Source organism: Enterobacter cloacae complex sp. IR5450, assembly GCF_049238665.1.
Lineage (GTDB): Bacteria > Pseudomonadota > Gammaproteobacteria > Enterobacterales > Enterobacteriaceae > Enterobacter > Enterobacter hormaechei_C.
This window is the reverse complement of sequence record NZ_JBMKIC010000029.1, coordinates 1-52360: the sequence shown is the minus strand read 5'-3', so window position 1 is coordinate 52360 and position 52360 is coordinate 1. Positions and strand designations below refer to the sequence as shown.

Genomic DNA, 52360 nt, shown 5'->3' with positions numbered 1-52360 from the left:
GTATAACAGACGCGCAGGGGGCAACGACGCTTAATTCTTCGGATTTGATAGATGATATGATAATAACACTTACTGGTCGTTAAATAATATTAATGGAATACATATGTTAGGATTAATACTCTTTATAATGTGTTTATATTCTCTTGTAATTGGTAGCATCTTATATATTTTTGTTGGCTTTTTGCATAAACCTATTGATGGTGGGTGGAAAAAAACAGGCAAGTGGTGTATGTGTGTGGTTTTATCATATTTAATTATATATATCCTCCAATCACATGGTGTCCTAATAATAAGATAAGTGGCGGCTTGTCTAATAGATAAAAAAGGATGCTTCTAATGAGTGAAAAAACAGATACAACCAGGACTTTAGAGTTAAAGTATGACGACAATGGAAAACCTTCATGGCGTTCATGCCCTTCTCATAAGAATATAAAGGTCCGCGGAGGATGTGATTTACCTCCTCATCCCCCTGGTTTGATAATACTCGTCCATGGGGTTAACTCAACAGGTGAATGGTATCAAAATGCGGAAGAGTCTCTCTGCAAAGGATTAAATGACAGGTTAGGGCTCAATGGTTCTCAATTTGAATTGAAGCCGAACAAATATAGTACAGATTGTGAGAAGGAGGAAGGGAAAAGTAACTCGTCACCTTCACCTTTAGCTCGTAGAAAACTTATTGAAAATTCTGAGCGCTCTCCAATCATTCGATTCTATTGGGGGTATTCTTCTGTGAGGGGGGAAGAGGATAAATATTTTATTCCGTTAGCTAATGCGGATGGTGAAGATTATCATGAAATGAAAAGAACAGGTATAAAACAAGATGACATTCAAAAAAAAGGGCCATATATATGGGGAGGTGGCCCATTCCAAAATGGCACGAATAACTTACACTCGCTTTGGAGTGACTATGGATTCGATGAGAATCTGGCGGGAATCTCTGGAGCAAAACTTCAGTATTTCAATGAAAATAAAGATAGACTTTTAACAAATGCTCCACCAAGAAAATACTATTCACATGCAGCTAAGAGATTAGCAGATCTTTTAGACCTTATCCGGGATAAATATCCAAATGATACGGTTAGTATTATCTCTCATAGCCAAGGGACAATGATTTCGCTAGCCGCAGTCGCATTAGCAAAAAAAAGGGCCAGATACTCTTTTTATATTAAACTCCCCTTATGCAATGCATAATAGCCAGCTTAATGAGCTTTCAATTCCTCAGAAAGAGAGAATTTCTTCAAGCGGACGCGAAAATACATTATCATCAATAATTGAAAAAATTGCAAAGCAATCCACGCATCTGTCCTCTGTGGGTTATAAAGGGTTATGTGTAGGCAAGTTTACTGATAAAACGAATTGGAAGCCTGAAGGTGAGAATGTAATACGGGCTGGAAAAATACAAGAGCGTGATAATCATGGCAGTACGTATATTTATTTTTGCCCTCATGACCGAGTTATGGGGTCATTACCGCTTCGCTCGATAGGGTGGCAAGGGCTACCTAATGATAAAAATGGTAATCCACATCCATTAATTGTGAAATTTAAAAATAATTTGTACCAGAGGATGTTGGCCAGGAATACGCCATGCGGTTCTTATCCTGATAAGCAGACACCATTTGGTACTTTACCTGATGGAAAACCATTTTGGGATGATGATGGTGATAAATATCAAAGTAGTAGCATTACATATCCTGACCCTCCAAAATGGCAAACAGTGTTTGTAAATGCAGAGAAAGTCCCTGAGCCTATTAATCCCAGTGAGCTGGCCGAATTTGACGAAACCAGAGTAGGTAAAGAGCATGGCTCAAAACAACAGGATGGTTGGGGTGAGATAGCCCCTAAAACTGGAAAGAAAAATGACAATACATATGATAACTATGTCAATTTATATCCAAACCAAGATGTCGTAATCGGCTATAAGGAACTTCCAAGTGGTTATGTGCAAGAGATAACAAGGAAGGAAACTTTCGAAGAAAAAGATAAAAGGTTACGAACTTATGTTTCTCAACCAACAGATCACAGCACACTGCCCGGAAACAAGGAATTTATGACCAGAGTAGTAGCTTATGATTTACCGATAGGTTACTGCGATGCTACATGGGATAAAGAATTTCTTTCAACGCTCCGATATCTTGCTGATTGGACCACTGGCGCAGACCCTTATATGAACACTGGGGTTGTTGAAAGAATTAATGAACCTTCAATGATAAGTCGGGAAACGGGTATCGAGGAAATTATTCGAGAAAAGGCAAAGGAGTATGGTCATTAAATGAGTAGATACGTCGTTGTTTTAGGGGATGCCACTTCGCATGGTGGCAAAGTTACATCAGCCTCATCCAGTTTCGATATAGCCGGTAAAAATGCCGCACTTTTGAATGATACTGTCAGTTGCCCGGAACACGGTATGAATAAAATTATTGAATGCGATGTTTCTGCGTATGAAGAAAACGGGCGTGGAATTGTATTGCATGGCTGCAAGACGCAGTGTGGTTCGAGTGTCATTGCAAGTTATGCAGCTATCAGTCAGTGATAATCTTACGCTGACAGCGGGTAAACAGCTGGATGTTGGTGCGCAGAATGACTTTACGCTGGCGGCCGGTAAACAACTCAGCCTGTACAGCCGTGAAGGGGCAAAACTGTTCAGCTCGCAAAACGATATTGATATTCAGGCGCAGGGCGGAAACATCACCACATGGTCCACACAGGATACGCATATTTCAAGCGGCAGGAAAATAGTCATTACAGCACAGGACGAGCTGACGCTGATATGCGGTGGCGGCTACATCAAAATCAAAGGCGGGAATGTTGAGATTGGTGGTCCGGGTAAGCTGCCGATTAAGAACGCGGGTATCAGGAAAGCGGACATAGGCAGTATGCAGGGGGTGATGAAGTCGTTTGAACCTTCTACGTTTGATGAGAAATTTGTCATCAGAAATGCGCTGACAAAATAACCTATACCAGGTAAAGCGTACAAAATCACCATGCCAGATGGTTCTGTTGTTTCCGGTATTACAGATGCTTCTGGAGCAACGTCACTCAATTCTTCTGATGTTATCGGCAATATGATTATCAGCTTAGTAAAGGCGAATTAAGATGAGATGGAATCAGTCAGACAGGAAAGTCCTTACAATTATAGCCATTATTGGTGTATTCCTGTATGCCATTTATAAAGGCTTACAGTTCCTGGCAGGAGCCAGTATGGGAGCCAGTTTTGGGGTGGGTCTGGGAGGAATGAGCGGTTCTCAGAAGGTAGAAGAGTCACGAAAAGTTGAAACAGATGCTCCTGCTCAAATTATTTATCGCATAGATAAAAATCGATACCTGACGCTGGAAAACTACATATCCTGTGATAGGGGTGGACAAGTATATTACAATGACTCTCAGAGGGGAATAAAAACACACCTGGGATGGGATAACGATTTTTATGACTTCTCATATCGCCGGGGAAATAATATTGCGGCTTATCAAGGCTCTATTATTAATGGGGCGGATAATGGTTATCTGGCATTCCCTGGCGCATCTACCAGACAATATTGTGGTAGTGGAAGGTCAGAAACAGGTTGCCCTGTGTTTTTCTTCTTTTCAGCGGATCATGGGAACACATTTATATATAAAATTGTAGCTATGGAATACAGCACCCCAGAACGTTTTAGTCAGCTTAAAGTAGTAGTGGCTAATGATGGTGTTTATCTAAGGGATGAGTCTAAAACGGAGGATAGCTATTCTCGCCCTACAGGTCTCAATGACCTTAGCTCAGTGAATAAATTAAGGTTTTCTGACGGCAATTTAATCAGTGTTTATGATGACTGGCAGAAAAAAATTGATGAGTTAGTGAAAGAAGAACTGATAAGAAAAAAATGCCCTATGCAAACGAGTATGGACCTAGATTTCATATATTCGACTATCTCAGAACATTAACGCCACCGAAAACACATGAGGAAAGGAATTTAATGGCAAACGAATTGTCTGAAATCCAGATTAGGATTGAAGATGAAGTTTATAAAGATGGAATTAAATTTCCGAAGCCTTCAACGTCAAGTATTGATGTTAAATATCAATGTAATAAAAATATTAAAGCTAAAGCCATCACATATACTAATGAGTCAAATGGGAAAAAGGAGGTGGTGAAAAATGAACAATAATTATGAACCTGTTCGGGAACTTGAATGTAAGTTTGATGATAATGGGCATCCTTCCTGGCGTTCATTTCCCTCTCATAAAAATTGCCAAATCAGAGGTGGGTGTGATTTACCTCCACATTTGCCTGGAATTATTATTCTTGTACATGGTGTTAACTCGACAGGAGAATGGTTTTCAATTGCTGAGGACAAAATTTGTGAAGGCCTGAATAAGAGACTTGGATTAAAAGGGACTGATTATAAACTGGTGGCTAATAAATATTTTTCTGATGAAAAAATAGAGATTGAACCTCTTATAGAAAGAGATTTGCCTGTGCCTAAGAAGGAAACCTCTCCAGTCATTCGCTTTTACTGGGGGTATGCTTCACCTAAAGGTAATGAAGATAAATATGATATACCGTTAGCCAATAGGAAAGGCGTTGATTACCATCACTTAAAAAGGCAAGGCATGCCTCATGAAAATATTATTGCTCAGGGGCCATTTTTCTGGGGCGGCGGGCCATTCCAGAACGGTACAAATAATCTGCACTCTTTATGGAGTGAGACAGGGTTTAAATAGAGAGTAGCAGGTATCAAAGTCCAGTGGTTTAATGAAGACAAAGATCGCCTGTTAACCAATGTGCCACCGCGAAAATACTACGCGCATGCTGCAAAACGCCTTGCAGACCTGGTTGACAGTATTCGTAATAAATATCCCAAAGATACAGTAACCATTATTTCTCACAGCCAGGGAACCATGGTTGCAATGGCTGCGGTAGCGATAGCCAGGAATGCACCTGATGCATTATTTGTACTTAATTCTCCTTATGCACTGGATCATAACGATCTTAATGGGGCGTCACTTCCGGCAGATGAGTGCATTTCGCCAGAAGGGCGGCAGAATACGTTATCTGCCATCATTGATAAGGTGGCTTCCAGAAAAAATCATTTATCATCACTGGGCTATGAAGGGCTTTGTGTCGGACAGACGGCAGATAAAAAGAACTGGCGACCAGATGTCGCTCTTGCCAGTGAAAGTGGCAGCAGTCTTGCCGAACGAGATAACCACGGACGCACTTATATTTACTTCTGTCCTCATGATCGAGTTATGGGGTCACGTCCGCTACGCTCAATTGGCTGGCAGGGATTACCCAATAATTCTCAGGGGCAGCCTCATCCTCTGCTGAAAAAGCATCAGGGAAATTTATTTCAGCGCATGCTGGCTCGCAGTACTCCATGTGGCGAAGCGCCAAATCCCGCAACACCTTTTGCAAAATTGCCGGATGGTAAACCGTTCTGGGATGATAAAGGCGACAAGTATCAAAGCAGTAGTTTCACCTATCCAGATCCACCGGAATGGCAAACGGTTTTTATTAATGCCGAAAAGGTACCTGAACCTATAGATGCTGCAAAATTAGCTAATTTTGATGTATCACGTGTTGGAGTTGAACACGATGACAGACAGATAGATGGCTGGGGGGGAAATTAATCCGGATATAAATCTAAAAAACGACAATACCTATGACAATTACATCAATTTATACCCCAATCAGGATATTGTGATTGGATTTAAAAATGTGGGAACTGAATCTGAGCCCCGAATGGTGCCTGTGACCCGTAAGGAGACATTTGAAGAAAAGGATCTTCGCATAAGAACCTATGTTTCTCAGCCCACGGATCATAGTACTCTTCCTATGCGTGCTGATTTCATGTCTCAGGTGGTGGCATATGATTTACCGATTGGGTATTGCGATGCAACCTGGGATAAAGAATTTATGGCAGATTTACGGCGAAAAGCGGACTGGACGCAGGGAGACGATCCTTATCTCTCCAGTGGAGAGCCAGACAAAGTACCTGAACCTGATTTAATTAGTCAGGACACTGTTGTTGATGAATTTTATAAAGAGCAAAGTAAGCTGCCAGCATATAGAGCTGTAAATAAAGCATAAACACACTTCGGTAGGTTGTTGTTCAGTGAGTTTGCTAAAATTCAACGCTATATAGTCAGTTGTTTTCTTCGAATTAAAGGATTAGCAAATGGGGAAATTTGTCGTCGTTTTAGGGGATGCCACTACGCATGGTGGCAAAGTCACATCAGCCTCATCCAGTTTCGATATATCCGGTAAAAATGCCGCACTTTTGAATGATACCGTCAGTTGCCCGGAACACGGTATGAATAAAATTATTGAATGCGATGTTTCTGCGTATGAAGAAAACGGGCGTGGAATTGTATTGCATGGCTGCAAGACGCAGTGTGGTTCGAGTGTCATCGCAAGTATGCCGGATATGGAGGTTGGCTGATGGGATGGTCTCTGCCGGAAGTGCCTGAAAAAGAGCAGGCACCATCCTGGTCACCGTGGAACTGTCTGTTGATTATTATTCTCGGACTTTTCACCGGGCTGCTTGTTGCTGTACTGAAATCTCCGGCGACAGGGTTACTTTCATTGAGCAGTGGGGCCTGGTTGCCACTGACGGCCTGGACATTTGCGGGCATTTCGGCTGCCATCGCGGTCTACACTTTCAGGCAGGAAATGCTGGCAGTTCGTGTCTGGAACTGGAATGAGTGGTGCCGGAACATGCGTCTGAAGTGGCGCTTGAGGAGCAGCTTCGTCTGCTTTCCATTTTACCTGCCGGGCAACCCCTGTCAGCAGCGCAGCTAAACCAGACCGAACAGCATCTTCAGCAGTTGATTGCCAGCTATGCTCTGCTGAAGCACCAAAAAGAATAATGAGACTGGCGAAAAACACGGAGTTGACATGTCAGCAAGAGAGCGTTTTTTTAAGAAAGTGCAACAGAGTATCGGGGACAAACCGATCTATGTTAATACGGCTGAGGCCGAAGTCAGGGCGTTTTGTGAGCGGATGGAGGATCTTGCGCAGCAAATCATTACATGGTTTGAAGGTTCTGGTATTGAAATATTTTTATCTAAAAAACATATCACCGATTTAAGTACGGTTGGCTACAGCCTTAGTAGCGGTATATGTCGTTATGCTATTACGACGATCATTTTGCAAAATGGGGATCGCAGCGTCACCATTATGCCAGAACAGGTGATCAGGGGGGCGGAGAAGGGGTGTGTGACGATGAGTATTACTGTCCCCGATAGTCTGTCGGGGGCAAGGATATTCCATTTAAGCATGGCGCCTGAAGCAGGCTGGTATATTCGTCGCGGGCATCAAAGTGCAAAAGAGAATATCCTCATGACTGAGGACTGTTTTTTCCAGTCTATCGACTGTCTGGCCTGAACGTCAGCCACCCTAACGGAAGGGGCGTGCAATAACGTAGTTAATATATATTAACTACGTTAACTTATTAAGCACCACTAAACATCGGCACTCTACAGTATCTCTCCTTAAATATATAATTACCGTTATTGAAGGAGTATCAGTAACCAAACGACAAGCCAGATATTTACCGTAACACATGCTTTTTATCCGCCTTAAGTAAAACTGCACATATCAAACTGCAAAACAACAAACCAGCGACGAACGTGAGGACAAATTCGTATGGCAATGCTATAACCCTTAATGCCAACCAAAATATAATGTCCCAGGAAAACGTATGCTAAGAAATATTAGTGTCAGAACGTTCATTGTCTATTTCCTTTTATGTGTATTTTTGGTAAGTGATGGAGTTATAGCGCTATTTTCACGGAATTCTTCGCTTTTTATTGCAGTCATAATTGTACAATTCATCGCCTTATTTTTACTCTGGGCGTACATGACAAAATATCTTGTGACGCCGATCAATACGGTGAAAAAAAGTATTGAAGAAGTGACGTCAGGCAAACTTGGCGTGTCGATACCTGAATTTGGCAACAATTGTGCAGGACGCCTGATCCCGGGGATTAATAGTCTCTCCAGCAACATTGCAACGCTGGTCCGTGAGATCCGCGCCTCCTCGCAAACTGCGATGACCCTGTCAGATCAACTCTCTTCACGCAGCGCGCAGCTTTCCGTCAAAACAGAACAGCAGTCAGCTTCGCTGGTGCAAACGGCAGCCAGCATGGAAGAGATGGCTGCAAGTACAAAAAATAATGCCGACAATACCCGTTTAGCCAGCGAACAGGCGAATCTCGCGACGTTGCAGGCGCGTAAAGGCGGAGAGTTAATGGGGCAGGTCGCGAACAATATGCAGTCGATTACCGACTGCGCCCAGCAAATGACAGAGATTATCTCGCTGATTGACGGTATCGCTTTTCAGACCAATATTCTGGCGCTTAACGCCGCCGTTGAAGCGGCAAGAGCGGGCGACCATGGTAAAGGGTTTTCTGTGGTCGCGGGCGAAGTGAGAAGCCTTGCGCATCGTAGCGCCGAAGCGGCAAAAAATATTAAGTCATTGATTGAAGTTACCAGCCATAACGTGACACAGGGCGTTAACGTGGTCTCTGAAGCCGAAAAAAATATGCATGATATTGTTACCGGTTCGGGCAATGTGAGCAGACTGATGGATGAAATATCCGCCTCAACATCAGAACAGGAAAAAGGTATTTCACAAATTACGCAGGCATTGTCTGAGCTTGAACGCGTAACGCAGAGCAATGTGTCGATGGTTGAAGAACTCAATGGATCGTCAGATGTGCTGCGCAATCAGGTGATTGAGCTCCAGACACGAACACGTAATTTCCGTCTGGAAAATGAGCTCCAGGCTGACAATGCGTTAAGAAGCCGCGAATGGGCGGTGAATTCCTGAGCGTATTCAGGACGATGCCTCACATAATTATTGCTTAACCCTCGGCGAAAGCTAGACTGACACCGAAAGAGATAAAACGGTGGAGGCGCTGTGGAGAGCATCAAAGGGTCTGAGGTTAACGTACCTGACGCAGTTTTTGCATGGGTGTTTGATGGACGTGGCGGCGCAAGGCCGCTTGAAGATCAGGATCATATCGACAACGAACATCCATGCTGGCTGCACCTCAACTACACGCACCCGGACAGCGCCGAGTGGCTCGCGTCCACGCCGCTATTGCCCAACAACGTTCGGGATGCGCTGGCGGGAGAAAGTCTCAGACCCCGCGTCAGCCGGATGGGTGAGGGGACGTTAATTACGCTGCGTTGTATAAACGGCAGTACGGATGAGCGTCCGGATCAGCTGGTGGCCATGCGTGTTTATATGGATGAACGGCTGATTGTTTCCACCCGCCAGCGAAAAGTGCTGGCGCTGGATGACGTCATTAACGATCTGAAAGAGGGCACGGGGCCTACGGATTGCGGCAGCTGGCTGGTGGATGTGTGTGATGCGCTGACCGATCATGCCAGCGAGTTTATAGAAGAACTTCACGATAAAATCATCGATCTGGAAGATAACCTGCTCGATCAGCAAATTCCTCCACGTGGTTTTCTGGCGTTGCTGCGTAAGCAGCTCATCGTGATGCGCCGCTATATGACTCCCCAGCGCGACGTTTATGCGCGGCTGGCCAGCGAACGCATGAGCTGGATGAACGACGATCAGCGCCGCAGAATGCAGGATATCGCTGACCGGCTCGGACGTGGTCTGGACGAGATTGACTCATGTATTGCCAGAACGGCAGTCATGGCGGATGAGATAGCCCAAGTAATGCAGGAGTCGTTAGCCAGGAGAACGTACACCATGTCGCTGATGGCGATGGTCTTTTTACCGAGTACCTTCCTGACGGGGTTGTTTGGCGTAAACCTCGGAGGGATCCCCGGCGGTGAATATCACTATGGCTTCACGACATTTTGCGTCATGTTAGTGGTTTTGATTGGCGGTGTTGCGTGGTGGTTGCATCGTAGTAAATGGCTGTAAATTTACGCTTTTCTGTGGCAGAGTCGGCTTCAAAACGACATTTTAATTGAGCGAAGTCAATAAACTCCGACCATGTTAGGTGCAATATTACTACCGCAGGTGAATGCAACGTCAAGCGATGGGCGTTGCGCTCCATATTGTCTTACTTCCTTTTTTTGAATTACTGCATAGCACAATTGATTCGTACGACGCCGACTTCATAGTCGGCTTTTTTTTGCCTCCTGTTTATCTGCGTCTACCCTTTAGGGGTCAGCACCCTAATCTGGAGGAAAAGATGAGTATGCTACTTGCCCTGCAACGCCTGAACACCTGGCAGTCCGATCCGGTGCCCACCGATCCGACGCCGATACCTGACCCTGTCCCACGTCCGCAGCCGATGCCGGATCCACCACCGGATGAAGAACCGATTAAATTGTCGCATCGTTAGCGCAGATCTGCGAGGATACGCGCCATCTGACTGCAATCATTACCACGAGAGTATATTGTGACCGCTTTTTCCACGCTGAACGTTCTGCCTGAAGCCCAACTGACTAACCTGAATGAGTTGGGCTACCTCACTATGACCCCTGTCCAGGCCGCCGCGCTGCCGGCTATCCTTGAAGGCCGTGACGTGCGCGTGCAGGCGAAAACCGGCAGTGGAAAAACGGCTGCATTCGGGCTAGGCCTGTTACAACACATTGATGCAACCCTGTTTCAGACTCAGTCCCTGATACTCTGCCCGACGCGCGAGCTGGCCGACCAGGTCGCGGGTGAGCTGCGTCGTCTGGCGCGTTTTTTGCCTAACACTAAAATTTTAACGCTCTGCGGCGGGCAACCGTTTGGTGCGCAGCGCGATTCCCTTCAGCACGCGCCGCATATCATTGTGGCAACGCCGGGCCGTCTGCTCGATCACCTGCAAAAAGGCACCGTTTCACTCGATGCACTGCAAACGCTGGTGATGGATGAAGCTGACCGCATGCTGGATATGGGCTTCAGCGATGCGATTGACGAAGTGATCCGCTTTGCGCCAGCCACGCGTCAGACGCTGCTCTTTTCTGCCACCTGGCCTGAGGCGATTGCGGCGATCAGCGGGCGCGTGCAGAAGAACCCGCTGACCATTGAAATCGATACTGTCGATGCGTTGCCGGCGATTGAGCAGCAGTTCTTCGAGACATCGCAGCAGGGCAAAATTCCACTGCTACAAAAATTGCTGAGCCAACACCAGCCAGCGTCCTGCGTGGTGTTCTGTAATACCAAAAAAGACTGTCAGGCGGTGTGCGATGCCCTGAATGATGCCGGGCAGAGCGCATTATCGCTGCATGGTGATCTGGAACAGCGCGATCGCGATCAGACGCTGGTGCGTTTCGCTAACGGCAGCGCTCGCGTGCTGGTTGCAACGGATGTGGCGGCCCGTGGCCTGGATATTAAATCGCTTGAGCTGGTGGTGAATTTCGAACTGGCATGGGATCCGGAAGTGCATGTCCACCGCATCGGGCGTACTGCGCGTGCGGGTAACAGTGGTCTCGCCATCAGCTTCTGCGCACCTGAAGAGGCGCAGCGCGCTAATATTCTTTCGGAAATGCTGCAACTGAAACTCAACTGGGTGAATACCCCAGGTAATATCAGCATCGCTCCGCTGGCGGCGGAAATGGCCACCCTGTGCATCGACGGCGGTAAAAAGGCCAAAATGCGTCCCGGTGACGTTCTGGGGGCGTTAACAGGGGATATGGGTCTCGACGGGGCAGATATTGGCAAGATCACGGTCCACCCTGCGCATGTCTACGTAGCGGTTCGCCAGTCGGTTGCGCATAAGGCCTGGAAACAGTTGCAGGGCGGGAAGATTAAAGGGAAAACCTGCCGCGTTCGACTGCTGAAGTAAGCTTAAAACGCGTCTCAGAAACGATATCTGAGACGCTGCCAGGTTACTTGACTTCTACCACGTTCAGGCGCAGTTCATCGAATTGCGCATCCTCTTCCTCTGGCTGCCAGCCAGCAGGCTGCATCGGGATCTCTTCGCGATCAAACGCCAGATCCCCGCCATTCACCACTTCTGAACCGTGGTTAATCCCTTTGAAATCGAACAGTTCAACGTCGGCGAGGTGCGAAGGCACCACGTTCTGCATGGCGCTGAACATGGTTTCGATGCGGCCCGGATAGCGTTTATCCCAGTCACGCAGCATGTCGCCAATGACCTGACGTTGCAGGTTCGGCTGTGAGCCGCACAGATTGCACGGAATGATAGGGAAGGCTTTGGCCTGAGAGAAACGCTCAATGTCTTTCTCGCGGCAGTAGGCAAGTGGGCGGATCACGATGTGTTTGCCGTCGTCGCTCATCAGCTTCGGTGGCATTCCCTTCATTTTGCCGCCGTAGAACATATTCAGAAACAGCGTTTGCAGAATGTCGTCCCGGTGATGGCCAAGCGCAATCTTGGTGGCACCCAGTTCGGTTGCGGTGCGGTACAGAATGCCGCGACGCAAACGTGAGCAGAGCGAGCAGGTCGTTTTGCCCTCTGGGATCTTCTCTTTAACAATGCCGTAGGTATTCTCTTCTACGATTTTGTACTCAACGCCCAGGTTATCAAGGTACTCCGGCAGGATATGCTCCGGGAAGCCAGGTTGTTTCTGATCGAGGTTAACCGCGACCAGGGAAAAGTTCACCGGTGCGCTTTGCTGTAGATTACGCAGGATCTCCAGCATGGTGTAGCTGTCTTTACCGCCCGACAGGCAGACCATGATGCGATCGCCTTCTTCAATCATGTTGAAGTCTGCAATGGCTTCGCCCACGTTACGGCGCAGTCGCTTTTGCAGTTTATTCAGGTTGTATTGCTCTTTCTTTGTATTTGATTGATTTTCTTGCATTTATTACTACCTTCGGAGCCAATAGGGGCATAATAGGGGCAAAAATTTTTCAGCGTGCCAGCTTATTGTTAAGCATCAGCACCTGTTCGCCATTCATTTCTTCAATCCACGCACCGTAGACTTCATAAACCATTTGCGCGTTTTCATGCCCCATCTGGCTGGCTATGAAAGACGGGTTAGCGCCGGCAGATAAAAGCCAGCAGGCAAAAGTATGCCGCGTATGGTACGGATTCCGGCGGCGAATACCAGCACGTTTTACAGCTGCGTTAAATCTGGAGCCGATACTCGATAAAGAGTAGTAGGCTTTCTGTTTGCCCTTGCGCATCCTGGGCATGAAAACAAATCGCAGGTTTTGATATTCCATCGCACCATATTCGCGGTGATGAAAAACAATCTCGGTTTTGGGCTGTAACGAAGTCAGTGTACGCTGTGCCTTCAAGGCCTCTAGTGCTGGCTCTAGTAGCGTGATAACTCGATCACCTGCATCGGTTTTTGGTGGGACGAACATTGAAGTGGTCAACTAAAACTGGCCACGGCTTTAGAGTTTTTCCAGTATCGGTTTTCCGATTCGTTTGGGGGTAACTCACCGTTATAGTCATGCGGCCTTACCGAACTGTAATACCCGACGATATAGTCTGTGATCGCATGAGCTGCTTCGCTAAAGTTTATATAGCCTGTCACTGGCACCCACTCGTTTTTCAGACTTCTGAAGAAGCGTTCCATCGGGCTGTTATCCCAGCAGTTTCCGCGTCGGCTCATACTTTGCCTGATCCGGTAACGCCACAATAACTGCCGGAACTGCCTGCTTGTGTAGTGGCTACCCTGGTCACTGGGGAACATTACTCCCGCTGGTTTACCTCGGGTTTCCCACGCCATTTCCAGCGCTTTGATGGTTAGCTTGCTGTCCGGTGAGAATGACATTGCCCAGCCTACCGGTTTCCTGGCGAACAAATCGAGAAAGTGGGTGGGTTGCTGACAACTAACCAGTCCCAGTTCTTTCATGAGTCTGCCGGCAAGCCAGCGTCCCATTCTGAAACCTCTCAGGGTTGCCATAATGGCGATACTCCTCGCGCCAGCAGAGCCATGGCTAATGTTATGCAGCTCCAGAACCTGGCTACGTAATACAGCCCGCTTGCCGTCTGGCTTTTCGGGGCTTTTCACCCAGTATTTGTAGCTGCTGCGATGAACCCCGAACACCTGGCAGAGTGTGACCACAGGATACTGCGCTCTGAGTTTTTCGATTAACGAGAACTGTTCAGGGAGTCTGACATCAAAAGCGCGGTAGCCTTTTTTAATATGTCGTTTTCCATTTCAATGCGTTGTAGCTTTTTCTTTAGCTCACGTATTTCAATCTGTTCCGGGGTTATAGGGGAGGCTTTAGGTATTTTACCCTGTCGTTCATCCCGTAACTGCTTTACCCATCGCGTCATGGTAGAAAGCCCCACGTCCATAGCACTGGCCGCAGCTGCAACGGTGTAGTTCTGATCAAGGACCAGTTGAGCGGATTCGCGTTTAAACTCTGCGCTGAAATTTCTTTTTTCATTGGGACACCTGTATTGTTCTGAGATGAGCATATCACCTCTGTTCAGGTGGCCAAATTCAGTAAACCACTTCAGCCGGAAGCGAAAGGTTGATGGAAGTGCTCGATCACCTGAACGCTAAAGATGGAAAAGGCACGCTCTACTTTGCCGGGCAGGGAATACAGCAGCAGTGGCAAATGAAGCGAGAAATGCTGTCGCCTCGATATACCACGAGATATTCAGATTTGCTTAGAGTCCGATAAATAATACTGATGTCTTAGTCCGCTCTGTGCTAGAAGCGGACAATGGAATGTGAAAGTTGCAGTACTTCCAATACGTTATGTAAGTAGTCCGCACATCATGTAATCGAATGTGCAGACCACATTAGATCTGGCCTTCACTCGTTCATGATGGGAATCTTCTTAAGAAACTCTTTAAGATTCCAGGCATCCCAAGGCAAATGCTCAGTAATACCAATGATCACGATTTCGGTTTCAGCAGATACATCACGGATTATTCTAAGCGTCTGGGCGAGATTTAATTTTCCTACTGGATACACCGCCTGCCAGTCAAACTCAGGCTCGGGTTCGGCGAACAGCAGTGAACGGAAGACGTCCGGATTCAATACATCCAGATCCAGATGCACAGCAAGTTTGCGGATATTCTGTTCTTTTATCCAGCTAGTAATCTTGTCGCTGTTCTCGTAAAGCTCGCCCGGTCGGGCTATCCGCAGACCAAGTGCGTTGATAAAGGCTGTCTCCTGCTCAGTCAGCCCCTCTTCAATCAGACCGGCATACATAACGCGAGAGGGCTTCACCGGGGTCTTCACTTTAGAAGCGAACTCCGGATCGCCACCGCCCAAAAGATTTCCCAGCACCATTGTATGGCCGTTGGTAAAGTCGACTGGTGTTTTCACATCAGGGTGTGAATCGATCCACAGTACACCCATGTCACCATTGTGCCTGTCGTTCATCCAGGCAAAGGGAGCCTGGTCAACAAGACAGTCACCGCCAAACACCACAATATGATCTGGCTCTTCCTTTTCCAGGATAGCCAAGGCCTCATCATGCTGGCTGAGTAACTGCTGGCGATAAAGCAAACCTTCTTCCGGTTCTGGCGTGTCCGGATTGAATTCCGGTACGCTTATGGTGTGCAGAGGAGCGCGCGTCTCTGGAGAGAGCCAGTGCAGCAGCCGGGCACCAAATCCGTAGAGCTCCTGATTGCCTCCCTGCCACTGTGGAAATAAAATCCTGATCGTCTTTTTAGTCTTGTCAGTCATTTTGACGTCCTTTATTAGTGCCGATGGTAAATAACAATTAAAATCGTTCTTTTTCCTTGATGTCTGCAACCGGTGAAAGAATATCGTCAGGCAGATCGTGAAGCGGGAGACCGCAACGGACCTTTCGTGGCCAGTCAGGATTTGCTAATGCTGCCTTGCCGATAGAAACAAAATCAGCGCCCATATCCAGTAATTTTTCTGCCGTTTCACCGTCATCCAGCCCACCGTTAGCAATGATGATGGTCTCCGGAGCGGCTTCACGGGCAAGCTCAACAAGGCTCTTGTCACTGTTCTCGAATACAGGCAGCCAGGATTTGTATTCGGTCACATGGATATAGTCCACGCCGGCATCGGCGAGCAGACCGAAGATTTTCCTGGCACCGTCCTCACCTTCTTTCCATTTATGATGAAAATCGTTTACTTTTCCCTGCGAAATCCTGACGCCCAGCGTCTTTTCTGCGCCAATTTTACCGCGCACGGCACGGATAACTTCCAGCGTAATGGCCAGCCGGTTTTCCAGGGAACCGCCCCATCCATCAATACGCTGGTTGGTATAGTCTGTCAGGAACTGGTCAAGCAGGTACCCGTTCGCCGCATGGATCTCAACGCCGTCAAATGTTGCATCACTGACGGCGAGCTCCGCGCTGTCGGCAAAGCTGGAGATGATGTCGCGGATCTGCTCTTCACTGAGTGTCCGGGGAGTGCGGTATTCCCCGGAACCATAGTAGAACTCAAGCTGCTGCCCTTTAGGTTTCACGGCGGAAGGACCGGCAGAGTCCGGACGGTAGATATTTTTCTGAGACAATGCGCCGGCATGAATGAGCTGGGCTATGACCCGTGCACCGCGCTGATGTGCTTTTTCGACAACATTTTTCCAGCCGCAGATCTGTTCTTCATTCACGATGCCTGGCTGAAACGCATAGGTCTGTGACCACGCCTGATCAATGTAGATCCCCTCGGTGATGATGGCGCCGAAACCTCCCCGGGCAAAGCGGGAGTAATAATCCTGCATCTTTTCACCCGGTACGCCGGTTTCAGATGCGGAGATACGCGTCATAGGGGCAACCATGATGCGATTGCGGAACAGAGTGCGGTTAATAAATGTGGCTTCGAATAATGATGCGTGGCGCATGGTGACTCCTTGGTAACAATTATAATAAAAATAATTATAATGCCGTTATCCGTAACGTTATACTGGTAAGAAATGCATCACTGTATAACGGAAATAGATAAAATGAATCTTCGTGACGTCGAACTGTTCATCGTTCTTGCGGAAACCTGCAATCTTTCTCAGGTCGGGCGCAGACTTGGCATGAGCGCGATGAGCGTGTCGCGACATCTCGCCCAGCTGGAAAAGGATTTAGGCGCGCGTCTGTTTCAGCGCACGACCCGCGCGGTGTCGCTGACCAGCGAGGGTGAAGAATTTCTTCCCTATGCCAGAACCATGATGGAAGCAGAGCAGGGCGCACGGATTATGTTCAGCGAGGACGCTGGCGGGGCGTCAGGCCTGCTGAAGATCACGGCACCCTCCGGCATCGGCCGGCGTTACATACTTCCCCTGCTGCCTGACCTCATGGAACGGAATCCAAAGATGAAAATCGATCTCAACCTCAGTGATGACGTGGTGGATATCGTGGGTCAGGGGTACGATGTGGCCATCAGGGTTGCCCCGCTCAGGGATTCGAACCTGATTGCCCACAGACTCAGCAGCAACCCCCGGGTCCTCTGTGCCTCACCTGCTTATCTGTCCCAGCACGGGATTCCCACCACTCTGGCAGAACTGACCAATCATCAGTGTTTGAGAACGGCAATGGTGTCTCAGTGGACATTTGTGAAAGATGGGAACCTACTCAGTCATTTATTTGAGCCACGGTTCATTTGTAACAATGTAGAAGGTGTCCGAAGTATGTGTAAGGCCGGAGCGGGCCTGGCACAACTAACAAAAGCAGATATTCACTCTGAACTGGCAAGCGGAGAACTCGTCGAAATATCACTTAATGATGCTGATTGCCACATGCTGGCAATATGGGCGCTGTTTCCGACAAAGCGCTACCTGCCATGCCGCGTTACTGTCTTTCTAGATGCTTTAAAGTCTTCGCTGAAGAGACTTATGTCATGAATATTAAGTTCAACTTTTGGAGAGTGATAAAGTCATAATGTCCGCATTTCGCTCATTTCGAACATGACAGATTTCTTTTGACCTTACTATTTTGATGCCTTGACTAGCTCCGGACCCTGGTTTATCACATTCCCCATGGCACGCGTCACGGCGTGCCAGATAAACTTGTCGGCTGGCACAGCGCCGTCGGCTGCTATCTCCTCAGCTTCTTTACCGCCTAGGTCCTGACGCATCCACTCACGTGCCGCTTCTGCAGACAGAACCAAGGGGCGGCGGTCGTGAATGTCGACCAGTCCTTTATCAGCTGCAGACGTCACAATCAGAAATCCCTCTGCTTCATCTCCACGTTTGAAAGGCGTGCTGCCGATCGCTGCCATGAAAATGGGTTGGCCGTCGGCGCGGTGAATGAAGTAGGGCTGTTTCTTGTCTCCTTCCTTTTTCCATTCGAACCAGCCACCAGCAAAACAGATCGCCCGGCCATGCTGCCAAAGAGGTTTGAACATTCGGCTGGTGGCCGCGGTTTCGACGCGCGCGTTAATCAGTGGCGGCTTATCCCACAACCAGGGCGCGTAACCCCAGAGCACCGGATCGAGGTGCAGTTGTTCGTCGCGTTCGCTCAACAGCAGAACCTTGGTTCCAGGCGCGACGTTGTACCGGCCAATAGGTTCCGGGTCATAGGCAATGTCACGATCGGCTTCATCGGCCAGGTAAGCCAGATATTCTTCACGGGTTTGGGCTTGTGCAAAACGTCCACACATAGAAACTTCCAGTCAGTCAGACTGAAAGTATATGGCAGGGAGAAAAAGGAGGGCACACTGGCTAAAGTTAGGGGCAAATTTAGGGGCAAAACTGAGGAATAGGGGCAAAAAAAGGGCATTAAAAATGTATTACTGGGTAGCTTTAGGGAGAAACTGCTATGCTTTAACTAATTGAATAAATTAACAAAACGAAAGCAATCAATGAGTTAACAAAATCAGCGTAGCTTATTCAGGTTGTACTGTTCTTTCTTGTTAATCTCTTGATTTTCTTGCATCTATTCGTTACTCAGATCTCAAATGGGGCACAGGGTGAGGAAAACGATTTCAAAGCGTCAGCTTCGTGTTCATCTCTTCTATCCATGTAGCATAGATTTCATACACCATCTGCGCATTTACGTGCCCCATCTGGTTAGCGATAAAAGACGGGTTTGCGGCTACCGGTAAAAACCAGCATGCGAAAGTGTGTCGTGTATAGTACGGATTGCAGCGCCGAATGCCAGCACGATTTACAAATGAGCCCCACAGGAGAAGTTTGGTTAAGACTGAAGGGTTGTCTACACTTACAGCTTACGCAGTAAAAACGGAGGTGAAAATGACTGACCGTCCCGTTCATGGTGACCATCCTGATTATAATCCCAGCCCGGATAACCCGGAAAAGGATGGAAGAAAACCGAAAGATGATCCTGGCTCAGCGCCTGAATCAGGCGATAAAGATCCAGAGTAATGACCAACCGCCTTTACGAAGGCGGTTTTAACACCCATTACGGCCTCTCTACGCGCACCGCTATTCACGTTATCCTCATCAACGTCGTCTGATAACCGCTCAGAATCCATCCCTTTTTTGCCGGATGAACGGGTGAGATAAAGCACGGATTTCATTCCCGCGTACCAGCGCGTTTTACAGTTCTCCTGCTACGCTTTTGAGGAGGACAAGGGAGCGCTTCTATGAAAAATAAAGACGAGCAGACAGGATTAGTTGGGCTGGCGATTGGTGCCGCCGTTATCGGGCTGGTTTCATCCCAGAAGATCATCAACCGTGAAAGTATTGTCGATGAACTGGTAAGGCTCGGCAGGCAGAAGGGGGATGGTGTCGAAGATGAGGTCTTTTTAAAAGCGGCTGAGTTAGTGAGAAAAGGGGTATAAGCGATGGCTGACATTCGTCATGCACAGTGTCATTGTGGGGCGGTGAAATTTACGGTTGAGCTGACGGACGGCCTGAATACCGCACGTCGATGTAGCTGCTCGTTTTGCAGGATGCGTGGGGCGGTCGTGGTTTCAGCGCCTTTGACGGGCATTAAGGTGACGCAGGGCGCGGACACGCTCACAGAGTACCGTTTCAACACCGGCACGGCGCGCCATTTCTTCTGTTCGATTTGCGGTATTTACACGTTCCACCAACGACGTTCCAATCCCAATGAATATGGTGTGAATGTCGCCTGTCTGGAAAATGTCACGCCATTCGACTTCCCGGAAGTGGCGGTAATGGATGGAGTAAATCACCCTATGGATGGCGACAGCGGGGTATTTGGCTATCTCTCTTTCCGTAAAGAACAGACGAAACAGCGATGAAAACTAGCCCGCAGATCGCTGCGGGCTAACGGGATTAGAACTGGTAAACCAGACCTAACGCTACAATGTCATCCGTACCGATGCCATTGTTTTTGTAGAATGAATCATCTTCATCCAGCAGGTTGATTTTGTAATCAACATAGGTGGACATGTTTTTGTTGAAATAATAGGTAGCACCGACGTCAGCATATTTTACCAGGTCTTTATCGTCCTGGCCATTGCCCAGGTCTTTACCTTTAGACTGTAAATAGGAAATGGCCGGACGCAGACCGAAATCGAACTGATATTGTGCGGTGACTTCGAAGTTCTGGGTTTTGTTTGCCACCGCATCTGCATTGTCGCCGTACGGCGTCATATTGCGGGTTTCGGAATACATTGCCGCCAGATAAATGTTGTTGGCATCGTATTTCAGACCTGCGGTCCATGCATCCGCAGTATCGCCGCCCGCAGTAGTGTAATTTACCTGATCGTTGGTACGGTCAGATGAAGTATATGCTGCACCTGCGCTGAAGCCCATGCCGAAATCGTAGGTTGCGGATATACCGTAACCGTCACCATTTTCATGACGTGTATCACGACCGTTGTTGGTCCCTTCATTGGTAGAGCAGAAATTCTCGTCGCAGTTATTACCTTCATTATTACCCTGATACTGCACCGCGAAGTTCAGACCCTGCACCAGACCAAAGAAGTCGGTGTTACGGTAGGTCGCCACGCCGTTTGCACGACCGGTCATAAAGTTATCGGCATAAGTATAAGAGTCGCCACCAAATTCTGGCAGCATATCGGTCCAGCCTTCAACGTCGTACAGGACGCCATAGTTGCGGCCGTAATCGAAGGAGCCGTAATCGCCCACCTTCACGCCCGCGAAGGCCAGACGCGTCCAGGACTGATTGTCAGAACCTTCGGTGTTGTTTGCCTGAATGTTGTATTCCCATTGGGCGAAGCCGGTCATCATGTCGTTGATTTGGGTTTCACCTTTAAAACCCAGACGCATATAGGTTTGATCGCCATCTTTAGACGCGTCGTCAGAGAAATAATGCAGACCATCTACTTTGCCATACAGATCCAGTTTATTGCCGTCTTTATTATAAATTTCAGCTGCGTGAGCGGCTCCAGCCATTAACAAAGCGGGGATCATCAGTGCCAGTACTTTTCTTTGCATTTTGATTATTCCTTTGCAGTTATTTTTTTATTGCTTAGTGAACTTTCCGGGCTGGAAAGGTGTCCCATGCTAAATCACTCTGGCGGCGGATGAATAAAATATAATTGTTACGGGTTAAGTAAAATCTAAACTAAATGATGCGGTTGAAATAATGATAAACGTCATGAATGGATTATTATAATCAATACAAAATAAAAATTATTAATTACGAGGAAAACAAGGTAATCTCCACGCCGTTATATGCCTTTAAGATTATTTCATCCATAATTCACGTGAATATTGTTCAGAACATTGAGGCAATTTTCACCGATCTTCTGGATTCGCCCGGTGCACGTGCATCGGGCTTTTTTATAGCAAAAAAATGCCCGGACAAGCCGGGCATACAGGTTATTCACTGGTCGATTTTTCGGCTTTTCCTGCCAGTTGCGCCAGAAAGTCATAACGCTTCTGAAGATCCGCTGCCGCATCCTTCCATAGCTGCTCTGCTACTTCAGGCTGCTGGGCGTTCAGCCTGCGGAAACGCTGCTCCTGAAGTAAGGTTTCGGCAAGGGCGTCTGACGGCGGACGCGAATCCAGCGCCAGCGGCAATTTCCCTTCATCGGCACGGCGCGGATCAAAGCGGTACAGTGGCCAGAAGCCGGTTGCGGTGAGCTGACGCATCTGGTCGTGGCTGAGTGCCAGATCGTAGCCATGCTCCTCACACGGACTGTAGGCGATGATTAGCGACGGGCCTGGATACGCTTCCGCCTCCTGAATGGCTTTCACCGTCTGGTTGAGCTGCGCCCCAAGCGAAATTTGCGCGACGTAGACGTGCCCATACATCATCATGCTGACGCCCAAATCTTTACGCGCCTTGCGCTTGCCGTGCTCACCAAATTTCGTGACCGCCCCCAATGGCGTTGCTTTCGAGGCCTGTCCGCCGGTGTTGGAATAACACTGAGTATCGAGCACCAGAATATTGACGTTTTCGGTCAGGCTCAGGACATGATCAAGACCACCGAAACCAATATCGTAGGCCCACCCGTCGCCGCCGATCAGCCAGATAGATTTTTCAACCAACGCGTCAGCATCAGTCAGGAGTTGTTCAGCCCCTTCAACACCCTGAAGCGCGTGGCGCAGTTCAGCAACCTGCGCGCGACGAACGTCAGGTGTGGCCTCCGCATGCAGGGCATCATTCAGTTCTGCCGGGATCTTATCGGCAAACTGTGCCAGCAGACGCATTACGCGGGCGCGGTGCTGATCGACCGTCAGACGGAATCCCAGACCAAATTCTGCGTTGTCCTCGAAAAGCGAGTTTGCCCACGCCGGGCCGCGACCGTTTGCGTCGGTAGTGTACGGCGTGGACGGCAGGTTACCTCCGTAGATCGACGAGCAGCCCGTCGCGTTGGCAATCAGCATCCGGTCGCCGTAAAGCTGGGTAAGCAGTTTGATATACGGTGTTTCGCCGCAGCCGGAGCACGCCCCGGAGTACTCGAAGAGCGGGGTGATGAGCTGCGAGGTACGAATGTCAATGCGTTCCAGCTTGTTGCGATCGATTTCGGGCAGGTCGAGGAAGAAATCATAATTCACTTTCTCTTCTTCAACATGTTCAAGACGCGACATCATATTGATGGCTTTGATTGACGGGTCCTGACGATCTTTCGCCGGGCACACCTCGACGCACAGGTTACAGCCGGTACAGTCTTCCGGCGCCACCTGAAGAACATATTTCTGACCACGCATATCGCGGGATTTTACATCCAGCGAGTGCAAACTTTCCGGTGCGCCATCTAACGCTTCTGGTGACACCACTTTGGCGCGAATGGCCGAGTGCGGGCAGGCCGCCACGCAGTGGTTGCACTGGGTGCACAGCTCTTCTTTCCAGATAGGGATCGCTTCGGCAATGTTGCGTTTTTCCCAGCGGGTCGTGCCCATCGGCCAGGTGCCGTCAGGCGGAAGCGCAGAGACGGGAAGGGTATCTCCCAGTCCGGCAAGCATCGCCGCCGTGACGGTTTTGACGAAATCCGGGGCGGCGTCAGACACCACTGGCGGCCGGTTCGGACTGCTGGCATTGACCGGCTGCAACGGCACCTCGAACAGCGATTCGCGGGCCAGCGCCAGCGCCTGCCAGTTGCGCTCAACCAGTTCCTGACCTTTGCTGCTGTAGCTTTTGGCGATCGCCCCCTGGAGTTCCATCAGCGCGCTGTCGCCCGGCAGAATATTGGTCAGGTGGAAGAACGCCATCTGCATAACCGTATTGATGCGCGCCGCCAGGCCGCATTCGCGGGCGATCTTCGCGGCGTTAATGACATACAGGCGCGCCTGTTTCTGGTTAAGCACTGCCTGCACTTCCTGGGGCAGGCGTGCCCAGACCTCGTCGGCGCTGTAAGGGGTGTTGATCAGGAAAATACCGCCGGGCTTCAGGCGCTCGGCCATCTGATATTTATCAATGAACTGGAGCTGGTGACAGCCAACAAAATCCGCCTGAGAAATCAGGTATGCCGAGCGGATCGGGTGTTCGCTGACGCGCAGGTGGGAGACGGTAAGTCCGCCCGCTTTTTTGGAGTCGTAGACGAAATATCCTTGCGCATACCACGGCGTAGAGTTGCCGATAATTTTGATGTTGTTCTTGGTCGCCGAGACGCTGCCGTCGCTGCCCAGACCGTAGAACAGCGCTTCCAGTTTCGCATTCGAGGGCAGGGTGTTTTCCGGCAAAGGGAGAGAAAGGTTAGTCACGTCATCATAAATGCCGACCGTAAAGCGCGGCTTCGGTTTTGCCTCGCGCAGTTCAGCAAATACCGCAAGGACGCACTCCGGCCCGAACTCTTTTGAAGACAATCCATAACGCCCGCCAATGACGCGCGGCAGCGTTTCGCGCTCACCGCGGTTAAACGCCTCAGCCAGTGCGGTCATCACATCCAGATAAAGTGGCTCAGCCTGTGCGCCAGGTTCTTTGGTGCGGTCCAGTACTGCCACGGCACGCGCGCTGTCCGGTAGGGCTGCGAGCAGGTGTTTCGCTGAGAAGGGACGGTAGAGGCGAACTTTGAGCACGCCAACTTTTTCACCACGCGTCAGCAGCTCATCGACCACCTCTTCGCAGGTGCCGATGGCAGAGCCCATCAGGACGATCACGCGCTCGGCCTGCGGATGACCGTAATATTCAAACGGCTTATATTCGCGGCCCGTCGCAGCGGCAAAATCGTCCATCGCCTGTTCAACGTGCTCATACACCGCGTTGTACCACGGGTTTGTCGCCTCGCGGGACTGGAAATAGGTATCCGGGTTCGCAGAGGTACCCCGGATCACCGGATGTTCCGGATTGAGGGCGCGAGCGCGATGCGCATCGATGTCAGCCTGCGGCAGCAGATTGAGAATGGTGTCGTCCGGCAGTGGAACGATTTTGTTGATCTCGTGGGACGTGCGAAAACCATCGAAGAAATGAATAAATGGCACTCGGCTTTTCAGCGTAGCGATATGCGATATCAGCGCGAAGTCCTGTGCTTCCTGTACGCTGCTGGCGCAGAGCATAGCGCAGCCGGTCTGACGCACGGCCATCACGTCTGAGTGGTCGCCAAAAATAGAGAGAGCGTGAGTGGCTACGGTGCGTGCGGCAACGTGCAACACAAACGGCGTTAATTGCCCTGCCAGCTTGTAAAGCGTGGGGATCATCAACAGCAGCCCCTGAGACGACGTAAACGAGGTCGACAGGGCACCGGTCTGCAACGCACCATGCACGGTGGCAATGGCCCCGGCTTCGGACTGCATCTCAACAACCCGCGGGACATCGCCCCAGACGTTTTTTATCCCATTACCAGCCCAGGCGTCAGCCTGTTCAGCCATCGTGGAGCTGGGAGTGATGGGGTAGATGGCGATCACTTCGCTGGTACGAAACGCAACAGACGCGACTGCACCATTGCCGTCAATAGTTTGCATAGGACAACACCCTTACATTGCGCAAAAAGAGGGGTCTGTAAAACGACGACAGACCCTGAATATTATCTGTGTATTTTAGCAAAGCTCAGGTTTTACGATTTTCGCTTTTGTGTCCTTGGTATGCGCTGTATCAATGACTCGAAGGCTATTCGCGTTAAAAAATTGCGAGAAATTGTTACCAGGGCGCATAAATACGCACATCCGCTCTCGACGATGCGGCGCGTGATGCCTATTATGCATAGGTTTCGCGTTAATTATGGGGAGGAAGGTATGCGTTCAGCATTTTGGGTCGGATGTGCCGCGTTACTGTTGTCGGCATGCAGCAATGAACCTGTACAGCAGGCGACAGCGGCACACGTTACGCCGGGTATGCGAGCGGCTATGTCCAGTTCAGGTCAGGCCAACTGCGCAATGATCGGCGGTTCACTCTCCGTTGCCCGTCAGCTCGACGGCTCAGCCATCGGCATGTGCGCGTTGCCAAATGGCAAACGCTGTAGTGAGCAGTCGCTTGCCGTTGGTTCGTGCGGAAGCTACTGAGTTATTCAACTCGCTTAAACATCAATGTCTTATTGGCTGTCGCCAGCGTTAACTGGTCTTCGGTCAGGTCTACCTGTGCGCCTGTGCGTAGCATATCGGCGATGGTCTGATCCAGTTCATTTAGCTGCGGCTCGGTGCAGAGTTTCCGCGTCATTGCCAGCGTTTTGACCGTCAACTCTCCTTCGGACAGTTTACCCTGGCCGTTGAAGCCGTTGCACATTGTGCCGGAGACGACAATGTTGTTGATCAGGCTGATATTGGGTTGCGCACTGAAGCGAATGTCAGGCTGCGTTTTCCCGCCTTTGACTGCTTTGCCATCCACATTTTCAAGAACGAAACGGTGATTCTCTAACTGATCGGTCTGAACGGAGGCTTTACCAGGATTAACGCATCCAGCCAGTACAAGGCTGATTAAACTTACTGCCGCGAGCTTTTTCATTTTTCTACTCAAACTATCAATGCTGTAAATATTTTTTCAGTGTAACCATACCCTCCTGAGTGTTAATGGGGTTTATCTGAAAGTGCGGGAAGGGACCGGGCGGCGGCGCGCCCGGTCAGCGAGTTAGTGCGATTTAAATCCAGCTGCGGCCATCAGCATTTTAAAGAGCATACTTACGCAGGCCAGCGCCAGGACGCCGCCGCCCCAGATGATGGCAAGCCACATCAAACGTTTCCATACAGGTTGTTGCATCAGTGATAACCCTCCCCATGCTGTACTTTTCCGCGAAAAACGTAATAACTCCAGAAGGTGTAGACCAGAATCACGGGAATGATCAACAGTGCACCCACTAACATAAAGCCCTGGCTTTGGGCTGGCGCAGCGGCCTGCCAGAGGGTAATGTCCGGCGGGATGATATGCGGCCAGATGCTGATCCCAAGCCCGCTAAAGCCAAGAAAAACCAGCCCTAACGTCATGATAAACGGCAGGGTATGGCTCGCAGGATCGTGCAGGCAGCGCCACTGGCACAGACTCAGGATCGCAACCAGCGCAGGAACAGGCAGCAGATAAAACAGATTCGGCAGCGTAAACCAGCGCGCAGCAATAGCTGGTTGGGCGAGAGGGGTCCAGATACTGATTACTGCAATGAATACCAGAAGCAGGAGCAGAAGCACTTTCGATACCTGACGCATCCGCTTTTGCAGGGCATTTTCGCTTTTCATTACCAGCCACGTTGATCCTAGCAGCGCGTAAGCCACTACAAGACCCGCACCGCAGAAAAAATTGAACGCGGTAAACCAGTCAAACGGACCACCGCTGTAAGCTCGACCGGTGACGCTGAACCCCTGGATGACCGCACCGACGGTGATGCCCTGGCTGAAGGTCGCCACAATTGACCCGCCAATAAAGGCCTTATCCCAGAACGGGCGGTGCGCCGGAGTGGCCTTGAAGCGAAATTCGAAGGCGACCCCACGAAATATAAGCCCGATCAGCATTATTGTCAGTGGAATGGTTAGCGCGTCGATGATAACCGCATAGGCGAGAGGAAAGGCGCCAAACAGGGCCGCACCGCCAAGCACCAGCCAGGTTTCGTTGCCATCCCAGACGGGAGCCACGCTGTTGACCATCACGTCGCGGTCGTCCGCATTCGGCGTTGCCGGAAACAGGATGCCTATCCCCAGATCAAAACCGTCCATCACGATATACATCAACGTGGCGAAAACGATAATCACGAACCAGATAATGGAAAGATCGATACCCATTACGGTTACTCCTTAAATTCAGTGGTGACGGCAGAAAGCGGACGAGCAGGGCGGCCATCGGATTCAGTCGCGAAGGATTCATGGGGCTGCGGCCCTTTTTTAATCAGACGCACCATATAGCTGTAACCCACGCCGAATACCGCGGTATAAACTACGAAGAAGGCCAGCAAACTGACGCTCATGTGCAGATCGCCATGCGCGGAAACCGCATCCTTCGTACGCTGTAGTCCATAGACGACCCACGGCTGGCGGCCGACCTCCGTTGTTACCCATCCGGCGAGGATCGCGATCAGCCCGGACGGTCCCATCAGCAGGGCAAACCACAGGAAGGAACGTGATGTATAAAGGCGCTGTTTGTAACGCAGCCAGATTGCCGTCACGCCCAGGAGCAGCATCAACATCCCCAGGCCGGCCATGATGCGGAAAGACCAGAAGACAATGGTGGCGTTCGGGCGATCTTCTTTTGGGAACTCCTTCAATGCCGGAACCTGTTTATCGAGACTGTGGGTCAGGATCAGGCTGCCGAGAGCGGGAATTTCCAGACCAAAACGGGTCCGTTCCTGCTCCATATCCGGCCAGCCAAACAGCAGCAGTGGAGTAGGCTCACCCGGCGGATTCTCCCAGTGACCTTCGATGGCGGCTATTTTCGCTGGCTGGTGTTTTAAGGTATTAAGCCCGTGCATATCCCCCACCAGCGCCTGGAATGGGGCCACGATTAACGTCATCCACAACGCCATGGAGAACATAGTGCGAATAGCGGGGGTATTGTTTCCGCGCAGCAAATGCCAGGCCGCGGAGGCACCAACAAACAGTGCGCTGCTGAGAAATGCCGCTATCGACATGTGCAGCAGGCGGTAAGGGAAGGAGGGGTTAAACACCACGGCAAACCAGTCCACCGGAACGACCTGACCGTTGATGATTTCATACCCTTGCGGTGTCTGCATCCAGCTGTTTGACGAGAGGATCCAGAACGTAGACATGAGGGTCCCCAGTGCGACCATGCAAGTCGAAAAGAAGTGCAGCCCCGGCCCGACCTTATTCCAGCCAAACAACATCACCCCGAGGAACCCCGCCTCAAGGAAGAACGCGGTAAGCACTTCATAGGTCAGCAGGGGGCCGGTAATACTGCCCGCGAACTGCGAAAACCCGCTCCAGTTGGTGCCAAACTGATAAGCCATCACCAGGCCGGAGACCACGCCCATCCCAAAGTTGACGGCGAAGATCTTTGACCAGAAATGGTACAGCGATCGCCAGACGGGATTTTTTGTTCTCAGCCACAGCCCTTCCAGCACGGCGAGATAGCTCGCCAGGCCAATGGTTATCGCCGGAAAAATAATATGAAAGGATACGGTAAAGGCGAACTGTATTCGCGCAAGATGAAACGCATCTGGACCAAACATGCATTGCCTCAATGTTAAACGGTGTACTGTTATGATAAAGAGGGGGGGAATGAGATATCAGAAGCAGAAACTGATAATTTATCTATAACAGTTGTGTGAAAAGGTGAACTTTATCTGGCTGGTATAGCTAACAAGTAAGAATAAAAAATTTCTTTTTATGATTATTACGCATTAAACAGCTTGCTTTGTCGCCAGCAACATGCGTTAATGAATTTCTGGTTTTGAATCCAAATAAATATCTGACGTAGTTTTATAAAGCAGTTCTCATCACGTTGTGCCTCTCCGCAGCCTCTCTTGGGTCTTTATCTACATTCCGATTAGTTTTGTATCGAACCATTTTTTGCCTGATCGGCTCATGAGTAATTTACGTTTTTACGTTTACAGGAGAATCCTATGACTTCTTATATCCATTTCCGCTGCCCATGCTGTCATGGCTCGCAGTACCGCACCTCAGCTTTTGATGTGTCTGACAAAAATCCGTTCGGCGCGAAATGCATTTTCTGCAAATCGCCAATGATCACGCTCGACCACCTGGCCGCAGCGCGTTCGGCTCAGAATCACATTACTGAGTACCGCAAGTAATCTGCCGCGTTTCCAATAACAGTTAGCAAAATCTTCTCTTTTTCTCCTGCTGATATACACTGTCAGCAATAAGGAGAATCTGATGAAAAAATACCAGCGTCTGGCGCAACAAATTATCTCGCAGATTGAGCTTGGCGTATGGTTGCCGGGCGATAAGTTACCTTCTCTGCGAGAGCAGGTGGCAAGCAGCGGCATGAGTTTTATGACCGTGGGCCACGCGTATCAGATGCTGGAAAGTCAGGGGCGCATTGTTGCCAGACCGCAGTCAGGCTATTACGTTGCCGCGCGCCCGACCACACACCAGTCTGCACCGCCCGCGCAGGTGATGCGCGATGAAGTGGTCGACATCAACACCTATATCTTCGACGTGCTACAGGCCAGCCGCGACCCCTCCGTTGTCCCTTTTGCCTCGGCGTTTCCCGATCCGCGCCTTTTCCCGCTTCAGCAACTCAACCGATCGCTGGCTAACGTCAGCAAAACGGCTACCGCCATGAGCGTGATTGAAAACCTGCCGCCGGGTAACGTCGACTTACGTCATGCCATTGCCCGTCGCTACGCTCAGCAGGGAATGAATATCTCCCCGGATGAAATTGTGATCACCGCGGGCGCGCTTGAGGCGCTCAACCTCAGTTTGCAGGCTGTGACTGAACCAGGGGACTGGGTTATCGTTGAAAATCCCTGTTTTTATGGCGCACTCCAGGCGCTTGAACGTCTGAAACTGAAAGCGCTGTCGGTTGCCACTGACGTGCGTGAGGGCATCGATCTCAGTGCCCTTGAGCAGGCATTAAATGATTATCCGGTGAAAGCCTGCTGGCTGATGACCAACAGTCAGAACCCGCTCGGCTTCACGCTGAGTGCAGAGAAGAAAGCTCAGGTGGTGGCGTTATTAACCCGGCATAACGTCACGCTGATTGAAGACGATGTTTACAGCGAACTCTACTTTGGCCGCGAAAAGCCGCTTCCGGCAAAGGCCTGGGATAAGCAGGATATGACGTTGCACTGCTCCTCATTCTCCAAGTGTCTGGTGGCTGGTTTTCGTATTGGCTGGGTGGCGGCGGGAAAACATGCGCGCCGTATTCAGCAGTTGCAGCTGATGAGTACGTTATCCACCAGTTCTCCCATGCAGCTGGCGCTGGTGGATTACCTGGCGACCAAACGTTACGACGCCCACCTTCGCCGCCTGCGACGCACGCTTGCTGAACGCAAACAGCAGGCCTGGCAATCGCTTTTGCGCCATATGCCTGCCGGCGTCAAAATCCATCATAACGACAGCGGCTACTTTTTATGGCTGGAACTGCCTGAACAGCTGGATGCGGGGCGGTTGAGTGAGAAGGCGTTAACCCATCAAATCAGCATTGCGCCCGGCAAGATGTTTTCCACCTCCAATATCTGGACACCGTTTTTCCGTTTCAATACCTCATGGGGATGGGGCGAGCGGGAGGAGCAGGCGGTCGTCCAGCTGGCGGGGGTAATCCGCGAAATGATGCTGCACCCAGTCACACCTTGATGAAAATTCCTGAAGCGACATGACGCGCGGTCTACCTTTAGTAAGGGAGTGCGGATTGGTGACGTGACGTTGTCACGTACATGTCCGCCAGAACGTGTGCTGACAGCGAAAACAATGTCGATTTCAACAGGACGATGCTATGCAAAATCAATTGCTGATTAATGGTGAACTGGTGGCCGGCGAAGGTGAGAAGCAGGCGGTTTATAATCCTGCCACGGGTGAAGTGCTGCTGGAGATTGCTGAAGCGTCGGAAGCACAGGTGGACGCTGCCGTCCAGGCTGCCGATCGCGCGTTCACAGAGTGGGGACAAACGACGCCGAAAACGCGCGCCGAATGTCTGTTGAAACTGGCTGATGTGATAGAAGCCAACGCTGACGCGTTCGCAAATCTGGAATCCCTTAACTGCGGGAAACCGCTGCACTGTGTCCAGGGGGACGAGATCCCGGCCGTGGTCGATGTGTTTCGCTTCTTTGCCGGGGCCGCCCGCTGCCTGAACGGGCTGGCTGCCGGAGAATACCTCGAAGGACATACTTCGATGATCCGCCGCGACCCGGTTGGTGTTGTCGCCTCTATTGCGCCCTGGAACTATCCTCTGATGATGGCGGCGTGGAAGCTGGCGCCCGCGCTGGCGGCGGGAAACTGTGTCGTCATCAAGCCGTCTGAAATCACCCCGTTGACGGCGCTGAAGCTGGCGGAACTGGCGAAAGATATCTTCCCGCCAGGCGTGTTGAACGTGCTGTTTGGTCGCGGCAAAACCGTAGGAGATCCGCTGACCGGTCACGAAAAAGTCCGTATGGTTTCTCTCACCGGCTCTATTGCTACAGGAGAACATATTATCGGGCATACCGCATCTTCAGTTAAACGTACCCATATGGAATTGGGCGGAAAAGCGCCGGTCATTGTCTTTGACGATGCAGATTTGGATGCCGTGGTTGAAGGCGTGCGTACGTTTGGTTTCTACAATGCTGGTCAGGATTGTACCGCAGCCTGTCGTATCTATGCCCAGAAGGGGATTTACCCCGCGCTGGTCGAAAAGCTGGGCGCAGCCGTTGCCAGCCTGAAAATGGGCGCGCCGGACGATGCTTCAACCGAGCTGGGCCCGCTCAGCTCCGCAGCGCATCTTTCCCGCGTTTGTGCTGCCGTGGACGAAGCCAAAACCCTTGGACATATCCGCGTCGTCACCGGTGGCAGTAAAAAAGAGGGGGCAGGATATTACTTCCAGCCAACGCTGCTGGCCGGGGCGAAGCAGGAAGATGCGATCGTCCAGCGAGAAGTGTTTGGCCCGGTGGTCAGCGTGACAGAATTTGAGGATGAAGCGCAGGTGCTGAACTGGGCTAACGATTCGCAATACGGCCTGGCCTCGTCCGTCTGGACAAAAGACGTCGGACGCGCCCATCGCCTCAGCGCACGGTTGCAGTATGGCTGCACCTGGATCAATACCCATTTTATGCTGGTGAGCGAAATGCCGCACGGCGGGATGAAGTTATCCGGTTACGGAAAAGATATGTCGGTCTACGGACTTGAGGATTACACGGTAGTCCGACATGTCATGTTAAAACACTGATGTGTGACTAAGTGGCTGTAATATAAATCGATTATATTCCGGCCACTTTATTGTGGGGCATCTGTGGGGCATTAAAGTCAAAATCTGAGTTCAGCAGAGCTACCTGGTCGCCGTTTTGTTCCGCCATCCATTTACCATAGACGTTGAAAACCATCTGGGCATTTGTATGCCCCATCTGGTTAGCAATGAAGCTCGGGTTCGCGCCCGCACTCAATGCCCAGCAGGCAAACGTATGGCGAGATTCATACGCTTTCCTGTGCCTGATACCTGCTCTTTTCAACAGGTGATTCCATGCCGAGGCTATCGATCCTGGTATATAGCAAATGCTTTTTGATGGGTAACGACCAGATACGTTTGGATTGAAAACAAAGGTACATATGTCAGTTCTTTGTTTACCGTACTCCCTCAGATGAACAACAATTTCGTGCTGCTCTTTCATGCGGGTAAACTGCATCTGACTTTTCAGTGCCTCTATAGCTGGCTGGGTGAGGTTAATTGTCCTAATGCCGCTTTCCGTTTTTGGTGGAGTAAAGTGATCAGAGATCGCCAGGTTTCTGTTTACGTTTATAGTCCAGTTGACGGTGTCTACATCCTCCCAGGCTAAGGCACAAATTTCACCATGCCGCATGCCGGTACTCACCGCCAGAATCCAAAGATTTCTGATCTGCTGGTGATTAGCGGCATTAAGCAAACGTATAAACTCTTCTTTGGTGAGCGGGTCTGGCTCTGACTTTGATTTCCTGAGTGGGCGAATATCAGATATGACCGATCCATTTGTGTATCCGTTACGCTCCGCGAATTTAAGCATTTCGAGCATCACTGCCATATAGCCGTTTACCGTACGTACAGTTCTGCCTTTTTTGTGTGAGCGCTCAAGCGTTTTCCCTATGAGCTGATAGCCAGTTAGGAGCTCATGCCTGAGTGACATAAGATCCTCATGGGAAAGCGCACATACTGGCTTCTCATCATCCAAAATTCGAAGGCACATTTTTACGTATGACGTATACCGCATATGGGTGTTCCGCGCCAAAACCGTTTGCTTCAGGGCCAGCCATTTGTAAGCCAGTTCCGAAACGGACGTCTTAAGTTTACGATCGTCATTAACCTTAGCTCGCGGTGAGTTAGGAAACTGGGCGGTATAGTCGAAGGTGCCGGTCCTGATGGCGTAGCAAATAGAAGTCCTCAACTCTCCAGCTATCTTTCTGTTTTTGGGGGTGTCGGGAACGCCAAGACTTTCGCGCACCCGCTCACCCTGGTACATGAACCACAGGCGCAATGAGCCCCCGTGATTCTCAACCCCGGTTGGATATTTAGACATGCCTTTTCCTCGTTGTTAAACGCAGGGCTATTTAAGCAGATTTCTGGCGCGGGATCGCCGGGCGTTGCTTTTCAACCCAGTTATCGACTTCGAAACGGTTGTAGAGGATAGGTGAGTTGTCTTTAGGCTGAAGGTCTCCGGAATAGTGCTTATACTCGCGCCCCTCAAGCCAGCTTTTTTCACGGGCCGACTTGATTGCATGCTTTGTCAGCCCGGTTAATGCAATCAGTAGTTCTTCTGATACCCATTTGTTGGGCACCAGTTGGATCGTATCGCTCATGAGTGTCTCCAGGCAAAAAGAACCCGGCTCGGGGCCGGGCAAAAGGGATAACGTGGCAGTGCTTTCGCACCCAATAGCCAGCTCATAACTGGCTATCAGCTGCGTCATAGTTGACTACGGGTATTCTTCAGATAATCAGGGTCAGGCACGATCTCATCACATACTTCTGGCTCTTCGAGAGCATCGCGAAACGCAACCGCTACAATTTTCCCGCCCATAAATTCCATTCCTGCGTTAACCGACGGTTCTTTACCGTCCTCATACTCAAAGACGAACGTCATCTTTCCCATAATCCCTCCTCATGCCGCGCGCTGGGCACGCAGCTTCTTCAGGTGTTCTGCTGTTTCGATTTCTTCGGCGATCCGCTCGGCCTGTGCTTTGGTCAGCGGCTCGAATTCAAGCTGAAAGCGGCCCATGCTGGCGATGCAGGTGCGACCATTGCGGATGTAGTGGATAACTTCGTGGGTAGCGCGTAGGATTTTGCAGGGCGCGCCGTGGGGATCGGCGTACCAGGTATTAGGCTGGATTATCCTGAACATTGGGCACCACCTTAAATTCGATTACCCAGACCCAAGGGTTGGCCTGCCAGTTTTCTTCGCCGTAGATGGACTTCCACAGTTCTTCCCACACCTGAAAGCCATAAGTAGCAGGGCGGAAGTCGTAAAGACCACAGCCGATTTCCTTACAGATATCCCCAAGGGTAATGGCCTGCAATCGCTCCACTCGCACACCGGTAATTTCCAGCATTAGGCGACTGGCCCAGCGCGGCATGTGAATTGATGGACGCCATCTTCCTTCTTCCGGCCAGTCTGCAGGTGGCGTAGCTCGGTAAGCCATATCGTGGCTATCCTGGTCGATGTTGTAGCGTGCCCAAGTCTCCCGCACCCAGATACGATCACCTGGTTTACCGTGTGGGCTGTTTCTGTAATTTCCCGCCGATAACTCACCAGCCAATTCATTGCCAGATAATTCGCACATTGCATCTCTATCAATGTGTGGGACCTTCACTGGCCGCCGCGTCTGCGTCTTGCCGCCGTCGAGGATGGCGCGCACCATCTCGCCGTTAAAAATCATTCCGCGCTCTTTCACTGGATCCCCCTCTGCTTATTCCTCAATTCGATAACGCCCTGGCACTCCGCGCATGTCTGGCAGCCGGGAACGGCAGCGCGCCGCGGCTCGGGAATTGGTTCGTCGCATTCTTCACAACGCTCAGCTGATACGTCGTTACGGTTCACTCGGTGAGCGGAAAGGGCAGCGTTACGCTGAAGCTCTTCAATCTCTGCTGCGGTATCGATGATATCGGCCATGGTCAATGCTCCCGGAACTGCCGGTTAATTCGGTTGAAGGTGAACGCCAGCAATAAAAAAGGAGCTTTAAGCTCCTGGGTGATTAGTGCTTTCATGCTGCACCGCCTTCATTCTTCTCGGCTTCGACAGCCATATTTTCAAGCCGTCGAGATAGCTCGGCGGCCAGCGTCTGGAATTCTTCCTCGGTCGCCACCGGGATCGGCACAAAGCGAATACCGATGTGCGCCAGGTTATTGGCAATTTCGAGGCTTTTTCTCAAATCAACGGGAGAGGCTCGGTTCATGCTGCACCGCCAACGTTTCGCAGCCAGATGCAGACGGCGCCATCTTCCGTTTCGTGAATTGAACCGACAAACCAACCATCACCGGCTGGGGGTTCGGGCTGCCACGCTGAGATGTCATAACCGTCCACATCGGGATCGACATCATCCTCATCGCGGTACTCTACTTTCCACTCAAGGCCGTTCTTATCCAACCAGGCGTTAAATTCATCAGGTGAGATAGACTCGCGCCCATCGCAAAATTCATCGTAAAGCGGGTGAGTCCAGTAGCCGTATTGGTCGCGTTCGACGGGTAGGGGTTTAAATTCTGTTGTCATTGTTCGGCTCCAAACCGCCCGTTAAGGCGGCCAGTTTTGACGACGAACTCCAGGAGGCTAACTCCCAGAGCTTCAATTTTCTTGTGATGTTTGTTGATGATGGGAGGCACCGTTTCGTTCCAGTTAGGTTTTGGCTTCTTGCGCATGGCCTGCTGGATTTCCTCGGTGCATCGGCGGCAGGCTGCGCGGATGGCGTTTTCATTTGCTGGCGTCATATTTAAACCTCCAAAGCCAGTTGTGGTGTAAACCGATCCCTTTCCTCGTCGTAGTTAAGAGCGCTCGCCGAGTTATAGGCCTCAATGCGTTCTACAAGCACTGCTGTCCGTGTTTCTTTGCTTGCCGGCGCGTATGCTGATTTATCCCACGCTTTATCTATGCCGATGTTGCGCGCCACGTTTGTACTATCAGCTGACGACAGAGGGATGTGACGGAAGATGTCAGCATTCAGCATGCGCAGGCCGTGAAGCTTCGTAATTGGATAGCCGTTTTTATCGACTACATGGCGTATCAGATCGCGCAGTTTTGCCCGGCACGCTCTTGGTCGCTTTGCATCGTATTCACCCATGCTACCGATGCATACGCGAGGAAATTCCCGGCACAGCCTGAAGAAGCGTTCATCGGGTTCGCTCATGTGCCATACCGGCGCGCCGACAACGCTACCGTGCGGCCATTCAGCGATAAGCGCATCGTTCTCTTCACTCGTTCCGCCGATCACGTCAGGAATGACGGCAAACGCAAAGCGGGGATGATTCATCCACCGAGCAACAAACTCGTAGTAGTCATTCCAGTTAACAACGCGCTTTTTCGTCCAGAAGCTGAATGCGCCGTTATCCAGCGCGAAAGACTGGGTGACTTCGCTGGCCAGGGCTAATTGGCCGGGGTTGGCGAAGGAAATGAAAGCGTGCCTGCCTTTCCATGCCTTCAGGGCGCATGTGTCCGGCGTAATCGGTCCGCCGTGAAAATGGATCATGCACCCTCCCGCTCCGGATCGTTAACATCCCAGCCATTGCGCTCAATATTGGTTTGCAGCCGCTTATCTCCTACCTCTTCAATGCAGCGGCCGGTAATCTCAGCGACTTCAGCGTTTGAGTGTCGCCACAGCAGCGCCAGCTCTTCGAGTGACCACGCTTTCATAGCACTGACTCCATTTCGTCGATGTATAGGCCCTGAGCAATCAGTCGGCTACGGCGGGCGGCACGTTCAATGCACTCCTGCCGTCTGCCTTCCTGCGATTGTTCGATGGCGCGCCGGGTGAACAGCCGCGATTTACCCTGCGGCGTTACGACCTTTGGCTTCGTGACCAGGTCGAATGTCCGGTCGCAGATTCCATCCTCGTTGAGCCATTTTTCCGATTCAACGATCTGCGCTATCTGTCCTGAGCCGCGGGTAATGCCGTTGGCTACCCGGTTAAACTCAATCAGCGTTACGCCAAACTTCTCTGCGATTTCGCTGCCGGTGACCGGGCGTCCCCGCGTCTGAATCATCCAGATAACGCGCTCACGTAGGCCAGAGAATTGCCCGGTTCGCCCGGGCCTGCGGTAGAAGGGTGTGCGTTTCATGGCGGCACCTACTTAATAAGGAGTGAAGGTTTGCCGAGTTTTATTTGCGCGCCAGGTACATCCACGCCAGCTTCGATTTGGTGTTTGATAGCCAATTTGTCTGGCTTGATGCTCGTCTCGTATTCGACGAATTCAGGAGGAAGCGCGCTGGCATCTATAATCTCTACTGACTTGGAAGGTGCGCGAACCGTTACCTGATGAATGCCCGCCTTAAGTGATTTCTTCCCTGCCGTTTCGAGGGAAGTGGCCACATAATCTTTCATGCTCGACACACGGTTTTCTGCGGCTTTTGCGCGCTCTGCAAGACGCTTGCTTTCTTCTTTCAGCGCCTCGGCATAAGCAGATTCGTTTTTGCAGACAGCAAGGATCTGCTCGACCTTTGCTTCCAGCTCCCACCCAATGCCATCAAGGGTGTCGGCTATCATTTCAGGCTCCATGCCTGAATCAGTCAGCTTTGCGAAATCATTGGCGATCTGGTAAAGAGCTGTCATTGCGTAACCTCTTCGAATTTTGCTTTGCACTTGGCATAGACGGCCTGAACCTCTTGTTGAAGCTGCATTCCGACCGTCATTTTGTAAGCTGCCTGGAAGTGAGTTTTGAGAGCATGCATATTTTTCGCCTGCTTCATGTCCTCACATAGTGACTGGATGGTGTTGATAAGTTCCTGTTTTGCGTTTTCTTCCGACTGGATGATTTCGCTTTCAGGGGTGTAGGGCATAACTGGCTCCGTGTATATGCCTTCGCTCTCGTTGAGCACATCGACGGCATTATCCAGTCGTTCGGCACGCGGCCAGTATTTATAGGCTCTCTTGACGATCGTCTTCCTGGCCATCTCAGACCAGAAGTTGACCCATGGGCCTTTTGGTGATGTTCCCGCTTTGCTCACTTTCCTGATTTCTTCTATCTCAGCGAGACTCATCTCTTCAGTGAGATAGTCGCCATCAGCGGTTTTAACTGTGCAGTAGCCACCGATAACGGCGCCGCGAGCGTCAGGTGTGGCAAATGGGTTGTATTTATGAGCTGGCGCCTTATCGAGACCAAGCGTCTCGTAGTCGTCGCTAGCATGAACTAGCTTGCACTGACCCCACTTGATGACGCCAGCCGACTGGGCGATGTGCAGAAGGCCCATGTAGCTGATATCGAGGCAGACCATACCGTCCCGCGGAACCAGATAAGCCAGTTTGCTTGCAGGGTTCAGGCTAATGCCGACAGCTGCAACGTTGATAATCGCGTTCTGGGCGCTGGTGGGGTTGGCAATCGCCGTTTCTGCCAGTTTTTGATTACGCTGGAATAACTGGATAGCGAACTGGCATTCCTTTGCCCATGTCAGAGACTGGTCAGTTAGGGCGCCGACAAATAGCGGCTCCTGCTCCTTAACGAACTGAATCAGATCGAAACTCATAAACCCTCCTTAGAACGGGCAGCCGGTACGGTGTTCCCAGTCGTATTCCGCCTGGGCGTAAGCAACTGCCGAAATGAAATCGTTGTAGGCCTCGCCAGCTTTATCGCTGCGAAGTCCTTCGTATGGGCTGGAGTCAATCGGGATCGTGAAGTGGAAAAGGCCGGACGGCTCATTTGGCATCATGTCGATGATTTGCTGTGCCCGGTCGTCGATCCACTTCTCTTTCTCGTCGGTGAGCTGCTGCTCAACCCAGCGCCGATCTTCGATGCGGTCGTAAGTGAGGAATGCGTTCATGGTTGCCTCAGTAATGAATTTTCGCGCAGGGGATCAGGTCATCTTTTAGAGCGGTAAGAACTTCGATAGCCTGTTCGCGGGTTAAGCTGGTGTGGCTGGTGAGCGCGTTAACGATGTTGGTGCCGACCGTCTTGCGGTGTTTCACGTCAGCTTCACGCTTTGCCTGCTCATCGGCTATGCGCTTCTCTTCGGCCAGACGTTTCTCTTCTGCCTGTTTTGCCTTGAGGCGCTCAGCTTCCACTGCCGCGGCTTTTTCGCGTTCTGCCCGGGCTTCTGCTTCCTGCTTCTCGCGTGCCGCACGCTGTTCCGCTTCAATGCGCTGGCGTTCCGCCAGTTCAGCGCGGGCTTTCTCTTCGGCTTCACGGCGCGCTGCGGCTTCAATCTCAGCTTTGTGCTTCGCTTCGGCATCGCGGCGGGCTTGCTCTGCCGCTTCACGCTTAATGCGTTCTTCGTGCTCACGCTGAGCCTGTTCCGCCAGGCGGCGCTGCTCTTCGCGGTCACGGTCAAACTTGTCATTCATCAGCAGAGCCATTTCGTGGTCTGCCTCGATCTGCGCGGCGCGCTGGTCATCGAACATCTTGTTCATCACCAATGCTTCTTCGTGCATAGCGTTCCAGGCTTCTTCCACCCGGATTCGTTCCTGCTCAGCTTCCCATTCGGTTAGAGGACGGCGCACTTCATCCTTAAGCGCGTCCAGCCGCTCACGCACAATGCGGCGGCTTTCGTCGATCTGCTTAGGCAGGGCTTTAAGCTCAGCAACCAGATCTTTACCGGCGTTGTCGATGTAGGTTTTGGAACGGGCAACCTTGTGCGCCATGGATGCGATAGCGTCTCGGCCTTTGCGGGTCGACACATCCGGTACCAGGCTGCGAGCTTCTTTCTCGATCGCCTCAATAATCGGGTCGATCTGCTCTTTGGTGGTGAATACCGCCATTGCGTTCTGTTTCTCAATGACGACTAAGTCCGTTACTTCGCTCATGGTTTCTCCTGAAATTTGGGTGTGCAGATGCCGCCCGCAGAAAGCCAGGCCGATCGATTGAATAGGGTGGTTAGTGCTGGATAGGGTTGCCGTGACCGTCCAGAAGGACGTCAATCACGCAGTCACTGAGGCGGATGATTTCTGCATCGGTGTGCAGGTACACCCATTTGCGCTCCTGAATGACTGCTGAGACGCGATAGGTGCGGCCTTCATGCATTGCCATCATGCCGGGCGTGACGCACTGGCGAATGAGCGGGGTGGTTCCGTAGTGGTTGATCATACCTTCACCTCAACCTGTTTCAGGAGGCCAGCGATATGCATCTGCCAGTGGTTCAGTGTCAGCTTGTCGCGCGGTGCCGATATCGATGTCAGTTGCCACTCGTTATCGTTGAGCTTTTTGGCTGTGTACTGCTTGCCGTTGTGGGTGACTGTCATGATGCCTCCCGCTTTTCTTTGATGTCGGCGCGGAGGTGAATCTCTTTCCCATCAACTGTCGGGAATATCAGGATGTCATCACGAACTGCGAGAAGATGGGCCACTGCAAATAGCGCCTCGTCTGTGACATCAAATTTCTCACCGGTGAACTCACGAACGCCGGGTGCCAATTTGCTTGGCTTTGATCGACCCGCGAAAACTCGATTCGTCAGGCCTGAAAAACCTACTGTGATTGGGTTGCTCATAAATCCTCTTGGCCTTATCGCGGCGAACGGAACGGTTAATACAAGACTTCAACGCATTTATTCAGTGTTTCAATGGGCGGTGGATGGCCGCCGGTTGTCATAAATGGGCAGACTCGAAAATCTGCCTATGTATGGCCGATAAAAAACCCGCCGTTGCGGGTCTTCAGAAATAGTCTTTGTGGTCTTGCATCGCTCGCTCGAGGATTACCTTTGCATCTTCAAAGCTGGCAGATTCAAAAGCCTCTCTTATGGCCTTAGCCAGGCAAGTCGCATCGCTTTCATAGTCATCAGCTCTGCTTTCCCAGTTTGATGCCTCTTCTTCAGCCTCATAAAGGCGATCGCCATACTCGCACTCGAGTTCCTGGCGCACTTCATCACGAAGCTTCTCCTTGATGATTTCGGAGGCTTCTTCAATCGGCATTGTTTCCAGAATCGTCTCTGGCTGATGAGTGCCGTATTTCAGTGAGATGTCAGTAGCAAACATGCAACCTCCAAAAAAATGCCCGCGCGCTGGCGGGCCAAGAAGACTTTTCCAATCCAACCAGAACAGGATCATCGTCTCCTGTGCGGTTGAGATGGCAGTATTACCATCACCAAGCATCGGCGCCCGGTGCTTGAGGTTGGCTCTGTAGTTACCCGCTGATGCGGGAGAAATGCTTTATCTATCAGCTTCTACAACTCATCACGAATCTGTGAGAGTGTGCTGATCGCCTGGTAATGACCGCGACGCTGCTCTTCTGTTTTGAACGCACGCATATCGTCTTTTATCGATGCGATTGCCTTATTCAGAACTTCCACTTGCGCTTCTTTAATCGCCTGTTTGCGTGGCTTCTGACGCTTCTTAGGAAGGTCTCTTAAACACGCCGGAATGTATGTCTGAGTCATAAAAAATCCTCTTGTGATTCAGCACAGCCCACTCAGCTTCAAATGGACTGGAATAAATCTCTTTGCGCTTCGCACCTCTCATCCCGCCAGTGCTGCCCGTTCCCACGCCTTTATCGCTCTCGCGAGGGGGTAGCCTCACACCGACCGGATCGCGCCCGGTGCTACGCCGAATTTGTACGTTGGGGTCTAAACAGGATTACTGAGTGCTGTTCCGACTTTGCATGTTGTTAAAAAGCAGGCGACTTGCTGTCCGCCGCTGGCTAACTTCGCTCAGCTGTCGATGTTTCGTTTCGATGGGTGGATAATCACATATTGTGTTTTATTGGTCAACACGAATTGTGATTAATGATGACAACAAAGCGTGTTGTTGCTGATTTGAAAGGGAATTTATTTTTTTAAATACCAGTGCTACGCTTAAAAAAACAGCAGGAGGGATGTGCATGGTTCTGGATGAAGAGCGTATAAGCATGAAAATTCAGGCGATGGGGCGGGCGGTGATGGAATTGTCACTGGCTGATTTACCCATGACCCAGCAAAACATCATCGACAAGCTGGAGCAGTACCGGAAGGAAACAGGAAACGTGATAGGGAAGGGTGTGAACAGGGATGCAGCTGAGATAGTGCGGAAAGGCTTATAGATGGTTAACGGTGTCACCAATGGTAAATCGTTTACCAAGGATGACAGCGTTTACCAGAGGGATCGGGTTGTTTACCAGCTGGCGGGGGATAGACGCCGTTAATGCCAGCATCCCATAATATTCAATTGATTACGCTGACGTGGTGGTGGTGGTCGAATGGGGATCGGCAGGCACAAAAAACCCGGCGCGGGGCCGGGTGTTTAGGCTATTCTACTGTAGGATTAAGGCTTGTTTTTGTCGTGCTTTACAAGCGCCCTGTGTGTTTTTTTAATGCTGCTTCTAACTTTCTGGATTTTGTCCTGGGAAAGCTTAATATTTTCAGGTGCTGTACCGGTGTTGGATATCATTACATTGCGAACCGATCTACCAACGATCTCAGCAGCATTTTCTAACTGGCCCTGACCCTGAAGGTTCTGGTTCCTGATTCTGGCTTCAGTTTGCGTGATGCGGAATATATTAGCCGCCAACTCTTCACTTCCCATAAAATCAAGCATGGTGCCATCTTTGTCAGAAAGACCTTTCTTGGCCTTCAGTTGTCGTAAGTTCATGTTATACATGCCCCGATAACCGGCATTCTGGAACAGTCCATAATCTACAACCCCATGCTTATGGGCTACGTGGCTAAGAGTTTTTTCTCGTGATGTGATTTCGCCACGTAAATATACACGGTTGACGGCGTCATGGTTATGGTACGCCGCTTGTATCTCAGCTGCTAGCCCAGCAAAATATGCTTGTGCATTAGCGACTTTACTGTTTCCAATGTCACCATTCATAACAGTCAGATAGCATGCAAACCTTGTGAGCTTAAAATCATTGACCGCATTTTCAGATGGCATCTGGATAAAGTTGTCATACACGGGAATGTCGAGATTCACGCATACTGACGTGGCCTTATTAATGGCTTTGAGGATTTGATCCATCCCATTGTAACCAAGCATCATAGCCAAATCTGATGCGAGCCAGTAGGTAACTCCATTTTCCCTGGCGAAGTCATCAAAAGTCATGGGTGATGTTTCATCGAAAACGGTAAGTTGCCTGCTCATATCACATCCAAATTTGCTCATTTTAGATCCTTTATTTTAACATACTTAAGCATTTCACATGCTTTTTTGTGCTGTGTTTTTATCGAGGTGCTTGTGTCTTTTTATGTGAACCTTAAAGCAGTCATTACCAGCTATGCGCCGACCAGAACACCTTGCCGATCAGACCAGCCGCAGCTTCGTCTCTACAGCAACCCCAATAATCCGGCAGTTACCATTAATCGGCACGAGTGGCCATTGCGGGTTAAGGCCCTTCAGGTACTTCTGCCCACCATCGATCACCAGCTTCTTAAAAGTCGCCTCGTTAGAATCGGATAGCTTTGCTATTACCAAGCTTCCGTTGATCGCCTCCCGACCAGTATCGAAGAGGACAAAGGTTCCTTCAGGAATGCTCAAGCCAGCTGGCGCCGTCATTGAGTCACCATCAACCTGCAGCCAGAACGCCTCCCCCTGAATGTGAGCATCTGATTCAAGCCAAAGGTCGATATCTTTAAGGGTGTACGGCTCAACAGCTTCGCACCATGCTCCTGCCTGCACCTTGCTTATAACTGGGTATTTATCACCTGGCTTGTAAGGGCCTTTGTAGTCATCGCCAAAAAGCAGCTCGGCAGGCGCAACCCCCAGCGCCTTAGCTATTACAGTTGCATCATCAACGCTAACGCTCCTGGTGCCTGATTCGTAATTCCCTATGCGTGACTGCGAGGCCCACCCGCAAAGCTCTGCGAGAGCCTTTTGTGACAGCCCTTTATCTTCGCGAAGTCGCTTAATGCGGCCCGCTATATCTTCGATTCTATTCATTCTCATTTTGTATCACGCGCCGTGTTAAAAAGCTTTACACGAATTGTGTTGATTAATAATCACGAATTGTGTTTAATGATGCTGAGTGACCATTCTTGAAAGGATCAGCATGAACAATATCGCCAACGAACGTAAGAAGCTTGGCATCACTCAATCAGAGTTAGCAGGTTCGTGCGGCTGGAACCAGTCCCGCCTTGCTAACTATGAAGCTGGCATACGAGCACCAGACCTGGATTCGTGCCGCCGCCTGGTTGACGCGATGAATAAGCTGGGGAGCAATACATCTCTCGATGCGTTGTTCCCACCAAAAAATAATGCCGCCTGATTGGCGGCCCTAACCACGAAAGGGAAAGCAATGCATTCACTTGCGTATCAACAGAGTACCGGACTTGAACAACGTCCGTTGATTTCGATTTATCAAAGTGTTCCGCGTAATAACCGTAAGCTAACTCGAATACGGGAGGCAGTTAAGGCCTGGCAAAAAGCTACGCCGGGCCAGTCTCAGGTTCACATTTCTCAGCTGGTTGCGAAAGAGTGGCTGGCGCGCGGCGGGAAGGGGTTGTTACTGGCAGGTTCTGAACACAACACGAAGCAGAACTTCTTCCGGATGATTAACGATCCGGGCCCGAAGAACGACAAGGGGTTGATGCTACTGATCCCCGTCATTATCGACGTGATGGCGCGGGATAACGAGAAAGTGGCGAGAGAGTTCGGTCTGGTCGCAAAGACTGAGGCCGAACTGATAGCCGAGGCCATGAAAGAGTGCACTGAAGCGCATCAGGCGAAGTTACTTGGTCAGCCGATACAACGCCTTGAGAAAGAGGTGAGAGAAGCTGCTGAAGCACTTCTGCGCTTTCTGCCCACTGAATCAATCGCCGCGGTGGTGACAAGTCTGGCCGCTATGGCGCCGGGAGTTATGTGATTGGAAGTATCAAAAATGGCGAAAGCCGGTCTGCGCGAACAGAACCGACTTTCAGGTGCAAATGCAGATAACAAGTGCGAGGTCATTATGACAAATGCTAATCCAAAACGCCAGGCGCAGGAGGTTTAACTGTGTCGAACGTCGCTTACGCAAATTTCGCGGCGCACTCAGCCGCAAGGAGCAACAGGATGGAGAACCAGAAATCTGGTTACGTCCCGTTGTACCGGAGCATCAAGAAGAAGTCCTGGGCTAAGGATGTTTTCCTGCGCGCGCTGTGGGAGAACCTGCTCATTGACGCAGCCAGACAGCCATACACGGCATTCTTCAAGGGCAAGCAATGGCCTCTGCAACCCGGTCAACTGGTCGTCACTGCTGCGGATCTAGGCCTTCAGTTGTGTGACCGCCAGGGCAACCCGACAAGCCGCGACGCAGTGGAGAGAATGCTGTCTGTTTTCGTCCGCGAAGGGATGATTTCCATCGAAGGAGAGAAGCGAAAAGGCAGGGTGATCACCATCACGAACTACGTCGAATATGCTCAAAAAATGGACGATTTACCCGCACATAAAGCCGCACATACAGGCGCACATGATGAAGCCAGTAACGGCGCGGGTTCAGATGGGTATACCGCACATAAGGCCGCACAATTCCCCGCACATCATGAACAAGAAGGTAATAACAAGAATATAAATAACTTATCGTCCGAGAATTCTGACGAATCCTCTGACGCACGTCTCAAGAAATTTTTATCAGCTCATCCAGAAGCTGCGATTTACACACCATCCGGTGCTAAGTGGGGATCGGCTGAAGACCTCAAAACTGCCCAGTGGATTTCCACCAGGGTGAAGCTGATTAACCCAACCTGCAAAGCCCCGGACATGACCTCCTGGTCTAACACCGTTCGCCTGATGCGCCAGATAGACAACAGGTCGCACCAGGACATCTGCGCGCTGTACGACTGGGCAAGCAAACACCACTTCTGGCAGACCAACATCCTGAGCCCGGAAAGCCTGCGTAAGCAGTGGGACAAGCTGACGATGCAGCGCAGTGCTGGTGGTGAGCAGCGAGGCGGAAAGCCGGATCTGGACTTCAACAACACTGACTGGGCCTATGAGGTGATGCGATGAAATCTCTTGCAGAGCAGATGCGTAACCACGATCGCGAGCAGATGAGCCGCATGGCCCATAACCTGCCAGAGCAGTACCAGGAACGCGCACCGGTCGAGCAGGTGGCGCAGGTCTTCAACAAGCTGTTCAACGAGCTGCGCGCCGCGTTCCCGGCCAGCATGACGAATTTCCGCAGTCAGGACGACCTGAACGAATTCCGCCGTCAGTGGCTGCTGGCGTTTCAGGAGAACGGGATCCACTCAATGGCGCAAGTCGATGCCGGCATGCGCATTGCCCGCCGCCAGGAGCGCCCATTCCTGCCGTCGCCGGGCCAGTTCGTCGCCTGGTGCAAACAGAGCGGCGGGGCGCTGGGCGTCAACGTTGACCAGGTGATCGCCGAATACTGGGACTGGCGTAACCGTTCGTTCGAGTTCACTTCCAGTGAGCAATTCCCCTGGTCCCAGCCGGTCATGTACCACATCTGCGTTGAGTTGCGCCACCGCAGCACAGAGCGCCAGTTAACGCATGGTGAGCTGGCGCGCGAAGCGGGCGATCTGCTGGACATGTGGGAGAAGCGCGTCACAGAGGGTAAGCCAGTTCCGCCGGTACGCCGGGCAATTGCAGCACCCGCTGCTGAGCACGGACCGACGCCGATCCAGCTGCTTCAGGCCAAGTACAATCGCAACAAGTCGAACGGGATGGTGTGAGATGAAAGGCAAACAGGCAATTCTGCGTTATCTCGAAACGCACCAGACCTTCACAGCGAAGGATGTGGCCACAGAGTGCGGCATGACCATCAACTGCATCACGAAGAACGCTATCGATCTGGAGCGGGCCCGCAAGATTGTCCGGGTGAGCAAGGTCTGGCGAACGGTGACTTATCGCCTGGCGACGCCGGAAGAGCAGGACGGCACCGCGCGCAGCTGCACCAACGGAATATTTCAGGAGTGCCGCAACAGCGCGGCTATGAAGCGAGTATTGATGGTTTGGGGGAGGGTAGGGGTATGAAACAGAAATTTATCGAGTGGTTTACCAAGAACAACAACGGCTGCTCGCCAGCGATGGAAGACGACAGAAGCTTTGTGTACGAGATGACGCAGCACATGTTCGAAGCGTACCAGGCTGGCGTGGCTGAAGGTGAAGCCAGATGCGCGGCGCTGGCTGCGGAGAATGCGTATTTGATTCCCAAAGCGGCCAGCGAACTGTCAAATGCGTGGGTGCTTCATAAATACCTCATTGGCATTCAAGCGGCGATTATGTATCTGGATAACGGCAACAAGAAGTCCGCCCAGGAATGGCTGTACGGAACTATCGCTGGTCCGGGATTTGAGTTCCCTGATGAGGTAGAGGACATCGACGCATGGGCAACTCATCAGATGCGCGGCAGCATCAGCCATCCGCAAGCGATCGAAATCATCAAAGCAGAAACCACGACAACCGACGCTTTCCTGGTTGAAGTGCGGGCCCAGGGTGTGGAGATGTTTGCGTTGATGTTCGCTGAAGAGGCGATTAAGAGCAACAACATCACTACTGGATGGAGAGCTAAGGCCAGCAGAGCAGCATCTGAATACGCAGAAGCACTTCGAGAGGATGCCGCCCAGCTTCGCAAAGGAGTGCAGTCATGATTACAGGAACCTCTCATTACGACGAAGTCCAGGTGGTGCCATGCACAATCTGCGGCGGTTACTACAAGGCTGATGAGCCAGAAATACACGTCTGCGAGGAGGCCGCCCAATGAGCAACATCGACAAACGCGCATTACGGGAAGCGGCGGAGAAGGCCAGCACAGATAACCATACCCAGGATGAATGGTTCCACTATCTGCGCTGCTCAACTCCAGAAACCGTGCTGGCGCTGCTGGATGAGCTGGAGAAGATGCAGGCGCAATCGTCCAAATGGTGCGAAGCCTTCCATAAAGCAGTTTCCGTTGGCGCTCGGTATGAGGAGCGGATTGCTGAGCTGGAGCGCAATGAAATTCGCGAAGAAGGAAACCAGTTTCTCGTCGTTCGGCACCCGGGGAAGCTTCCTGTCGTGAAACACTGCGCTGGCGAACTCGAAGGCTTTCTGCGCCAACTGCTTGAGCATGACCCTATGGCAACCATCGACATTGTTACACACCGTTATTACGGCGTTGGTGGTCAATGGGTTCAGGATGCAGACGAATATCTGCAAATGATGGCAGCCGCAGCCGGTAAAGGAGAGGCATCATGAGCACAATTACCAAAGAGAGACTGACGGAATTATCCAGACGTGAAAATGTCGGGGCTATTCTCGGCGAAGAAATTGCAGAGCTGGCGCGTATCGCGCTGGCATCGCTCGAAGCGGAGCCGGTGGCGTACATCATTCAAGATTCTGACGCTCGTGGTCGTGGGGAGAAAGGAATCCTTCGCTATTTCGCGAATATCAGCGACGAGGATATAAACGAGTACGAAATCACCGTAACGCCGCTTTACACCGCCCCGCCATCGCCGGTATCTGTGCCTGATGCGATGGAAATGGATGATGACTTTGACAGCGCGTTTGAACACGGAAAAGCTGTCGGCTGGAACGCCTATCGCGCAGCAATGCTTCAGTCGTTCGGTAATTCCGAACAACTCAACTCTCCGGTGATTCCGGATGGTTGGGTGCTGGTGCCAGAAGAACCCACCCATGAAATGCTTGAGGCTGGTGATGAACAATTCGGAACTTACGATGTGTATCGCCGGATGATAGCGGCATCACCGCAGCAGAAGTGATCTATAATCCCCTCAAATAACCGAGGGGGTTTTATGTCTAACGAAGAAATGACTCCAGCAGAAAAATATAAAGCTTCAATGAAAAGACATAAAAAGTTCTGGAGGAAATCACAAATTGCAAATGCGAAACGGTTTGATGCTGGAGAGGTTGAATCTGTTGATGGTTTTAGATCTCCTTATGAGACCAGAAAGAAGAGAGGGAGGACTGCTGACTAATGTCAGACTGGAATATTGCTGCAAAGCCGCAGGAAGAACGTGACAAGGTTAATGTTGACCTGGCAGCCTCCGGCGTGTCCTACAAAGAGCGCCTGAACATGCCGGTTATCGCTGAGGTGGTGATGCGAGAGCAACCGGAGCATTTGCGGGACTACTTCCTTGAGCGCCTTAAGTTTTATCGCGAGAAGTCGATAACTTTACCGAAAGGTAGTGATCCCGATTATTTAAACAAGGAGGAAGTAAAATGAGTTTTGATTGCCTATTATTCGGAGCTGGACACAAGGGCACACCTATCACTATTGATGGTGATTTTGTTGAAAGAATTATGGGTCCTGTTGCTGAAACTACTAAAAAAGTACCATTTGAAGTTAAAAAATACATGGTGGGAGGCTTTACCTACGCTGTAGCTGAGCATCCGCCTGTAAGCTTAACGCCTGAAATTGTTGACGCGGCTATTACTGCATCTGGAATTCAGCCGCTCGATTGAATTGATTTTCCATAATCAACCGTCCATAATCATGTCATCGGAGCCTGAACAACTCCGGTGACTTCTGCGCATTTAAGGGGACTTAAATGCGACCACAATATGAAATCCTCACCTTGTCACAGATGCAGAAATGCACCTGCGATTCTCTGCATTCTGCGGTTTCCGTTAAGGAGGCCGTATGACTCTGCCAGTAGACGGTATCAAACTCCATCGCGGTAACTTCGCGGCCATCGGCCAGCAGATTCAGCCATTGCTGGATGCCGGGCAATGCTTCCGCCTTCAGGTTAAGCCGTGGCGCGAGAAGCGCAGCCTGTCTCAGAACGCGCTCAGCCACATGTGGTACACGGAAATCAGCGAGTACCTCATCGCCCGTGGCAAGACCTTCGCTACGCCTGAGTGGGTCAAAGACGCGATGAAGCACACCTATCTCGGATACGAAAGCAAGGACCGGGTAGATGTCGTTTCCGGTGAGGTTACCAGCGTGCAATCCCTGCGCCATACGTCCGAGCTGGAAACCGGCGAGATGTACATCTTCCTGTGCAAAGTCGAAGCCTGGGCGATGAACATCGGCTGTCACCTGACCATTCCGCAGAGCTGCGAGTACCAACAGCTGCGCGATAAGCAGGAGGCCTGATGTCTACTCCACTTTCCCGCGTCATCACCAATGAAATCTTCCGCGTTCCGGCACGCCGCCAGCGTAAGCCCGTGGTTAAGCCGTCAGACATCCCGACACTGAAGGGCTACACCGCCCGCCTGGTGGATCAGAAATGGCTGCGTCTCGCTGCACGGAGGAATCATGCGTAAACCAACCCGTCGAACCTGCAAGGTCTGCAAAGAGAAATTCACCGCTACCTTCGACAACGTCTGGTGGTGCTGTCCTGAGCATGGCGCCATCTACGCGCTGGATTTGAGGGCAAAGCAGAAGGTGAAAGAGGCCGCTAAGCGTATCAGTGAACAGAAAGAGGCAGAGAAGGCAGGGCGAAAATGCCGACAAGAAAAGCGCGAGTCACTAAAGTCTAAATCCCAGTGGGATAAGGAGGCTCAATCGGCCTTCAACCGCTACATCAGGATCCGGGACGAGGGGAAAGAATGCGTCAGCTGCGGCAATCCGCTCCTCGGCAAATGCAATTACCTCACTGGTAGCGCCATTGATGCCAGTCATTACCGTTCGCGCGGAGCTGCATCACACCTCAAATTCAACGTGTTTAACGTCCACTCAGCCTGCACCCGGTGCAATCGTCAATTGAGCGGTAATGCCGTCGAGTATCGCATCCGTCTTATCGACCGCATTGGCCTGGAGCGAGTTGAGCGTCTTGAGTCTAACAACGAGCCGCGCCGGTTCGATATCCCATATCTGAAGCGCATCAAATCCATTTTCACACGCAAAGCCCGCGCGCTGGAAAAACGCCGGGCCCGCCGACAGGAGGCAGCATGAATCACGCCGACTTCCTGCGATATCAGGCCGAAAGCGTTAAGCGCGCCAGCATGCCGCCAGTAGCAAAGCACAGCCAGACCAAAACCAACCAGCCTCAGAAGGAAGCCGCGTAATGAGAAAGCTCACACCAATTTACACCATGGTTAACTTTGTCGATGACGCCCATTTCCGGCGTGTCTGGAAGCATCCTAAGAAGACCATCACAACCAAGCAACGAGCCTGGGTGCGGTACATGATGTCAGTGTGGGGCAGAATTAATCGCGGCGATGACTCACCAGCTGGCGCTGTTAACGTTATTGGCCGCCTGATGATCCGGACTCAATGGAATCCTGATATGGGTGGACACATCGAGAGAATGGTCAACTGGCTTTATAGCGACAAGGGTGGGGCGCTGAGAGGTGAGGAACTCTATAAGAAAGCTCGCGAACTGGTCATCCCTCAATCCTCTACCAGCAACATCATCGCTCTCGCCAAAGAATCAGATGATGCAGCGTTCGTTGAAAAGGTGATGGTCAAGTTATTCCACCGTGAAAGCCCAGTCCGCGATTACGCCATTAAACGATACTGCGAACGCAACTGCACGCAAGATATCGCCAGGAAGATGCACCTGATCACCGGATTAGATATCCAGGCTTGCCGCCGCCGGGTTGTCTGGTGTGAAAAAGTATTCGAAGCAGAATTTTTCTATGCAATGAAGCGCGAAATGGAGAATGAGATTTCTCTAATTGCTGCTTAAATAAAAAATATTTCTCAAATAACTTGATTTGGCGAAATAGAAGTGTATATTTTCAGGTATGCTCGGACGTCAAAGGCGAAAGAGCGGAGTGGTGAGATAACAGAGGCGGTGCTCACCATTGATACCGCCTAGTTGGTAACTTCGACGGTTCGTCTGGAACTCCAACCATCGCAGGCTGAGAGGTCTGCTGACACTACGGAAAGACGTGTAGGCTAGCTGAGATAAGCCGTTATGAGGACTTGGGATGCGTCAAGTCGGAGGCTCAGCCACAGAACCGCATATAAACATCAAGCCCAGCCCCGTTCGCAGACAATTGTTAATATCTGCATAACGGCTCTGGGCTTTTTATTTGCCTGTAGCTCAGAGGAAAGAGCAACCGCCTTCTAAGCGGTTGGTCGCTGGTTCGAATCCAGCCAGGCGAGCCAAACCCAGCCAGGGTATTTACGGCCAGAGAGCCGACATTGCCTTACCCTCACATTGCCAGCCTGTCGCTGGCTTTTTTATTCAGGCCGCAGACAATCAATACCAGATGCCCCGTAGCTATCGTGTCTGACGGCCTTTTCCCAACTACCACACAGCACCCCGGACCCGGAGGTGTGGAATGCAACGTATGAACCC

The 52360-nt window shown here is 50.9% G+C and carries 70 protein-coding genes, 1 tRNA gene and 8 pseudogenes (1 of these 79 cut by a window edge); 43 read left to right on the top strand and 36 right to left on the bottom strand.

Annotated features, from left to right (window positions below; all coding sequences use genetic code 11):
- From ACOTYB_RS19060 to dbpA, 16 genes and pseudogenes are all read left to right on the top strand, one after another.
- Positions 1-83, top strand: a pseudogene (locus tag ACOTYB_RS19060) (DUF2345 domain-containing protein) (its annotated part extends 1870 nt beyond the left edge of the window); the annotation flags it as partial.
- A gap of 244 nt (positions 84-327) precedes the next feature.
- Positions 328-1441: pseudogene (locus ACOTYB_RS19055) on the top strand (T6SS effector phospholipase Tle3 domain-containing protein); the annotation flags it as partial.
- A gap of 15 nt (positions 1442-1456) precedes the next feature.
- On the top strand, positions 1457-2269 hold the full coding sequence (locus ACOTYB_RS19050; RefSeq protein ID WP_421765868.1) for an effector protein Tle3 domain-containing protein: 813 nt from the start codon (positions 1457-1459) through the stop codon (positions 2267-2269).
- Complete coding sequence (locus tag ACOTYB_RS19045; RefSeq protein ID WP_220153092.1) at positions 2270-2530, top strand: PAAR domain-containing protein; 261 nt, start codon at positions 2270-2272, stop codon at positions 2528-2530.
- Positions 2496-3092, top strand: a pseudogene (locus tag ACOTYB_RS19040) (DUF2345 domain-containing protein); the annotation flags it as partial. The gene ACOTYB_RS19045 and the pseudogene ACOTYB_RS19040, both read left to right, overlap by 35 nt.
- A 1-nt stretch (position 3093) precedes the next feature.
- On the top strand, positions 3094-3918 hold the full coding sequence (locus ACOTYB_RS19035; RefSeq protein WP_233093796.1) for a T6SS immunity protein Tli3 family protein: 825 nt from the start codon (positions 3094-3096) through the stop codon (positions 3916-3918).
- 32 nt (positions 3919-3950) lie between these two features.
- Positions 3951-4142: a hypothetical protein gene (locus ACOTYB_RS19030; protein ID WP_252010625.1), complete on the top strand. Its 192-nt coding sequence runs from the start codon at positions 3951-3953 to the stop codon at positions 4140-4142.
- Positions 4132-5607: pseudogene (locus tag ACOTYB_RS19025) on the top strand (T6SS effector phospholipase Tle3 domain-containing protein). Before ACOTYB_RS19030 ends, ACOTYB_RS19025 begins: the two are co-directional and overlap by 11 nt.
- A complete protein-coding gene (locus ACOTYB_RS19020) occupies positions 5588-6067 on the top strand; it encodes an effector protein Tle3 domain-containing protein (protein WP_421765867.1) in 480 nt (159 codons plus the stop codon). The pseudogene ACOTYB_RS19025 and the gene ACOTYB_RS19020 overlap by 20 nt, the downstream one beginning before the upstream one ends.
- Positions 6068-6155: 88 nt before the next feature.
- Positions 6156-6419 (top strand): PAAR domain-containing protein, encoded by a 264-nt coding sequence (locus ACOTYB_RS19015; RefSeq protein ID WP_032648447.1) that lies wholly within the window; start codon positions 6156-6158, stop codon positions 6417-6419.
- On the top strand, positions 6419-6778 hold the full coding sequence (locus ACOTYB_RS19010; protein WP_250018401.1) for a hypothetical protein: 360 nt from the start codon (positions 6419-6421) through the stop codon (positions 6776-6778). The genes ACOTYB_RS19015 and ACOTYB_RS19010 overlap by 1 nt, the downstream gene beginning before the upstream one ends.
- Before the next feature lie 96 nt (positions 6779-6874).
- Positions 6875-7363, top strand: a complete 489-nt coding sequence (locus ACOTYB_RS19005; RefSeq protein WP_045337435.1) for a hypothetical protein — start codon at positions 6875-6877, stop codon at positions 7361-7363.
- Positions 7364-7679: 316 nt separating this feature from the next.
- Entirely contained in the window at positions 7680-8810 is a 1131-nt protein-coding gene (locus tag ACOTYB_RS19000; RefSeq protein WP_022651306.1) for a methyl-accepting chemotaxis protein, read from the top strand.
- A 90-nt stretch (positions 8811-8900) separates the two neighbouring features.
- Entirely contained in the window at positions 8901-9884 is a 984-nt protein-coding gene (gene zntB, locus ACOTYB_RS18995; protein WP_023314230.1) for a zinc transporter ZntB, read from the top strand.
- A gap of 280 nt (positions 9885-10164) precedes the next feature.
- Entirely contained in the window at positions 10165-10311 is a 147-nt protein-coding gene (locus ACOTYB_RS18990) for a hypothetical protein (RefSeq protein WP_275427718.1), read from the top strand.
- Positions 10312-10368: 57 nt separating this feature from the next.
- Positions 10369-11742: an ATP-dependent RNA helicase DbpA gene (gene dbpA, locus ACOTYB_RS18985; RefSeq protein WP_110108454.1), complete on the top strand. Its 1374-nt coding sequence runs from the start codon at positions 10369-10371 to the stop codon at positions 11740-11742.
- Between the two features lie 43 nt (positions 11743-11785).
- On the opposite strand, the gene ttcA is transcribed toward dbpA, so the two are convergent.
- The 3 genes and pseudogenes from ttcA to ACOTYB_RS18970 form a co-directional block, all read right to left on the bottom strand.
- Positions 11786-12721, bottom strand: a complete 936-nt coding sequence (gene ttcA, locus ACOTYB_RS18980; RefSeq protein ID WP_003856923.1) for a tRNA 2-thiocytidine(32) synthetase TtcA — start codon at positions 12719-12721, stop codon at positions 11786-11788.
- A 49-nt stretch (positions 12722-12770) separates the two neighbouring features.
- Positions 12771-13229 (bottom strand): annotated as a pseudogene (locus ACOTYB_RS18975) (tyrosine-type recombinase/integrase); the annotation flags it as partial.
- Positions 13230-13237: 8 nt separating this feature from the next.
- Positions 13238-14295 (bottom strand): annotated as a pseudogene (locus ACOTYB_RS18970) (IS3 family transposase).
- A gap of 41 nt (positions 14296-14336) precedes the next feature.
- On the opposite strand from ACOTYB_RS18970, the pseudogene ACOTYB_RS18965 reads away from it, so the two are divergent.
- Positions 14337-14504, top strand: a pseudogene (locus ACOTYB_RS18965) (DUF4113 domain-containing protein); the annotation flags it as partial.
- Between the two features lie 134 nt (positions 14505-14638).
- Here ACOTYB_RS18965 and ACOTYB_RS18960 read toward each other — a convergent pair.
- Together ACOTYB_RS18960 and ACOTYB_RS18955 are read right to left on the bottom strand one after the other, a co-directional pair.
- A complete protein-coding gene (locus ACOTYB_RS18960) occupies positions 14639-15520 on the bottom strand; it encodes an arginase family protein (RefSeq protein WP_045894467.1) in 882 nt (293 codons plus the stop codon).
- Between the two features lie 37 nt (positions 15521-15557).
- Entirely contained in the window at positions 15558-16652 is a 1095-nt protein-coding gene (locus tag ACOTYB_RS18955) for an NADH:flavin oxidoreductase (protein WP_220153089.1), read from the bottom strand.
- Positions 16653-16754: 102 nt separating this feature from the next.
- Between ACOTYB_RS18955 and ACOTYB_RS18950 the strand changes: the two genes are divergently transcribed.
- Positions 16755-17639 carry a LysR family transcriptional regulator gene (locus tag ACOTYB_RS18950; RefSeq protein ID WP_047055462.1) on the top strand — a complete coding sequence of 295 codons (885 nt, stop codon included), beginning with the start codon at positions 16755-16757 and terminating at the stop codon, positions 17637-17639.
- Between the two features lie 86 nt (positions 17640-17725).
- On the opposite strand, the gene ACOTYB_RS18945 is transcribed toward ACOTYB_RS18950, so the two are convergent.
- Together ACOTYB_RS18945 and ACOTYB_RS18940 are read right to left on the bottom strand one after the other, a co-directional pair.
- The gene (locus ACOTYB_RS18945; RefSeq protein ID WP_220153088.1) at positions 17726-18397 is read right to left on the bottom strand and encodes an SOS response-associated peptidase; all 672 of its coding nucleotides are present in this window, start codon (positions 18395-18397) and stop codon (positions 17726-17728) included.
- A 324-nt stretch (positions 18398-18721) separates the two neighbouring features.
- Positions 18722-18919: pseudogene (locus ACOTYB_RS18940) on the bottom strand (tyrosine-type recombinase/integrase); the annotation flags it as partial.
- A 70-nt stretch (positions 18920-18989) separates the two neighbouring features.
- Between ACOTYB_RS18940 and ACOTYB_RS18935 the strand changes: the two are divergent.
- From ACOTYB_RS18935 to ACOTYB_RS18925, 3 genes are all read left to right on the top strand, one after another.
- Positions 18990-19121 (top strand): hypothetical protein, encoded by a 132-nt coding sequence (locus ACOTYB_RS18935; protein ID WP_255301129.1) that lies wholly within the window; start codon positions 18990-18992, stop codon positions 19119-19121.
- A 221-nt stretch (positions 19122-19342) separates the two neighbouring features.
- Entirely contained in the window at positions 19343-19540 is a 198-nt protein-coding gene (locus tag ACOTYB_RS18930; protein WP_003856931.1) for a hypothetical protein, read from the top strand.
- A 3-nt stretch (positions 19541-19543) separates the two neighbouring features.
- On the top strand, positions 19544-19966 hold the full coding sequence (locus ACOTYB_RS18925) for a GFA family protein (RefSeq protein ID WP_022651250.1): 423 nt from the start codon (positions 19544-19546) through the stop codon (positions 19964-19966).
- 34 nt (positions 19967-20000) lie between these two features.
- Here the strand turns inward: ACOTYB_RS18925 and ompC are convergent, their stop codons facing one another.
- Together ompC and nifJ are read right to left on the bottom strand one after the other, a co-directional pair.
- Positions 20001-21128, bottom strand: a complete 1128-nt coding sequence (gene ompC, locus ACOTYB_RS18920) for a porin OmpC (RefSeq protein WP_017382260.1) — start codon at positions 21126-21128, stop codon at positions 20001-20003.
- Between the two features lie 387 nt (positions 21129-21515).
- Positions 21516-25040: a pyruvate:ferredoxin (flavodoxin) oxidoreductase gene (nifJ, locus tag ACOTYB_RS18915; protein WP_045336352.1), complete on the bottom strand. Its 3525-nt coding sequence runs from the start codon at positions 25038-25040 to the stop codon at positions 21516-21518.
- Positions 25041-25310: 270 nt separating this feature from the next.
- Between nifJ and ACOTYB_RS18910 the strand changes: the two genes are divergently transcribed.
- On the top strand, positions 25311-25577 hold the full coding sequence (locus tag ACOTYB_RS18910) for a DUF333 domain-containing protein (RefSeq protein ID WP_003856935.1): 267 nt from the start codon (positions 25311-25313) through the stop codon (positions 25575-25577).
- A gap of 1 nt (position 25578) precedes the next feature.
- Here ACOTYB_RS18910 and hslJ read toward each other — a convergent pair whose 3' ends face one another.
- From hslJ to ACOTYB_RS18890, 4 genes are all read right to left on the bottom strand, one after another.
- Complete coding sequence (gene hslJ, locus ACOTYB_RS18905; protein WP_003856937.1) at positions 25579-26016, bottom strand: heat shock protein HslJ; 438 nt, start codon at positions 26014-26016, stop codon at positions 25579-25581.
- Positions 26017-26139: 123 nt separating this feature from the next.
- Positions 26140-26268, bottom strand: coding sequence for a DUF2474 domain-containing protein (locus ACOTYB_RS18900; RefSeq protein WP_421765866.1), 129 nt, complete (start codon positions 26266-26268; stop codon positions 26140-26142).
- Positions 26268-27278: a cytochrome d ubiquinol oxidase subunit II gene (cydB, locus tag ACOTYB_RS18895; protein WP_022651249.1), complete on the bottom strand. Its 1011-nt coding sequence runs from the start codon at positions 27276-27278 to the stop codon at positions 26268-26270. The genes ACOTYB_RS18900 and cydB overlap by 1 nt, the downstream gene beginning before the upstream one ends.
- Before the next feature lie 5 nt (positions 27279-27283).
- On the bottom strand, positions 27284-28678 hold the full coding sequence (locus tag ACOTYB_RS18890; protein WP_126525353.1) for a cytochrome ubiquinol oxidase subunit I: 1395 nt from the start codon (positions 28676-28678) through the stop codon (positions 27284-27286).
- A 393-nt stretch (positions 28679-29071) separates the two neighbouring features.
- On the opposite strand from ACOTYB_RS18890, the gene ACOTYB_RS18885 reads away from it, so the two are divergent.
- The 3 genes from ACOTYB_RS18885 (at position 29072) to patD (ending at position 32331) form a co-directional block, all read left to right on the top strand.
- Complete coding sequence (locus ACOTYB_RS18885) at positions 29072-29260, top strand: hypothetical protein (protein WP_003856945.1); 189 nt, start codon at positions 29072-29074, stop codon at positions 29258-29260.
- 82 nt (positions 29261-29342) lie between these two features.
- Positions 29343-30767: a PLP-dependent aminotransferase family protein gene (locus tag ACOTYB_RS18880; RefSeq protein WP_063944747.1), complete on the top strand. Its 1425-nt coding sequence runs from the start codon at positions 29343-29345 to the stop codon at positions 30765-30767.
- Positions 30768-30906: 139 nt separating this feature from the next.
- On the top strand, positions 30907-32331 hold the full coding sequence (patD, locus tag ACOTYB_RS18875) for an aminobutyraldehyde dehydrogenase (protein ID WP_220153086.1): 1425 nt from the start codon (positions 30907-30909) through the stop codon (positions 32329-32331).
- A gap of 31 nt (positions 32332-32362) precedes the next feature.
- On the opposite strand, the gene ACOTYB_RS18870 is transcribed toward patD, so the two are convergent.
- The 21 genes from ACOTYB_RS18870 to ACOTYB_RS18770 all read right to left on the bottom strand — a co-directional run bounded on the left by ACOTYB_RS18870 (position 32363) and on the right by ACOTYB_RS18770 (position 41632).
- Positions 32363-33649 (bottom strand): site-specific integrase, encoded by a 1287-nt coding sequence (locus ACOTYB_RS18870; protein WP_126525351.1) that lies wholly within the window; start codon positions 33647-33649, stop codon positions 32363-32365.
- A 31-nt stretch (positions 33650-33680) separates the two neighbouring features.
- Positions 33681-33929 carry an excisionase family protein gene (locus ACOTYB_RS18865; RefSeq protein ID WP_023306353.1) on the bottom strand — a complete coding sequence of 83 codons (249 nt, stop codon included), beginning with the start codon at positions 33927-33929 and terminating at the stop codon, positions 33681-33683.
- Between the two features lie 104 nt (positions 33930-34033).
- Positions 34034-34219, bottom strand: a complete 186-nt coding sequence (locus tag ACOTYB_RS18860) for a hypothetical protein (RefSeq protein ID WP_137042102.1) — start codon at positions 34217-34219, stop codon at positions 34034-34036.
- Positions 34220-34228: 9 nt separating this feature from the next.
- Positions 34229-34468, bottom strand: a complete 240-nt coding sequence (locus tag ACOTYB_RS18855; protein ID WP_137042103.1) for a DUF4222 domain-containing protein — start codon at positions 34466-34468, stop codon at positions 34229-34231.
- Positions 34446-35018 carry a hypothetical protein gene (locus ACOTYB_RS18850; RefSeq protein WP_284953054.1) on the bottom strand — a complete coding sequence of 191 codons (573 nt, stop codon included), beginning with the start codon at positions 35016-35018 and terminating at the stop codon, positions 34446-34448. Before ACOTYB_RS18850 ends, ACOTYB_RS18855 begins: the two co-directional genes overlap by 23 nt.
- Positions 35015-35236, bottom strand: coding sequence for a TraR/DksA family transcriptional regulator (locus ACOTYB_RS18845; protein WP_120816042.1), 222 nt, complete (start codon positions 35234-35236; stop codon positions 35015-35017). The genes ACOTYB_RS18850 and ACOTYB_RS18845 overlap by 4 nt, the downstream gene beginning before the upstream one ends.
- Positions 35237-35327: 91 nt before the next feature.
- A complete protein-coding gene (locus ACOTYB_RS18840; RefSeq protein WP_047357428.1) occupies positions 35328-35519 on the bottom strand; it encodes a DUF1382 family protein in 192 nt (63 codons plus the stop codon).
- Complete coding sequence (locus ACOTYB_RS18835; protein WP_022651067.1) at positions 35516-35833, bottom strand: hypothetical protein; 318 nt, start codon at positions 35831-35833, stop codon at positions 35516-35518. The genes ACOTYB_RS18840 and ACOTYB_RS18835 overlap by 4 nt, the downstream gene beginning before the upstream one ends.
- The gene (locus tag ACOTYB_RS18830) at positions 35830-36048 is read right to left on the bottom strand and encodes a hypothetical protein (protein WP_032680689.1); all 219 of its coding nucleotides are present in this window, start codon (positions 36046-36048) and stop codon (positions 35830-35832) included. The genes ACOTYB_RS18835 and ACOTYB_RS18830 overlap by 4 nt, the downstream gene beginning before the upstream one ends.
- Before the next feature lie 2 nt (positions 36049-36050).
- Positions 36051-36803, bottom strand: a complete 753-nt coding sequence (locus tag ACOTYB_RS18825; protein WP_126502146.1) for a hypothetical protein — start codon at positions 36801-36803, stop codon at positions 36051-36053.
- Positions 36800-36967 carry a hypothetical protein gene (locus ACOTYB_RS18820; RefSeq protein WP_164552435.1) on the bottom strand — a complete coding sequence of 56 codons (168 nt, stop codon included), beginning with the start codon at positions 36965-36967 and terminating at the stop codon, positions 36800-36802. The genes ACOTYB_RS18825 and ACOTYB_RS18820 overlap by 4 nt, the downstream gene beginning before the upstream one ends.
- Positions 36964-37392 (bottom strand): regulator, encoded by a 429-nt coding sequence (locus ACOTYB_RS18815; protein WP_219989882.1) that lies wholly within the window; start codon positions 37390-37392, stop codon positions 36964-36966. Before ACOTYB_RS18815 ends, ACOTYB_RS18820 begins: the two co-directional genes overlap by 4 nt.
- An 8-nt stretch (positions 37393-37400) precedes the next feature.
- Positions 37401-37883, bottom strand: coding sequence for a siphovirus Gp157 family protein (locus tag ACOTYB_RS18810; protein WP_126327815.1), 483 nt, complete (start codon positions 37881-37883; stop codon positions 37401-37403).
- On the bottom strand, positions 37880-38794 hold the full coding sequence (locus tag ACOTYB_RS18805; protein ID WP_219989881.1) for a recombinase RecT: 915 nt from the start codon (positions 38792-38794) through the stop codon (positions 37880-37882). The genes ACOTYB_RS18810 and ACOTYB_RS18805 overlap by 4 nt, the downstream gene beginning before the upstream one ends.
- 9 nt (positions 38795-38803) lie before the next feature.
- Positions 38804-39088 carry a host nuclease inhibitor GamL gene (gene gamL / locus ACOTYB_RS18800; RefSeq protein ID WP_219989880.1) on the bottom strand — a complete coding sequence of 95 codons (285 nt, stop codon included), beginning with the start codon at positions 39086-39088 and terminating at the stop codon, positions 38804-38806.
- Between the two features lie 7 nt (positions 39089-39095).
- Entirely contained in the window at positions 39096-40067 is a 972-nt protein-coding gene (locus ACOTYB_RS18795) for a hypothetical protein (protein WP_421765865.1), read from the bottom strand.
- 70 nt (positions 40068-40137) lie between these two features.
- Complete coding sequence (locus tag ACOTYB_RS18790) at positions 40138-40347, bottom strand: cell division protein FtsZ (RefSeq protein ID WP_006809788.1); 210 nt, start codon at positions 40345-40347, stop codon at positions 40138-40140.
- Positions 40344-40502 (bottom strand): hypothetical protein, encoded by a 159-nt coding sequence (locus ACOTYB_RS18785; protein WP_421765864.1) that lies wholly within the window; start codon positions 40500-40502, stop codon positions 40344-40346. Before ACOTYB_RS18785 ends, ACOTYB_RS18790 begins: the two co-directional genes overlap by 4 nt.
- A complete protein-coding gene (locus tag ACOTYB_RS18780) occupies positions 40499-40747 on the bottom strand; it encodes a DUF7446 family protein (RefSeq protein WP_421765863.1) in 249 nt (82 codons plus the stop codon). The genes ACOTYB_RS18785 and ACOTYB_RS18780 overlap by 4 nt, the downstream gene beginning before the upstream one ends.
- 163 nt (positions 40748-40910) lie before the next feature.
- A complete protein-coding gene (locus ACOTYB_RS18775; RefSeq protein WP_204269952.1) occupies positions 40911-41303 on the bottom strand; it encodes a hypothetical protein in 393 nt (130 codons plus the stop codon).
- Between the two features lie 116 nt (positions 41304-41419).
- Entirely contained in the window at positions 41420-41632 is a 213-nt protein-coding gene (locus tag ACOTYB_RS18770; RefSeq protein WP_001514161.1) for a hypothetical protein, read from the bottom strand.
- 440 nt (positions 41633-42072) lie between these two features.
- On the opposite strand from ACOTYB_RS18770, the gene ACOTYB_RS18765 reads away from it, so the two are divergent.
- The gene (locus tag ACOTYB_RS18765; protein WP_048982035.1) at positions 42073-42270 is read left to right on the top strand and encodes a hypothetical protein; all 198 of its coding nucleotides are present in this window, start codon (positions 42073-42075) and stop codon (positions 42268-42270) included.
- 221 nt (positions 42271-42491) lie between these two features.
- Here ACOTYB_RS18765 and ACOTYB_RS18760 read toward each other — a convergent pair whose 3' ends face one another.
- A complete protein-coding gene (locus ACOTYB_RS18760) occupies positions 42492-43334 on the bottom strand; it encodes a BRO family protein (protein ID WP_022651082.1) in 843 nt (280 codons plus the stop codon).
- Positions 43335-43472: 138 nt separating this feature from the next.
- Complete coding sequence (locus ACOTYB_RS18755; protein ID WP_006809780.1) at positions 43473-44114, bottom strand: LexA family protein; 642 nt, start codon at positions 44112-44114, stop codon at positions 43473-43475.
- 103 nt (positions 44115-44217) lie between these two features.
- Here ACOTYB_RS18755 and ACOTYB_RS18750 point away from each other — a divergent pair, with 103 nt between their 5' ends.
- From ACOTYB_RS18750 to ACOTYB_RS18670, 17 genes are all read left to right on the top strand, one after another.
- Positions 44218-44433, top strand: a complete 216-nt coding sequence (locus tag ACOTYB_RS18750) for a helix-turn-helix domain-containing protein (protein ID WP_006809779.1) — start codon at positions 44218-44220, stop codon at positions 44431-44433.
- A 30-nt stretch (positions 44434-44463) separates the two neighbouring features.
- On the top strand, positions 44464-45030 hold the full coding sequence (locus ACOTYB_RS18745) for a toxin YdaT family protein (RefSeq protein ID WP_001514165.1): 567 nt from the start codon (positions 44464-44466) through the stop codon (positions 45028-45030).
- A gap of 188 nt (positions 45031-45218) precedes the next feature.
- Positions 45219-46154, top strand: a complete 936-nt coding sequence (locus ACOTYB_RS18740) for a replication protein (protein ID WP_058656683.1) — start codon at positions 45219-45221, stop codon at positions 46152-46154.
- The gene (locus ACOTYB_RS18735; protein ID WP_058656684.1) at positions 46151-46840 is read left to right on the top strand and encodes a replication protein P; all 690 of its coding nucleotides are present in this window, start codon (positions 46151-46153) and stop codon (positions 46838-46840) included. The genes ACOTYB_RS18740 and ACOTYB_RS18735 overlap by 4 nt, the downstream gene beginning before the upstream one ends.
- Position 46841: 1 nt before the next feature.
- A complete protein-coding gene (locus ACOTYB_RS18730) occupies positions 46842-47141 on the top strand; it encodes a hypothetical protein (RefSeq protein ID WP_026094290.1) in 300 nt (99 codons plus the stop codon).
- Positions 47138-47758: a hypothetical protein gene (locus tag ACOTYB_RS18725; protein ID WP_421765862.1), complete on the top strand. Its 621-nt coding sequence runs from the start codon at positions 47138-47140 to the stop codon at positions 47756-47758. Before ACOTYB_RS18730 ends, ACOTYB_RS18725 begins: the two co-directional genes overlap by 4 nt.
- 109 nt (positions 47759-47867) lie before the next feature.
- Positions 47868-48344, top strand: a complete 477-nt coding sequence (locus tag ACOTYB_RS18720; protein WP_013098083.1) for an ead/Ea22-like family protein — start codon at positions 47868-47870, stop codon at positions 48342-48344.
- Positions 48341-48868, top strand: coding sequence for a hypothetical protein (locus ACOTYB_RS18715; RefSeq protein WP_421765861.1), 528 nt, complete (start codon positions 48341-48343; stop codon positions 48866-48868). Before ACOTYB_RS18720 ends, ACOTYB_RS18715 begins: the two co-directional genes overlap by 4 nt.
- 33 nt (positions 48869-48901) lie before the next feature.
- The gene (locus ACOTYB_RS18710; protein ID WP_006808975.1) at positions 48902-49084 is read left to right on the top strand and encodes a hypothetical protein; all 183 of its coding nucleotides are present in this window, start codon (positions 48902-48904) and stop codon (positions 49082-49084) included.
- Complete coding sequence (locus tag ACOTYB_RS18705) at positions 49084-49332, top strand: DNA polymerase III subunit theta (protein ID WP_150324693.1); 249 nt, start codon at positions 49084-49086, stop codon at positions 49330-49332. The genes ACOTYB_RS18710 and ACOTYB_RS18705 overlap by 1 nt, the downstream gene beginning before the upstream one ends.
- On the top strand, positions 49329-49571 hold the full coding sequence (locus ACOTYB_RS18700) for a hypothetical protein (protein WP_006808973.1): 243 nt from the start codon (positions 49329-49331) through the stop codon (positions 49569-49571). The genes ACOTYB_RS18705 and ACOTYB_RS18700 overlap by 4 nt, the downstream gene beginning before the upstream one ends.
- A gap of 178 nt (positions 49572-49749) precedes the next feature.
- Positions 49750-50205, top strand: coding sequence for a YbcN family protein (locus tag ACOTYB_RS18695; protein ID WP_198446589.1), 456 nt, complete (start codon positions 49750-49752; stop codon positions 50203-50205).
- Positions 50205-50375 carry a NinE family protein gene (locus ACOTYB_RS18690; RefSeq protein WP_219982660.1) on the top strand — a complete coding sequence of 57 codons (171 nt, stop codon included), beginning with the start codon at positions 50205-50207 and terminating at the stop codon, positions 50373-50375. Before ACOTYB_RS18695 ends, ACOTYB_RS18690 begins: the two co-directional genes overlap by 1 nt.
- Complete coding sequence (locus ACOTYB_RS18685; protein ID WP_047355352.1) at positions 50368-51006, top strand: recombination protein NinG; 639 nt, start codon at positions 50368-50370, stop codon at positions 51004-51006. The genes ACOTYB_RS18690 and ACOTYB_RS18685 overlap by 8 nt, the downstream gene beginning before the upstream one ends.
- Positions 51003-51119, top strand: coding sequence for a hypothetical protein (locus ACOTYB_RS18680; protein ID WP_108720711.1), 117 nt, complete (start codon positions 51003-51005; stop codon positions 51117-51119). The genes ACOTYB_RS18685 and ACOTYB_RS18680 overlap by 4 nt, the downstream gene beginning before the upstream one ends.
- On the top strand, positions 51119-51742 hold the full coding sequence (locus ACOTYB_RS18675) for a hypothetical protein (RefSeq protein WP_058655836.1): 624 nt from the start codon (positions 51119-51121) through the stop codon (positions 51740-51742). The genes ACOTYB_RS18680 and ACOTYB_RS18675 overlap by 1 nt, the downstream gene beginning before the upstream one ends.
- A gap of 349 nt (positions 51743-52091) precedes the next feature.
- A tRNA-Arg gene (locus ACOTYB_RS18670) sits at positions 52092-52167 on the top strand.
- Positions 52168-52360: the final 193 nt, after the last annotated feature.

Excerpts from the sequence above, each read along its gene's own strand:
- ACOTYB_RS18730 (WP_026094290.1), top strand. The coding sequence starts at position 46,842 with ATGAAAGGCAAACAGGCAATTCTGCGTTATCTCGAAACGCACCAGACC.
- ACOTYB_RS18860 (WP_137042102.1), bottom strand. The coding sequence starts at position 34,219 with ATGGGAAAGATGACGTTCGTCTTTGAGTATGAGGACGGTAAAGAACCG.
- nifJ (WP_045336352.1), bottom strand. The coding sequence starts at position 25,040 with ATGCAAACTATTGACGGCAATGGTGCAGTCGCGTCTGTTGCGTTTCGT.
- ACOTYB_RS18740 (WP_058656683.1), top strand. The coding sequence starts at position 45,219 with ATGGAGAACCAGAAATCTGGTTACGTCCCGTTGTACCGGAGCATCAAG.
- ompC (WP_017382260.1), bottom strand. The coding sequence starts at position 21,128 with ATGCAAAGAAAAGTACTGGCACTGATGATCCCCGCTTTGTTAATGGCT.
- ACOTYB_RS18855 (WP_137042103.1), bottom strand. The coding sequence starts at position 34,468 with ATGTTCAGGATAATCCAGCCTAATACCTGGTACGCCGATCCCCACGGC.
- ACOTYB_RS18790 (WP_006809788.1), bottom strand. The coding sequence starts at position 40,347 with ATGATCAACCACTACGGAACCACCCCGCTCATTCGCCAGTGCGTCACG.
- gamL (WP_219989880.1), bottom strand. The coding sequence starts at position 39,088 with ATGAACGCATTCCTCACTTACGACCGCATCGAAGATCGGCGCTGGGTT.
- ACOTYB_RS18950 (WP_047055462.1), top strand. The coding sequence starts at position 16,755 with ATGAATCTTCGTGACGTCGAACTGTTCATCGTTCTTGCGGAAACCTGC.
- ACOTYB_RS18775 (WP_204269952.1), bottom strand. The coding sequence starts at position 41,303 with ATGATCCTGTTCTGGTTGGATTGGAAAAGTCTTCTTGGCCCGCCAGCG.
- ACOTYB_RS19000 (WP_022651306.1), top strand. The coding sequence starts at position 7,680 with ATGCTAAGAAATATTAGTGTCAGAACGTTCATTGTCTATTTCCTTTTA.
- ACOTYB_RS19050 (WP_421765868.1), top strand. The coding sequence starts at position 1,457 with ATGGGGTCATTACCGCTTCGCTCGATAGGGTGGCAAGGGCTACCTAAT.
- ACOTYB_RS18705 (WP_150324693.1), top strand. The coding sequence starts at position 49,084 with ATGTCAGACTGGAATATTGCTGCAAAGCCGCAGGAAGAACGTGACAAG.
- patD (WP_220153086.1), top strand. The coding sequence starts at position 30,907 with ATGCAAAATCAATTGCTGATTAATGGTGAACTGGTGGCCGGCGAAGGT.
- ACOTYB_RS18910 (WP_003856935.1), top strand. The coding sequence starts at position 25,311 with ATGCGTTCAGCATTTTGGGTCGGATGTGCCGCGTTACTGTTGTCGGCA.
- ACOTYB_RS18805 (WP_219989881.1), bottom strand. The coding sequence starts at position 38,794 with ATGAGTTTCGATCTGATTCAGTTCGTTAAGGAGCAGGAGCCGCTATTT.
- ACOTYB_RS18750 (WP_006809779.1), top strand. The coding sequence starts at position 44,218 with ATGAACAATATCGCCAACGAACGTAAGAAGCTTGGCATCACTCAATCA.
- ACOTYB_RS18870 (WP_126525351.1), bottom strand. The coding sequence starts at position 33,649 with ATGTCTAAATATCCAACCGGGGTTGAGAATCACGGGGGCTCATTGCGC.
- ACOTYB_RS19030 (WP_252010625.1), top strand. The coding sequence starts at position 3,951 with ATGGCAAACGAATTGTCTGAAATCCAGATTAGGATTGAAGATGAAGTT.
- ACOTYB_RS19010 (WP_250018401.1), top strand. The coding sequence starts at position 6,419 with ATGGGATGGTCTCTGCCGGAAGTGCCTGAAAAAGAGCAGGCACCATCC.
- ACOTYB_RS18890 (WP_126525353.1), bottom strand. The coding sequence starts at position 28,678 with ATGTTTGGTCCAGATGCGTTTCATCTTGCGCGAATACAGTTCGCCTTT.
- ACOTYB_RS18900 (WP_421765866.1), bottom strand. The coding sequence starts at position 26,268 with ATGCAACAACCTGTATGGAAACGTTTGATGTGGCTTGCCATCATCTGG.
- ACOTYB_RS19035 (WP_233093796.1), top strand. The coding sequence starts at position 3,094 with ATGAGATGGAATCAGTCAGACAGGAAAGTCCTTACAATTATAGCCATT.
- ACOTYB_RS18795 (WP_421765865.1), bottom strand. The coding sequence starts at position 40,067 with ATGAGCGAAGTAACGGACTTAGTCGTCATTGAGAAACAGAACGCAATG.
- ACOTYB_RS18770 (WP_001514161.1), bottom strand. The coding sequence starts at position 41,632 with ATGACTCAGACATACATTCCGGCGTGTTTAAGAGACCTTCCTAAGAAG.
- ACOTYB_RS18685 (WP_047355352.1), top strand. The coding sequence starts at position 50,368 with ATGCGTAAACCAACCCGTCGAACCTGCAAGGTCTGCAAAGAGAAATTC.
- ACOTYB_RS18710 (WP_006808975.1), top strand. The coding sequence starts at position 48,902 with ATGTCTAACGAAGAAATGACTCCAGCAGAAAAATATAAAGCTTCAATG.
- ACOTYB_RS18880 (WP_063944747.1), top strand. The coding sequence starts at position 29,343 with ATGAAAAAATACCAGCGTCTGGCGCAACAAATTATCTCGCAGATTGAG.
- cydB (WP_022651249.1), bottom strand. The coding sequence starts at position 27,278 with ATGGGTATCGATCTTTCCATTATCTGGTTCGTGATTATCGTTTTCGCC.
- ACOTYB_RS18810 (WP_126327815.1), bottom strand. The coding sequence starts at position 37,883 with ATGACAGCTCTTTACCAGATCGCCAATGATTTCGCAAAGCTGACTGAT.
- ACOTYB_RS18845 (WP_120816042.1), bottom strand. The coding sequence starts at position 35,236 with ATGGCCGATATCATCGATACCGCAGCAGAGATTGAAGAGCTTCAGCGT.
- ACOTYB_RS19015 (WP_032648447.1), top strand. The coding sequence starts at position 6,156 with ATGGGGAAATTTGTCGTCGTTTTAGGGGATGCCACTACGCATGGTGGC.
- ACOTYB_RS18760 (WP_022651082.1), bottom strand. The coding sequence starts at position 43,334 with ATGAGCAAATTTGGATGTGATATGAGCAGGCAACTTACCGTTTTCGAT.
- ACOTYB_RS18725 (WP_421765862.1), top strand. The coding sequence starts at position 47,138 with ATGAAACAGAAATTTATCGAGTGGTTTACCAAGAACAACAACGGCTGC.
- hslJ (WP_003856937.1), bottom strand. The coding sequence starts at position 26,016 with ATGAAAAAGCTCGCGGCAGTAAGTTTAATCAGCCTTGTACTGGCTGGA.
- ACOTYB_RS18990 (WP_275427718.1), top strand. The coding sequence starts at position 10,165 with ATGCTACTTGCCCTGCAACGCCTGAACACCTGGCAGTCCGATCCGGTG.
- ACOTYB_RS18820 (WP_164552435.1), bottom strand. The coding sequence starts at position 36,967 with ATGAAAGCGTGGTCACTCGAAGAGCTGGCGCTGCTGTGGCGACACTCA.
- ACOTYB_RS18840 (WP_047357428.1), bottom strand. The coding sequence starts at position 35,519 with ATGAACCGAGCCTCTCCCGTTGATTTGAGAAAAAGCCTCGAAATTGCC.
- ACOTYB_RS18885 (WP_003856945.1), top strand. The coding sequence starts at position 29,072 with ATGACTTCTTATATCCATTTCCGCTGCCCATGCTGTCATGGCTCGCAG.
- ACOTYB_RS18720 (WP_013098083.1), top strand. The coding sequence starts at position 47,868 with ATGAGCAACATCGACAAACGCGCATTACGGGAAGCGGCGGAGAAGGCC.
- ACOTYB_RS18925 (WP_022651250.1), top strand. The coding sequence starts at position 19,544 with ATGGCTGACATTCGTCATGCACAGTGTCATTGTGGGGCGGTGAAATTT.
- ACOTYB_RS18785 (WP_421765864.1), bottom strand. The coding sequence starts at position 40,502 with ATGACAGTCACCCACAACGGCAAGCAGTACACAGCCAAAAAGCTCAAC.
- ACOTYB_RS18955 (WP_220153089.1), bottom strand. The coding sequence starts at position 16,652 with ATGCGCCACGCATCATTATTCGAAGCCACATTTATTAACCGCACTCTG.
- ACOTYB_RS18715 (WP_421765861.1), top strand. The coding sequence starts at position 48,341 with ATGAGCACAATTACCAAAGAGAGACTGACGGAATTATCCAGACGTGAA.
- ACOTYB_RS18735 (WP_058656684.1), top strand. The coding sequence starts at position 46,151 with ATGAAATCTCTTGCAGAGCAGATGCGTAACCACGATCGCGAGCAGATG.
- ACOTYB_RS19020 (WP_421765867.1), top strand. The coding sequence starts at position 5,588 with ATGGCTGGGGGGGAAATTAATCCGGATATAAATCTAAAAAACGACAAT.
- ACOTYB_RS18815 (WP_219989882.1), bottom strand. The coding sequence starts at position 37,392 with ATGAAACGCACACCCTTCTACCGCAGGCCCGGGCGAACCGGGCAATTC.
- ACOTYB_RS18930 (WP_003856931.1), top strand. The coding sequence starts at position 19,343 with ATGAAAAATAAAGACGAGCAGACAGGATTAGTTGGGCTGGCGATTGGT.
- ACOTYB_RS18745 (WP_001514165.1), top strand. The coding sequence starts at position 44,464 with ATGCATTCACTTGCGTATCAACAGAGTACCGGACTTGAACAACGTCCG.
- ACOTYB_RS18695 (WP_198446589.1), top strand. The coding sequence starts at position 49,750 with ATGACTCTGCCAGTAGACGGTATCAAACTCCATCGCGGTAACTTCGCG.
- ACOTYB_RS18865 (WP_023306353.1), bottom strand. The coding sequence starts at position 33,929 with ATGAGCGATACGATCCAACTGGTGCCCAACAAATGGGTATCAGAAGAA.
- ACOTYB_RS18960 (WP_045894467.1), bottom strand. The coding sequence starts at position 15,520 with ATGACTGACAAGACTAAAAAGACGATCAGGATTTTATTTCCACAGTGG.
- ACOTYB_RS18830 (WP_032680689.1), bottom strand. The coding sequence starts at position 36,048 with ATGACGCCAGCAAATGAAAACGCCATCCGCGCAGCCTGCCGCCGATGC.
- ACOTYB_RS18935 (WP_255301129.1), top strand. The coding sequence starts at position 18,990 with ATGACTGACCGTCCCGTTCATGGTGACCATCCTGATTATAATCCCAGC.
- ACOTYB_RS18945 (WP_220153088.1), bottom strand. The coding sequence starts at position 18,397 with ATGTGTGGACGTTTTGCACAAGCCCAAACCCGTGAAGAATATCTGGCT.
- ACOTYB_RS19005 (WP_045337435.1), top strand. The coding sequence starts at position 6,875 with ATGTCAGCAAGAGAGCGTTTTTTTAAGAAAGTGCAACAGAGTATCGGG.
- ACOTYB_RS18780 (WP_421765863.1), bottom strand. The coding sequence starts at position 40,747 with ATGAGCAACCCAATCACAGTAGGTTTTTCAGGCCTGACGAATCGAGTT.
- ACOTYB_RS19045 (WP_220153092.1), top strand. The coding sequence starts at position 2,270 with ATGAGTAGATACGTCGTTGTTTTAGGGGATGCCACTTCGCATGGTGGC.
- ACOTYB_RS18675 (WP_058655836.1), top strand. The coding sequence starts at position 51,119 with ATGAGAAAGCTCACACCAATTTACACCATGGTTAACTTTGTCGATGAC.
- ACOTYB_RS18680 (WP_108720711.1), top strand. The coding sequence starts at position 51,003 with ATGAATCACGCCGACTTCCTGCGATATCAGGCCGAAAGCGTTAAGCGC.
- ACOTYB_RS18825 (WP_126502146.1), bottom strand. The coding sequence starts at position 36,803 with ATGATCCATTTTCACGGCGGACCGATTACGCCGGACACATGCGCCCTG.
- ACOTYB_RS18835 (WP_022651067.1), bottom strand. The coding sequence starts at position 35,833 with ATGACAACAGAATTTAAACCCCTACCCGTCGAACGCGACCAATACGGC.
- ACOTYB_RS18765 (WP_048982035.1), top strand. The coding sequence starts at position 42,073 with ATGGTTCTGGATGAAGAGCGTATAAGCATGAAAATTCAGGCGATGGGG.
- ACOTYB_RS18690 (WP_219982660.1), top strand. The coding sequence starts at position 50,205 with ATGTCTACTCCACTTTCCCGCGTCATCACCAATGAAATCTTCCGCGTT.
- ACOTYB_RS18700 (WP_006808973.1), top strand. The coding sequence starts at position 49,329 with ATGAGTTTTGATTGCCTATTATTCGGAGCTGGACACAAGGGCACACCT.
- ttcA (WP_003856923.1), bottom strand. The coding sequence starts at position 12,721 with ATGCAAGAAAATCAATCAAATACAAAGAAAGAGCAATACAACCTGAAT.
- ACOTYB_RS18755 (WP_006809780.1), bottom strand. The coding sequence starts at position 44,114 with ATGAGAATGAATAGAATCGAAGATATAGCGGGCCGCATTAAGCGACTT.